The following is a 56,606-nucleotide window of genomic DNA, read 5'->3' as shown; positions in this document are numbered from 1 at the left end:
CACTAATGATGGCTTTAAAGGAGCGAATTGCTCGCACCGGCCTGACCCAAGCCCAGGCCGCCGAACTGTTCGGTGTCACGCAACCTCGTGTTTCGGACCTAGTGCGCGGTAAGATCAACTTGTTCAGCCTGGATGGGCTTGTCAACATGGCATCGGCGGCCGGCTTGCACATCGAAATGCACGTGCGAGAAGCCGCATAATAAGGTCCGTTCCTGGATACTTGTTCCTGGATACTTTCGGCTTCTTCGCCACCGAGTGTGCGCCGGCGGACAATGGCGACGACCCGCGCACGACCCACGGCTGCCTCGGTCACCGCGACCGGAAACACAAAGCCATCGATACGCGCACGACCGCCAAGCAGCCCGCGCGTCTCCGGCGCTGATCACAAATAGGAGGATGCACCTTGAGCGACCCGTTCGACCGTATCACCATCGATCCGGAACAGATGAACGGCCAGCCCTGTATCCGCGGCATGCGTCTGACCGTGCGCCGCGTGGTCGAGGCTGCAGCCCTGTACCCGGACCGCGCCGAGCTCAAACGCGAATACCCAGAGCTCGAGGACGACGATATCCGCCAGGCGCTCGAGTTCGCGGCTTCGAACCTTGAGGATCAGATCATCCATTTGGGCGCCGCGTGATCAGGCTGCTCCTGGACCAAGGCCTACCGCGCAGCACGGTGCAGGGTCTTGCGGATCAAGGCACAGATGGCTGCCACGTCGCCGACATCGGCTACAGCCGCGCCACCGACGAGGAAATCGCGGCCTTAGCGCTGGAGCAGGGACGCGTCATCGTCACCCTCGATTCGGACTTCCACCGGCTACTGGCCATCAGCGGCGCCAGCGGCCCGTCGGTGATCCGCAATCGAACGCGAAGGCTTGCGCGGCCCGGAGGCAGCGACCTTGATCGCGCAGATTTTGGCGCGGATCGGAGAACAGATCGAAGCCGGCGCTATGGTGACGGTGACCGCGCGGTCAGTCCGATTGCACCGTCTGCCTCTGCGCCAAGTCACATCCAAGTCCCGCCCCGACTGAAACGATTTAGAGCGACATCGGCCTGCGACGGAAACGCCGCGGGTCGAGATCCATCCGAGACGTGACCCGGTCGATGAGCGGGTTGGCCGACAGCGCAAGCGGCTCTGGAACGCGCTCGCGACCCCTTGGCGCCGCTCCGACAGCCAAGCAACTCCCGAGCGGTCAGCCACTGGGGCGGTCAGAAAGCGGGACAGCGCAGATGTCTCGACCCGGAAGGATACTCGCGTCTGCTTGTATCCGATCGGGAATTGCAGAGTGCCGTTCCCGACGCGAAAAGGCGCAAACTGATCGCATTTCGCCGCGGGTTGCTCAGGTCGGCTGATTCACCCTTTGCCCCCTGAGCCCGGCGGCAGCCCAACCGAACCGCGTATCGCCAGACGTCGCCGCCCACCGCAGATACCCCATGCCCATCCGCCAAACCATCGAAGACGGCCAGGTGCCGGTCAAGGTCTTCACCGACGACATCGACGCCGCCGCGACGGCGCAGCTTCGCAATGTGGCCTCCCTGCCCTTCGTGCACCACCACGTCGCGGCCATGCCGGACGTGCACTGGGGGCTCGGGGCGACCGTGGGCTCGGTGATCCCGACCATCGGCGCCATCGTGCCGGCGGCGGTGGGCGTGGACATCGGCTGCGGCATGAACGCGCTGCGGCTGTCGCTGACGGCAGATCAACTGCCGGACAATCTGGCGGGGCTGCGGGCACAGATCGAGCGCGATGTACCGGTGGGCTTCAACGGCCACCCCGACGGGCGCTGGTGCGAAGAAGGCCTCGCGCGCGTCGCGACCGGGCTCGCGCGCATTCAGGCCAAGTACCCGGCCATCGACGCCCGCTGGCAAAGCCAGCTCGGCAGCCTGGGCGGCGGCAACCACTTCATCGAGCTGTGCCTGGACGAGTCCGACCGCGTCTGGATCATGCTGCACTCGGGCTCGCGCGGCATCGGCAACCGCATCGGCCAGTTCTTCATCGAGCAGGCGAAGGAGGAAATGCTGCGCCGCGGCCTCCAGCCCCCGGACCGCGACCTGGCCTGGCTGCCGGACGACAGCCCGCTGTTCCACGACTACATGGCGGCCGTCGGCTGGGCGCAGGACTATGCGCTCGAGAACCGCCGGCAGATGGTGCGCCTGATCCTGGGCGCGCTGCGCCATCAGGTGGCGTTGGGCCGGCTGCCTGACTTTGCGCTGACGGACGAGGCCATCGAGTGCCACCACAACTACGTCGCCCGCGAGCATCACTTCGGACGCGACGTGCTACTGACCCGCAAGGGCGCCATCCGCGCAGGCCCGGGCGAGCTCGGCATTATCCCGGGCAGCATGGGCGCGCGCTCCTACATCGTGCGCGGACTGGGCAACCCGGACAGCTTCTGCTCCTCCGCCCACGGTGCCGGCCGGCGCATGAGCCGCGGGGAGGCCAAGCGGCGCTTCACACGCAAGGACTTGGAGGAGCAGACGCGCGGCGTCGAATGCCGCAAGGACAAGGGCGTGCTCGATGAGATTCCGGCCGCCTACAAGGACATCGACAGCGTGATGGCCAACCAGACGGACCTGGTGGACGTGGTGCACACACTGAAACAGGTGCTGACGGTGAAGGGCTGAGCGCGTCCAGCCGCCCGATGCCCGAGCAACCCGGGTACGCCGACTTGAGTCGGCCGCCTCCGCCGCGGGATCGAGGCCCGCGGCGGAGTCCGCGCCCGATCAAAACACCGCGTGCGTGCGATACACGTACTTGGTCAGCTCGACGTACTGCGCGTTCATGCGGCGCAGAATGTCCTGGCTCACCTGCACGATGTTCTGCATGACGCGGTAGACCAGCCAGGGGTCTTCCTCGATCAGCCCCTCGAAGGCCTCGCGCTCCACGCTGCACACCTGCGTGCAACCCAGCGAGCGCAGCGTCGCCGTGTGCGGACGGCCGCTGATGAAGCCCATCTCGCCGGCGAGGTCGCCGGTGCGCAGCACATGGATGGTGGTGTACTCACCCTTGCCCATATCCCGCGTGACGGCGATGCCGCCCTCGGCGAGGATGTGCAGGCTGTTGTCGATCTTGCCCTCGTCGATCAGCACCTCGCCGTCTTCGAGCCGGCGGCAGAAGGCGATGCCCGCAAGGCTCCGCACCTGCTGGTCGGTGAGCCCGGACGTGAGGGGGGAACTGCGCAAATATGGAAAGTCGGTTTCGGCATTCATGAGGACTTGCTCCGTAGCATTGGCCGATGGTCAACGCTGCGCCCAAACTCCCTTGCGTGCAATGCGGTAGGTCAGCATGAGGGCCAAGGGCCAAGGGCCAAGGGCCAGGAAGGACACCCTCGGCTCTCGGCCCTCGGCCAGCTTCAGTCCCCTCCGCGTCAGGCGCTCGGCGCCGGCGCTGATTCCTTCCGCGTCATCCGCTGCATGAGCCCGTGCACGCTCTCATGCATGGACAGCAGCGATGGGATGACGAGCAGCACCAGCACGGTTGCGAAGCCGAGCCCGAAGGCGATGGACGTCGCCATCGGGATCAGGAACTGCGCCTGGTAGGACGTCTCGAACAACAGCGGCGTCAAGCCGGCGATGGTGGTGAGCGAGGTCAGAAGGACCGCGCGCAGGCGCTGGCAGGCGGCTTCCACCAGCGCCTCCTGCACGGCCATGCCGGCCTCGCGGAGCTGCTGATAGAAGCTCACCAGGATGATGCTGTCGTTCACGACGATGCCGGACAGGCCGAACATGCCGAACAGCGACAGGATGGTGAGGTCGATGCCCATGGCCCAATGCCCAATCAGCGCGCCGGTGAGGCCGAACGGGATCACGGCCATGACGACGATGGGCCAGCCGTAGGACGAGAACACCCAGGCGAGAATGAGATAGATCAGGATCAGCCCGAGCAGCAGGCCCTTGCGCATGTCGGACAGCGTGTCCCGCTGGTCCGCGGAGCGCCCCTCGAACGAGTAGTGGATGCCGTAGTCGCGCTCCAGCCTCGGCAGCGCGCCTTCCTGCAGTGACTCGACAATGCGGTTAGCGTTGTTGACGTTCGCGTCCACGTCGGCGGTGACCTCCACCGCGAGCCGCCCCTCCGCGTGCCGCAGCACCTCGAAGCCGCGCCGCGAGCGCCACTCGGCCACCGCCGTGAGCGGCACGGACTCGCCCTGCGGCGTGCGAATGTTGAGCCGGTACAGGCTCGCCAGGCTGCCCCGCTCCGCCTCCGGCAGACGCACACGCACCTCCACCTCGTCGGGACCGTCCTGGAAGATCTGCACCAACTGGCCGTCGAAGGCCGTGCGCAGTTGCCGGCCCAGGTCGGCGACGGTGAGCCCGAGCGCCTCGCCCGCCGGCGTCAGCGAATAGATGAGCTGCTCGCGCCCGTAGGCCATGTCGTCCTCGACCTCGCGCACGCCATCGATGGCCGACAGCGTCTCCGCGAGCTCGGTCGCCGCGGCCTTAAGTCGGGTCGCGTCGCCGCCCGTCAAGCGCACGGTGAGGTCCCGCCCCGGCGGGCCGACGCGACGCGACGCGATGCTCAGGTTCTCAAGCCCCGCCGGCAGCGCGATGTGCTCGCGCCAGGCCTGGATGAAATCCACATTGCGCACGTCGCGCCGGTCGCCGTCGATGAGCTCCACGGTGAGCCCGCCGAGCTGGTCCGCCGCGGCGCCACCCTCGCTTTTGGAGCCGTGGTAGGTGACCACCGCGGTGATGAGCGCGTCGTGCTTGCCGTCCGCCATCAGCGCCTGCTCGGTGGCCTGCAACGTCTCTTCCAGGTGCGTTAGAAACGCATCCACCCTCGCCCGCGGCGTGCCGGCGACGAAGGTGACGTTGGCGTTGATGATCTGGGATTCCGGGGTCGGGAAGAACGTGAAGCCGATGCGACCGCCTACAATGAGCCCGACGGCGACCAGCAACAGCGCCAAGGCGGCGGCGGCCGTGGTGAAGCGATGGCCGATCGCCGCGCTCGCCACGGGCCGGAAGACACGGTCGCGGAAGGCATCGAAACCCTGGTCGAGCCGCGCGCGCAAGGAGTTAGGCTTGATCTTGTGCGTGTGCAGAAAGGCGTTGCGCAGGTGCCCGGGCAGCACCAGGAAGCTCTCCACCACCGATGCCAGAATCGCGCAGATGATGACGATGGGGATGGCGCCGAGAATATTGCCGATGCGCCCGCCCACGAGCATCAGCGGCAGGAAGGCGGCAATGGTCGTCAGCGACGAGGCCATGACCGGCGCCAGCATGCGCCGCGCACCGCCCTCGGCGGCGAGCAGCGGGTCCTCGCCCATCTGGTAGTGGGACATGGCGTCCTCGCCAACGACGATGGCGTCGTCCACGATGATGCCGAGCGCCATGATCAGCGCGAACAGCGTGATCATGTTGATGCTGCCGCCGAGCAGATACAGGATGAACAGCGTCGCCGCGAAGGACACCGGAATGCCCCAGGCCACCCAGAACGCGACGCGCCCGGTGAGGAACAGGTACAGGATCAGCACCACCAGCACCAAACCGCCGACGCCGTTGTTCACGAGCAGCATGATGCGATCGCGCACCAGCTCCCAGGAGGCGTCGTAGATCTCAAGCTCGACGCCCGGCGGCAGCGTCGGGCGCGTCTCGTCCAGCCAGTCGGCCAGCGTCCGGGCAGACTTCAGCGTGTCGCCGGACTCCGCCCGCTGCACGATCATCTCCACGGCGGGTTTGCCGGCCACGCTGACGCGCACGGTGTTGTCGCTCGGCGCGCGCTCGATCTCAGCGATGTCGCCCAGGTTGACGCGGAGCTCCTCGCCGGTCTTGACCGGCAGATCGCGGAACGCGAGCGCATCGCGGCGCTTGTCCAGGCTGCGCAGCTCGCGCGCGCCCTCGCCGCGGCCGATGGCGCCGGCGGGCAGGTCGCGGCTGAAGGCGCCGACGCGATCGCCGATGTCGCCGAGCCCCAGCTCCAACTGCTCCAGTTGCTCGGTGGCCACCTGGATGCCGATCTCCTCGTCCGGCAGGCCCTTGATGTCCACCTTGTCGAGGCCGCGGTCCAGGAGCTCCGTCTCGAAGCGCCGGGCCAGATTGCGCATCTCGGCGGGGTCGTCCAGGCCCGTGATCAGGAGCCGCGCCACCTGCTCGTAGCGCGTCAGCAGCGATACCTCCGGCTTCTCCGCGTCCTGCGGGAAGTTGCGGAACTCATCGACGAAGCGGCGCACCTGGTCCAGCGCCAGCAATGGGTCGGTGCCCTCTTTCAGCTCCAGCGTGATGGCCGCGATGCCCTGGCTGGAGGTGCTGGTCATCTTGTCCAGGTTGTCGACGCTGCGAAGCCGCTGCTCCAGCGGCTCGGTGATACCGTCCTCGACGTCCTCGGCGCTGGCGCCGCTCCAGACCACGCGGACCTGGACGATCTCCAGCTCGAAGGTCGGGAAAAACTGCACGTTGAGCCGGTCCAGCGCAAAGGCGCCGGCCAGGAGCATGATGACCATCAGCAGGTTCGCCGCGACCTTGTGGTGCGCGAAGAGCCCGATGATGTCGCCCTGATGCTGCATCGCCGGCTGCCGGCGACGCGGCTGCGGGCGCTCGGGCTCGGGCGTGCCGGCGACGGGTAGGCTGTCGCTCATTGCACGGCCTGCGTCTTGCCGCGATCAGGGGCAGCGGCAGCAGGCCGCGCGGGCGCCCGCGCCATGCGGCCCTCGTCCAGCGTCTCCACGCGCAGCCCCTCGATGGCGTTCGGCATATGGGTGGTGACGATGAGGTCGCCGGCCTTGAGCTGCGGCGAGCGCACTAGGAGGCGCTCCTCGCCGGCGGCCGCGGCGCGCGCACCAAGCGTCTCGACATCGACGCCCACCATACGCCCGGCCTCCAACTTGTAGAGCCGCCCGCCGCCGTACACCGCGCGGAAGGGCACCGCGACGACGCCGTCCCGGGCCGGTCGCGCGAGCTTCACCGTCAGCATCTGCCCCAGCCGCAGCGCCGCGGGGTCCGCGGCGACCTCGAACAGCCCGTCCACGCCGCTCGGCCCGGCCTCGCCCGCGATGCGCGCGAGCTTGAGCGGTAGCGTCGTGTCGCCGATGGCGGCCGTCGCCGGCAGACTGCCCTGCCCGGCCAGCGCCGTCACCAGCTCCGCCTGGTACGGCGCCGGGATGCGGGCTCGCACCTGCAGGCTGTCGAGCGCGAACATGCGCGCCAACACGGCGCCCTTCGCCACCTGATCGCCCACGGTGACGTCGACGCCGCTGACGATGCCGTCGTAGGGCGCGCGAATGGTCGCCCGCTCGAACTCGAGCTCCAGCTCGTCAAGCCGGGCCTGGTTGCTTGCGAGCCGGGCCTCCAGCGCGCGCACCCGGGCGGGGTGGTCGGCCATGCTCTGCTCCCGGCTAGTGACCGCGAGCGCGCGCTGCACCGCCGCCTGCTCGGCCTCGTCGAGCGCCTGCTCGGCGCCGACCCGCTGGGTCTTGAGCCGCTCTTGGCGGGCGACGGCGTCGCGGGCGAGGGTCAGCAGGCGCTGCTCCTGCTCCAGCGCCAGGCGGTCGGTGTCGTGGCGGTTGCGCTCGCTCGCGAGCTGCGCTTGGAGCTCAGCGATCTGCGCCTCGACCTGCGCGATACGCGATGCGAAGTCGCGCTCGTCCAGGCGCAGCAGCACATCGCCCGCGGCGACGCGGTCGCCGTCGCGCACGGCCACCTCGATGACCCAGGCGGCGGCGGAGGCGGTGGCCCGGAGCAGGTCCGGCGTCTCGACGCGACCGTAGAGCGTCAGCTCCGGGGCCAGGCGCTGCGGTTGCGCGCGCTCAACCTCCACGCGCCAGATGCGTTCCTGCACCTCGGGCGCGGGCTGCTCGGGGCGGCTGGACTTGAGGACACGAAAGGCGCCGACACCGATGGCGAGCACCAGGATCGGCAAGAGGATTTTCAGGGCTGTGCGCACGGTTGGCTGTTCGTTGAATGCTTGGCTGGAGCGAGTGGCGGCGGCAGTGGGCAAGAACGTGCTAAAGACCGGCGGCGGTGCCGTAACCGGCCGAGCTTTTCTTCGGTTGGCAAATGGTCTAGATGGCGAACAGAGTCGGGGCAGCGGCACAAAAGCACAACGCGTCCCGTCAATGGATGTCCCGCCGGCCGATGCCGGCGCTCAAGCAACCTCGCCCAAGCGGCGCGCGCAGTCTGGGTCTCCGAAACCCAAGCGCAGCGGGCCTATGATCTGCTGACGCTTGCACGAGCAAAGCACCCCAAGCCGGTACCCGGCCCACCACCGAGTCACCCCTACGACGCCGGCTGCACCTTGGCTGACGACCTTACCCCGAGCTCCCGCCACGGATGATCCCGTATGTTAGCGGGACGGCTTGTCGCGTACTATGTGTACTGTGCTCGCGCTAACGCCTTGACCCAGTTGCGGCAGGACATGGAAAACGAGTCATATTGTGTGCGTCGCGTCCCTTTTCCGTCACAAAGGCGCGGTACAATTCGGGGCCTGCGCAGTGCGAGCTCAACAGCCAGCCGGGGCGTGCCCTCCACGCACCTGTGCTAGCCAAGGCCGCGCCGCCGTGCGACCGCCAACTCTGCTCCGGCGGTCACACCGACGTGTCACTGGGCGCCTTCGCCCACTCGGTTCATAACGAGGTCAACGCGCATGTTCGGCAAGACGGGCTCGATCCTGCTTTCCATCGGCAACCTCCCCCCTCAAGTCTCGCGGAAGGCGCTCAAGGCTCACGTCCAGGTCGTGATCGACGGCCTGGAGGACACCGGTTTCCGCATCATGCCCGCCATCGGTAGCTGCGACATCCTGCGCCTCACCAACCCCGCCACCGGCGTCGTCACCCACCAAGGGATCATCTCGATTCAGCCCGCCAAGCTAGCCTTCCGGGTCATGGACGCGCTGCGCCGGAAGCCGCTGCGCGGGATCAACCTTGATGTGAGCCGCTACCGCCACAGCAGCTTCCCGGTAAGCTCGGGCACACCGCTCATGTCCATGAGCGATCTGTTGGGCGTCGATCCCATGGCCGACCCAAAGGAAATCACGCCGCTTACGCTCGATCTCGTCGCCGATACGGGCATGTACAAGCCCGCCCCGCTCGCGGAGCCGCGCACCGAGACCGCCTTCGCCCACTGATCCCACCGCTACGCGGCTGCGCGCCGGCACACGACGCCCGCATGCCCGAAGCGGCCTGCGGGTGGGAACGCCAGGCTAACAGCCCGACCCGTGGCGCCGCTCAGTCGCCGCGATCCAACCCCGTTCCCGACGACGACTCCGCCTCCGCCGGCGGCGGCGCGATGGAGCGCACGCGCAGTTGCAGCGCGGCCTTCGCGAGCAGATGGGCGCTCACCGGCGCGGTGATGAATAGGAACACGGTCACCAGTACCTCGTGCAGGCTCGGCATCTCGCTGCCGGTGCTGAAGTGGATCACCGACGCGATCAGCAGCGCGCCGACGCCGAGCGTCGTCGCCTTGGTGGGCCCGTGCAGTCGGGTGTAGAAGTCCCCGAGCCGCGCCAGCCCCAGCGAGCCGATGAAGGTGAAGGCGGCGCCGATGATGATCAGCACCGAAACGGCGATCTCCTGCATGATGACCCGAGAGGTTCCGGTTACTCGATGATGTCGCCGCGCAACAGGTACTTGCACAGCGCGACGGTGCCGACGAACCCCATCAGCGCAATCAGCAGCGCGGCCTCGAAGTACAGGTCGCTGCCGAGCAGGATGCCGAGCAGCACCAAGAGCGCGATGGTGTTCACGTACAGGGTGTCCAGTGCCAGGATGCGGTCCGGCTCGTCCGGCCCGATGAGCAGGCGCCACAGGCTGAGCAGCAGGGCCGCGGCAACCAGCGTGAAGGCGATGATCAGGGCGATGCTCAGCATGTTGACTCGAAGATGTCGATGAGCGGGCGCTCGTAGCGGGTCTTGATCTCATGCACCAGCGCGGCCGCGTCGGTCACCCGCAGGCCGTGCACGACCAGCGTGCGCCGGTCCGGGCTCAGCCACGCCGAGACGGTGCCAGGCGTGAGCGAGACGGTATTGGCCAGGATGCTGATCGCAAGCTCGGTGCGCAAATCGAGCGGCACCGACACGAAGGCCGGCTGCACAAAGCGCCGCCCGCCCAGGATCAGCGCGGCGACGGCAACGTTGGCGACCAGGATGTCCCACAGCACCTTGAGCAGAAAGAACACGAGCCACCAAGGCCGCGCAATGCGCACCGGGTCCGGCCAGAAGTGGCGCGTAAAGGCCGGAATCACCAGGCCCAGCAGGAGCCCGAGCAGCGCCTGGCCGATGGTGAAGCTGTTCACCAACAACAGCCAGGTCAGCGTCAGCACCAGCGTCAGCAGCGGATGGGGCAGCAGGCGGCGCAGCATGTCAGGCCTCCGCCGGTGCCGGCAGCACCGCCTCGATATAGCGCGCGGGCGCGAGCAGGTCCGCCGCCGTCGCCGCGGTGAAGCGGGTCACCGGCCCCGCCGCAAACACCAGCACCAGGCAGAGCCCAACCAGCCCGAGCACCGGCGCGAGCCGCGGCCAGTCCGCCCCGGCGTACGTCGCGGTCGCTGCCCCGAGGTCGCCAATCGCTGCGCTGCCCTCGGCGCGGTAGAACAGCAGGCTGCCGCTGCGGGCCAGCGCCACGATGGTGCCGAAGCTCGCGGTCAGCACCACGCCCAGCACCCAGGGTGCCGCCGGGTGCTCCAACGCCGCCTGCAGCAGCATCCATTTGCCGAGGAAGCCGGACAGGGGCGGCAGGCCCGCGATGAGCGCGGCCAGCACGAAGAACACGCCGCCCACCAGCGGTGCCGCCGGAATCACGGGGCCCGGGTCGAGCCGATCTGCCAGCTCGCCGCGGCCGCGGGCGATGACGTCCGCCAGCAGGAACATCGCCGCCGCCGCGAAGGTGCTGTGCGCAAGATAATAGAGACCAGCCGCGATGCCGGGCCCGGTACCCAGCGCGAAGGCGGTGAGCAACGTACCCACCGACAACACCACGAGATAGGCGGTCTGCCGCCGGAGCCCCGGGGCGGACAACACGCCCAGGACGGCGACGGCGACGGTCAGCAGCGCGAGCGGCAGCAGAAAGGGCTCGATCAGGTGGGCCACGAGGCCGGCGTCGTCGCCGAAGATCAGCGTCTCCACGCGCAGGATCGCGTAGGCGCCGACCTTGGTCATGATGGCAAAGAGCGCAGCCACCGGTGCCGAGGTGCTGGAGTACGCCGCCGGCAGCCACAGGTAAAGCGGCACCAGCGCCGCCTTCAGCGCGAACACCGTGAACAGCAGGAGCCCCGCCGCGCGCACCAGCCCTAAGTCTGCCGGCGGCGTCGCGGCGACCTTCACGGCGAGGTCCGCCATATTCAGCGTGCCGAGAACGCCATAGAGGGTGCCCGCGGCGAACAGAAAGAGGGTCGATCCCGCCAGGTTCAGCACGACGAAGTGCAGCCCCGCGCGCACCCGATCCGGGCCGCCGCCGTGCAGCAACAGGCCGTAGGACGCGAGCAGCAGCACCTCGAAGAACACAAACAGGTTGAAGACATCGCCGGTGAGAAAAGCGCCGTTCAACCCGAACAGCAGCAGTTGGAACAGCGGATGGAAGTGCCGCCCGGCGCGGTCGGTGCCCTGCACGGCGTAGAGCAGCGCGCAACAGGCGAGCAGCGCCGTGATCAGGAGCATCCAAACGCTGAGCCGATCCGCCACCAGCGAGATGCCGTAGGGGGCGGGCCAATCCCCCACCTGATACACCTGGATGCCGCTCTCGGTCACGCCCAGCGCGAGCCAGACGACGGCGCCAAGCGTCAGCAGTGTGGCGGCGATGCTGATCCGCCGGCGAACGGCGATCGCGATCCGCCGCCGCGTCAGTAGCAACAGCACCGCCGCCAGCAGCGGCAGCAAGAGCGGTGCGACGATGACCTGGCTCACGGGCCGACCTCCCGGTCATGGTCGCGGTCGTCCGCTGCCGCCAACCCGTCCACGTGGTCGCTGCCAAGCTCGGCCCGGGCCTTTAGCGCCAGCATGATCACGAACGCCGTCATGGCGAAGGCGATGACGATGGCCGTGAGCACCAGCGCCTGCGGCAGGGGGTCCGCATAGCCGGTGGCCGCGTCGCTGATCACCGCCGGCTGGCCGACGATGAGCCGCCCGGTGGCGAACAGAAACAGGTTCACCGCGTAAGACAGAAAGGTGAGGCCCAGCACCACCGGAAAGGTCTGGGCACGCAGCAGCAGGTACACGCCACAACCGGTCAGGCAGGCGATGATGCCGGCAAGCAGGGCTTCCATTGACGCAACGGCTCCAGGTTCAGTCAGCGCGACACGCGGGGTCGGGGTCCGCGGGCTGGCTCGCGCCGCCCATCAGCCCCATGTGCACCAGGATCAGCAAGGTGGCGCCCACCACCACCAGATAGACGCCAAGGTCGAAGGCCATGGCCGAGGCCAGCTCGAAGTCCGCAAAGGGCCAGTGCACATGCGTGAAAGCCGAGGTCAGGAACGGATAGCCGAGCGCCATGCTGACGACACCCGTGCCGACGGCGATCAAGAGCCCGGCGGCGATGATCGGATGCAGATTGCGCGGCATCCGCGCCGTGGTCCAGGCCACGCCGTTGGTCAGATACTGCACGATCAGCGCCACGGCCGTGACCAGCCCGGCGATGAAGCCGCCGCCCGGCAGGTTGTGGCCGCGCAGGAAGATGAACACCGACACCAGCAGCGCAAGCGGAAGCAACAGGCGCACCAGCGCCGCCATGATGGGCGGGTGCAGGTCCCAATTCCAGCGCCGCCCGGCACTGTCCAGCGGCGGCGGCGGCAACCGCAGGTCCTCAAGCAGCGCATAGATGCCGAGCGCGGCCAGCGCCAGCACCGTGATCTCGCCCAGGGTGTCGAAACCGCGAAAGTCCACCAAGATCACGTTCACGACGTTGGTGCCGCCGCCGCCCGGCACGCTTTGCTCTACGAAGAATCGCGAGATGCTCGCCTGCGGGCGCGTCAGCACGGCCCAGGCCAGGATGCCGGACCCGGCACCGGCGCCGAGCGCGATCAGAAAGTGGCGCAGCCGCATGGCCTTGTCCGTCTCCACCGGCGTGGTCCGCGGCAGAAAGTTCATGGCCAACAAGAGCAGCACGATGGTGACGATCTCCACCGAAAGCTGCGTCAGCGCCAGGTCCGGCGCCGAGAACTTCACGAAGATCAGCGACACGAACAGCCCCAAGGCGCCGAGCACGATGAGCGACTCGAGCCTGCGCTGATGGATCAGCGCGGCCGTGAAGGCCGCCAGCACCAGCGTGATGGCCACTGCAATGCTCACCAGGTCCGGCAGCGTCATGGGCGCCGGGCCGGTGATGGGCACATGTGGCGGAATGATGCCGGCAGCGCCGGCCGCCACGGCGGTAATGACGAAGACCGCGAGCAGCCGCTGCTGTGAGCCGATGTCCAAGCGCCGCGTCACCGCATCGGCCAAGGCCACCAACTGCCGCAGCAGCCACCGGTAGGCCGCCGGGGCATCCAGCAGGCCGTGCCAGCGGTCGCCGAGCGCAAGCAGCGGGCGGCGCACCAAGTACAGCAGCACCCCGCCCACCAGTGCGACGATGCTCATGATGACCGCGGCATTGAAGCCGTGCCAGACCGACAGGCTGTAGTACGGGGGAGTCTCCTGCAACATGCCGGCCACACCCACCTGCAGCAGCGGGGCCACGGTCCAGGCCGGCGCGATGCCCACCAGCAGGCAGATGGCGACGAGGATCTCCACCGGCACCTGCATCCAGCGCGGCGGCTCGTGCGGCGTGCGCGGCAGGTCCACGGGCTCGCCGTTGAAGAAGACGTCGTGGCCGAAGCGCAGCGAATAGGCCACCGCGAGCACCCCCGCCAGCGCCACGACGCCCGGAAAGAACCAAACCCAGATACTGTCCCGCGCGAAGTTCACCGCCTCGCCGAAGAACATCTCCTTGGACAGGAAGCCGTTGAACAGCGGTACGCCGGCCATGGCCGCCGCGGCCACCATCGCCAGCGTCGCCGTGTAGGGCATGAAGCGCCAGAGACCGTTGATGCGCCGCATGTCGCGGGTGCCGCACTCGTGGTCAATGATGCCTGCGGCCATGAACAGCGACGCCTTGAAGGTCGCGTGGTTGATGATATGGAACACGCCGGCGACGGCAGCGAGCGGCGTGCCGATGCCGAACAAGAGCGTAATCAGGCCCAAGTGGCTGATCGTGGAATAGGCGAGCAAACCCTTCAGGTCGTGCTGGAACAGCGCGAAGTAGGCGCCGATCAGCAGCGTCGCGAGCCCCGCGCCCATGACCAGGTAGGCCCACTCGTGCGTGCCCGAGAGCACCGGGAACAGCCGTGCGAGCAGGAACACGCCCGCCTTCACCATCGTCGCCGAGTGCAGGTACGCCGACACCGGCGTCGGCGCCGCCATGGCCTGCGGCAGCCAGAAATGAAACGGGAACTGCGCGGACTTCGTAAAGGCCCCGAGCAGGATCAGCACCAGCATCGGCGTGTAGAGCGGGTGCGCGCGGATCAGATCGCCCTGGGTCAGGATCGCGGAGAGCTCGTAGCTGCCGGCGATGTCGCCGAGCAGCAGGAATCCGCCCAGCAGCGCAAGGCCGCCCAAACCCGTGACGGTGAGGGCCATGCGCGCGCCGTTGCGGGCATCGCTGCGGTACTGCCAGTAGCTGATGAGCAGGAACGACGACAGGCTCGTCATCTCCCAGAACATCAGCAGCATCAGGATGTTCTCGGACAGCACGATGCCGAGCATTGAGCCCATGAACAACAGCAGATAGGCGAAGAACCGCCCCGTGCAGTCCGCCTCGCCCAGGTAATAGCGGGCGTACAGGATCACCAACAGCCCGATGACCAGGATCAGGATCGCGAACAGCATGCCGAGCCCATCCAGCCGGAAGGCCAGGTTGAGCCCGAGCTCCGGCATCCACGGGATGGTCTGCACCAGCGTCTCGCCGCGGAACACGCCGAGCTTCGCCGGGATCAGCAGGCCGAGCGCGAGCGCCGCGAGCGCGCCGGCCATCCAGGCCGCGTTGAGCCGGCCGTAGCGGGCCACCCAGGCCGCGAGCGGAGCCCCCAGGAGCGGTATCAGGACAACGATCGGCAGGTTCATCGGGGATGCAGGCTGTCGGAAGGCAACGCAGTCTAGCGCATGCGCCGCGGACGGGGCAGGCTCAGTCGCCTGCTTGCAGGTCCGCGCCGGCCACGGTTGACGCCAGCAGCCGCATAAGCAGCGCCAGCGCGGCGGCGCCGATGCCGGGCGCCTCGGACTCGCGCGGCCCTGCGACGTTCAGCACGCGGACGCCTTGGCTGGCCAGCCAGGCGTCGATGGCCTGCGGCACGGGCGCCGAGCCCAGATCGATCTGCAACAGCGGGCGGCCCTCGCGTCGGGCTACCGTCGCGGTCAGCGCCGTGCCGCCCGCAAGCGGCCCGCGATGCAGGATCAGCGTGCCGTCGCTGTCGCGGACGTTCCACGCCGTGCGCTGCGCCGGGTCCGGCTCTGGTGTTTCCGTGAGCGGATAGCGGTCGGGAATCACGCCGTCCTCCGCCAGCCGCCCGCGCGGGCACCAGCCGCCCACCGGGATGCCCGCCGCGAGCGCGGCATCGAGCGCGGCCCGATCCACGCCCGTCTGCCCGCCGCTCACGAGCCGCGCGACGCGCTGCCCGCGGCGCGCATGCAGCGCGTCGATGAGCTCGCGGTCGCGCCGCGCGAAGTACTGATCCTCGTCCGCCTGCTCCTTCAGGCGCAGCTTGTCGATGAAGTCGGGCATGGTGGTCGACCGGTAGTGATGGAGATCGGGCGCATGCAACAGACACAACGCCGCAACAGGCGCAGCCGCAGAGCCTGCGAAGAGCAACTACGAAACACGCGAAAAGCGCGAAAGGGCCGACGCCGGTCACGAAGTCCTCCCCTTTTCGCGAGTTTCGTGTATTTCGTAGTTCAAAGATTCTTAGTCTCTTCCGGCGAGGCTGCGCCGCAGACCAACGAGCCACGATTTCGCCGCGCCGCACAAAACTTGACGCATCTGTGAGCACTTGGCGCCATCTGACCACGCGAGCACCCATGCCCTTCCGCCCCAGCACCGACGCGCTGCCCGCCCCCAACGCCGACGCCTATCGCATCGTCGGCTGGCTCTTTCTGCGCGCCCTGGGGCTCATCTATGTCGCGGCCTTCGCGTCGCTCGCGGTGCAGATCACGGCACTCGCCGGCAGCCAAGGCATCGCGCCCGTCACGGAGCAGCTCGCCCGCGCCGGCGAGCTTTACGGCGGGCTCAAGTACCTGCGCCACCCGACGCTGTTCTGGCTCAACGCGAGCGACCTAGCGCTGCTCGCCGTCGCCTGGGGCGGCGTGCTGCTCGGGCTGCTGCTAGCGCTGGGGCGCAACGACCGCGCGCTCCTGATCCTGCTCTACCTGTTCTATCTGTCGCTGTACCACGCCGGGCATCGATTCACGAACTTTCAGTGGGACTACCTGCTGCTGGAGGTGGGCTTCGTGGCCATCCTGCTGCCGGGCGGCGGCCGGCTCGTGGTGTGGCTGTTCCGCTGGGTGCTGTTCAAGCTCCGGTTTCTGTCCGGGCTCGCGAAGCTCCTGTCCGGCGACGAGGCGTGGCGGCAGCTCACGGCGCTGCGATACTACTTCGAGACCCAGCCCCTGCCCCACGCCGGCGCCTGGTACGCGCATCAGCTACCGGACTGGGTGCTGCGCGTCGGCGCCGGCGGCACGCTGTTCGCGGAGCTGGTGGTGCCGTTCTTTTTTCTCTTGCCGCGGCCCTATCGCCATGCGGCGGCTTGGCTCACGATCCTGTGGCAGTTGCTCATCATCGCCACCAGCAATCACAACTTCATCAACCTGCTGACCATCGCGCTGTGTCTCTTCCTGTTCGACGATCGCGCCGTTGCGCGGCTGCTGCCGCGGCGCGTCGCGGCCTTCGCGACGGCGCGCTCGCCGTTGCCGCAGGCGCCGCGCCGGCTCGTCGGCGTGCTCAGCGTCGCCGTCGCGCTGCTCGTGGTGCCCGCCGGGCTCGTGTCCGCCGCCGAGATGCTCCGACGTGGCCCCATTACGCACCTGAGCGGCTGGCTCGACCGCATCGAGCCCTACCGCATCGCCAACCGCTACCACGTCTTCCCCAGCATCGACCGCGAGCGCATCGTGCTGGTGGTGGAGGCGTCGCGCAACGGGCAGGACTGGGTGTCGCTCGACTGGCGCTACGCCCCGGACGCCCCGCGGGAGATCGCGCCCTTCATTGTGCCGCACCAGCCGCGCTGGGACTGGCAGCTATGGTTCCTGCCCAAGGGGCCGCTGTTCCGGCCGGACCTCAAGGCCTTCCTGAACCGCCTGCGGGAGGGCGCGCCGGCCGTGACCGCGCTGCTCGCGGAGCCGCCCTTCGGCGACAAGCCGCCGAAGATGCTGCGCGTGCGCGCGTATCGCTACCGTTTCGCGACGCCCGCCGAGCGCGCCGCGGACGGCATCTGGTGGGTGCGCGAAGACTTGGGCGCCTTCCTGCCGCTGCCGCAGGTGCCGATGCCCATCCCGCCGACGCGCTGACAAGACCCCCGAGGAGAGCACCATGATCTACTGGATCGGCATCGCCGCCGTCGCCACCATGGCCGCCGCCGGCGTACTGGAGGCCGGCACCAAGCGCTTCGACCTGGCCGGCATGGTCTTCGTCGCGCTCGCCGCGGCGCTCGGCGGCGGCACGCTGCGGGATCTGCTGCTCGCACGACCCGTGTTCTGGGTGGCGGACCAGACCTACCTGATCGCCGCGCTGCTCGCGGCCATGGCGACCTTCTTCGTCGCCCGGGCCTTGGTGCTGCCGCTCGGGCTCTTTCTGATCCCGGATGCGTTGGGGCTGGCACTGTTCACGATCACCGGCACCAAGGCGGCCATGGTCTGGGGCGCGCCCTGGCTCGTGGCGAGCCTGATGGGCGTCATCACCGGCGTCGTCGGCGGCATCCTGCGCGACGTGCTGTGCAACGAGGAGCCCCTGGTCTTCCGCGGCCAGCTCTATGCCACGGCCGCCTGGGGCGGTGCGCTGCTCTACCTCGCCGCACCCCATCTGGGCTTCGGCCCGGAGACGTCTGCCCTGCTCGCAGGCTCAGCCATCCTCCTCGTGCGACTCGCCGCCATCCGCTTCGACCTCGGGCTACCGAGGTTCCGGGCCAAGGCCGGGTGAGCGCAGTGGCCATAGGCGAATACGAGCATCACAACGGCAACCGGCGCCGGCCGCGGCCGTGCTTCCCAGCGCCGGCGGCCTCAGGCATCAGCGTCATCGCCCGGGCTGCCCGAGAACAAGCCGGCGTCGAAGGCTCCGACTCAGCCAACCGTCTCGATGATATTGATCTCGCGCCGCAGCATGTCGTTGACCCGCTCGGACAACTCGACGCCCTTTGCTTCGGCCTTTGCAGCCAGGTAGCTTTAGTATCTGCTCGTCCAGGTACATGGGCAGGCGAAGTACCGCGTTGGGCTGGTGGAACTTCCCGCGCTCGCCTTTGGAGTAGTCGTAATGGCTTTTCATGATTTCACCGTTCGGGTTCGCGGCTAGCGGGCAGTGTCTTGGTAATCCCGGACCTCGTCTGGATCGGCGTGGCGCGCGGAAATGATCCGTAGTCGGACCTCGGCGGGCTCGCTCCAATCCCATGTGTGCACGACCACGATCAGTTGTCCGTTGTCCGCCCGGCCCGCCGCTGGCGCACGTATGCTCCCGGTCGCGAGCGCCGCAGGTCAAGCGGCCTCGGCTCTCAGGCGGCAGGGGCCAACTTTGGACATTTTTGTACATACAATAACCTGCATGCACATCACCTTCGATCCGGCCAAGGACAGCTTGAACATCGCCAACCATGGCGTGTCGCTGGCGGTGGCCGAGCGCCTGGAGTGGGATCTGATCTGGGTGAGCGAAGACACCCGAGAAGCCTACAGCGAACAACGCCGGATCGGCTTCGCGCTCATCGGCCAGCGGATTCTATTGTGTCGTGTTCACGGAAGCGCATGACTGCTATCGCATTCTCAGCTTACGTGAGGCAACCAACCGTGAAAAACGCTCCTACATCAATCACCTCTAAGTCCGGGCGGGTTTTTCTCTTGAACAGCGACGAGGAAGACGCCCGTATCCGCGAGGGCATCGCGGCGGACCCGGACACGCATGAGCTGACCGACGAAGAGCTGAGCCAACCGCAGCCGGCGGCGCGCACGTCCGGTCGCCCGAAAGCCGATACACCCAAACAACCGATTTCCATTCGGCTCGCGCCCGAAGTGGTCGAATACTTCAAGGCGGGCGGTCCCGGTTGGCAGACGCGCATAGATGCGGTTTTGCGTGAGTATGTAGCGTCCCGATGAATCAACCCACACTGACGTAGGAGGCTGCGTAAAAAACGTGGTCCGTCCCTAGTTTTCGTCCCTAGTTTTCGTCCTAGTTTTCGTCTAGTTTTCGTAAAAAACGTGGTCCGTCCCTAGTTTTCGCATGAGCTGACCGACGAAGAGCTGAGCCAACTGCAGCCGGCGGCGCGCACGTCCGGTCGCCCGAAAGCCGATACACCCAAACAACCGATTTCCATTCGGCTCGCGCCCCAAGTGGTCGAATACTTCAAGGCGGGCGATCCCGGTTGGCAGACGCGCATAGATGCGGTTTTGCGTGAGTATGTAGCGTCCCGATGAATCAACCCACACTGACGTAGGAGGCTGCGTAAAAAACGTGGTCCGTCCCTAGTTTTCGAGCTCCTAGGGTGATCCTGGTGTGCCGGCGAGGTTACCCCAGGCAACAGCGCAATTCGTAGGAAGGCAGATACCGCTCGCCGCGGTCTTGGATCACAGCGAACAGGTAGCGGAAGTCGGCGCAGGTCAGGCCGGTGACGAGGCACGCGAGGCGCAGCGGGACGGGCTGGCGTGGCTCGCCGCACGTTTCGTCCTCAATGTGCAGGGTCGGGATCGGCACCTGCCAATCCCGCTGTCGGCGGTTACCGCAGCACGTCTTCTAGGCTGTTCTCGGTAAGAACCCGGCCGGACCAGCGGAGCAGGGTGTCCGGATCTGCTCGCTCGATGCGTTGGCGGATCTCGGTGCCGATCGTGCCGAACTTCTGCTCCAACAGATACACCACGACGTTGGCCTCGCCAAGCTGGATGCCTTCTTCTCGCATTCGGGTGGAAAACGACTGCATGGTCTTGGTCTCCTCGGGATAGTCGCGTTCGTACTGCTCGCGTTCGGTGTCGCTCAGGTTCGCGTAGATGTCCACGAAATCGGCATACTTCAGCCGCTTGTCGGGGTCGGGCTCCAACTGCATCAGGCCGCGCAGGGCCATGGCGTAGACGGCAACGCGCTCGCTCGGATCGTAGCGCATGTTCGGCAGGTTGAGCCGGGCGACGATGTTGTCGCTGTCGCGCCAGTTGCGCCAGTTCAGTTCCGGCAGGCTGCACGAGAGGTAGCGGAACGCCAGGTAGCGGTGGTGGTCACCGCCGAGGATCAGCTCCTCGGGGCGCTGGCCTTGGCGCAGGAAGATCGCGACGGGGACGACTCGGTTCGTCTTGAACAGCTCCGAGAGGTCCAGGCAGTAGTGCGCCAAGCGGTGGATCGAGAACTTGGACGTGTCCGACTCTTCCTCCAGCACCAGCAGCACGGCTTCGCGGCGGCCGTCGGGCCATTCGACCAGCAGCGGCACGTCCAGCTCCCGAAACCGATCGCCGAGCCGTTCCTTCAGTTGCTCCTCACGGATCGGGATGATGCGCACGCGCTTGTCCACGTGCGCGGCATCGGCAGCGGCGAAGAACTGCACCGCGGCGTGCGGGTAATCGACGATCAGGTTCTTGAAGTTCTGGTCGTGGCTCATCGGTCTCCTTGCGTGTCGGCGCGGCTCGGGGGCGAGTATAGGAGCACGGCACGGGTGAAAACAGGCAGTCCGCGGCGACCTTGCGCCCTCGCCCCCTTACCCTCGCCCGCCCGTGGCGCAGAGCGCCGGCAGACGGGCGACACCGCTGGGGCGGTGTCGCCAGCTCCTAGGGTGATCCTGGTGTGCCGGCGAGGTTACCCCAGGCAACAGCGCAATTCGTAGGAAGGCAGATACCGCTCGCCGCGGTCTTGGATCACAGCGAACAGGTAGCGGAAGTCGGCCCCGGTGAGGCCGGTGACGAGACAGGCGAGCCGCAGCGGGAGGGGCTGCCGCGGCTGCCCGAGTGCTTCGTCGTCGACGTGTAGGGTCGGGAGCGGCAACAGCGGCTTCGCTGGCGGTGGCGGTTACCGCAGCACCTCGTCGATGTTGTCTTCGGTCAGGACCCGCCCGGACCAGCGCAGCAGGGTGTCGGGGCGTCTGCCTCCTCGATGCGCTGGCGTACCTCTTTGCCGACGGCGCCGAACTTCTGTTCCAGCAGGAACAACAGCATCTCAGCCTTGCCTTGTTGCTTGCCTTGTTGCTTGCCTTGTTGCTTGCCTTGTTGCTTGCCTTGCTGCTCGAATCGGGTCTGAAAAGAAACCATGGTTCGGTTCTCCTCTGGATATTGGTGTCGGTACGTTTCGCGCTCGATGTCTGCCACGTCCGCGGAGGAAGACCTGCCGGTACCGCCAATGCCGAAGGTCGCGTGAAGATCAAGCTCGACGAGAACCTCCCGGCTGCCCTGATCGTGTTGGCACAACAGATTTGGCGAAACGGCTATTGCGCTTCCGGCTCCGCCTCCAGGTAGCGCTCCAAAGCATGGTGCAGGATGGTCCGGTAATCGTTGCCCGAGCGTTGCGCACAGGCGACAAGGCGCGCCAGCAACTCGTCGTCAACTGGTACCGTGATTTCTTGGCCAGACGCGTGCTCGGCCTGCAATCGCGCCAGTGCCGAAATCGCCTTGACGGGTTTGGCATCGGCGAAATCCATCTCGGCGAAGCGCTCGTACGCGGGATCAGAACTGTTGCTCATAGCGTTTACGCTGCGGTTGGTTGGCTTTCCATGCGGAGATCAAGCGAATCCGATCTCCACGCTCGGTCCATACAACGATCAAGAGACGAGCCTGTTTGCTCAAGCCGAGGGTGACGAACCGTTCCTCGCCGTCTGCATCCGTATCCTCGTGCGTCAGCGCATGCGGGTCGAGCAAGGCCGTTGCAGCCTCGGGGAAGGTCACGCCGTCGTGGATCAGTGGGTTGCGTGCGGCTTTCTCGGGGTCGTATTCAATCTGCATGGGGGCGGCCCGGCCCGTAGCGTGCGTCGCTGATATCCTGTGCCGCCTCTGCGCGAATGAACGGCAAGATGGACGTTCAGTCCTGCGTACTCAGATCGGTCGATGTTGGAGTGTGTCCGTCACCCCATCGGATGCTCTTCTTGCGTACGTTAGGGCGACAGACGCATGGAAGCAACCGCATATCGTCGGGACGGCCGGCTGATTCTAGGCAGGCGCGCGGGCGCTTTCCGGGCTGAACGGACGTGCCTGCGAAGATCCCAAGACCAAGCGATCATGCGCCCAAGGCGGACTGAAGTCCGACCTTCCCAAGGCTGCCGACTGAAGTCGGCGTACCCAGTCGCCGGCGCGACACCGGCGCGCTCCCCGGTCAGTCGGCGGACGCTGACGCGGGCTGCTTGGGCTTGCCCCCCAGCACGGCATTGACCTTCTCGCGCACCCCTTGCACCAGGAAATACGCGACCGGGATCAGCAGGATGCCGATGACGGTGGCGGCGAGCATGCCGCCGAAGACGGCGGTGCCGAGGGCGACGCGGGAGCCGGCGCCGGCGCCGGTGGCGACCAGCAGCGGCACGATGCCGAGCAGGAACGACAGCGCGGTCATCATCACGGCGCGAAAGCGCAGCCGTGCGGCCTTGAGCGCGGCGTCGAAGATGCTCAAACCCTCGCACTCGCGCTGCTCCTTGGCGAATTCGACGATGAGGATGGCGTTCTTCGCGGCGAGGCCGATCAGCATGACGAGCCCGATCTGCGTGTAGAGGTTGACGTCGAGCCCGCTGACGCCGGTGGCCGCGAGCGCGCCGAACACCGCCACGGGCACCGCGAGCAGCACGGCGAGCGGGATGGACCAGCTCTCGTACTGCGCGACGAGGAACAGGTACACGAACAGCAGCGCCAGCGCGAAGATGAGCGGCGCCTGGCCGGCGGCCTGGATCTCCTGGTAGCTCATGCTGGTCCACTCGTAGCCGTAACCGCTCGGCAGGTCGGCGGCGGCGGCCTGCTGCATGGCCGCGATGGCCGCGCCGGAGCTGTAGCCCGGCGCGGCGGCGCCGGAGATGTCCGCGGAGCGGAACAGGTTGTAGCGCGAAATGATCTGCGGGCCGGTGCGGGTCTCGACCTGCGCCAGCGTCGCGAGCGGCACCATGTCGCCGTTGCGGCTCTGCACGAAGAGCCTGAGGATGTCGGACGGCTGGTCGCGGTACTCGCCCTCGGCTTGCGCCAGCACCCGCCAGGTGCGGCCGAACTTGTTGAAGTCGTTGATGTAGGTGGCGCCGAGCTGGGACTGGAGCGTGGCGAACAGCGCGCTCATGGGCACCTGCAGGGCCTGCACCTTGTCGCGGTCGATGTCGACGTAGAGCATCGGCACGTCGGCGCGGAAGGTGCTGTAGGCGCTGCCGATGGCGGGCCGCTCGTTGGCGGCGATGACGAAGCCGCGCATCACGGAGGCCAGCTCTTGGATGCTGCCGCCGGTGTAGTCCTGCAGCACGAAGCTGAAGCCGCCGGAGGCGCCGAGCCCCGGAATGGCCGGCGGCACGAAGGGGATGATGCTGGCCTCGGCGGTCTCGGCGGCGATGCGCCGGGCTTGGGCGACGATGGCGCCGAGGCGCAGGTCGGGCGTGGCGCGCTCATCCCAGGGCGCGAGCACGGGGATGACGAGTGCGCTGTTGGAGCCGAAGGCGCCGCTCAACAGCGAATAGCCGACCACGCTGATCACGTCCGTGACGCCGGGGATCTCGAGTAGCTGCTGCTCGACGCGATCGAGCGCCGTCTCGGTGCGCGCGAGCGAGGCCGCGTCCGGCAACTGCACCTCGATGAAGAAGTAGCCCTGGTCCTCTTCCGGCAGGAAGCCGGACGGCAGGCTGGTGAACAGCCACACGGTGGTGCCGATGATGGCGGCATAGAGCAGCGCCATCAGCGCCGCGCGCTTGAGCGTGGTCTGCACCGCCGCGGTGTAGCCGCCGGTGAGCTTGTCGAAGCCGCGGTTGAACCAGCCGAGCCAGCGCACCGGCTGCTGCCCGGGCTTGAGCAGCACGGAGCACAGCGCCGGGCTCAGGGTCAGCGCGTTGATGGAGCTGATGGCGACCGCCACCGAGATGGTCACCGCGAACTGCTTGTAGAGCTGCCCGGTGATGCCGGGCAGGAACATCACGGGCACGAACACCGCGAGCAGCACCAGCGTGGTGGCCACCACGGCGCCGCCCACCTGGTCCATGGCCTTGGCGGTGGCGGCCTTGGGGTCGAGCCCCTCCTCCGCCATGAGCCGCTGCACGTTCTCGACCACGATGATGGCGTCGTCCACGACGATGCCGATCGCCAGAATCAGCGCGAACAGCACGATGGTGTTGAGCGTGAAGCCGAACACCGCGAGCAGCGCAAAGGTGCCGATCAGCGACACCGGGATGGCGATGCCGGGGATCAGCGTCGCGCGCCAGTCGCCCAAGAACAGGAACACCACCAGCACCACCAGCAGCACGGCGATGTAGAGCGTCTCGACGACCTCGTCGATGGAGGCGGCGATGAAGTTGGTAGTGTCGTAGAGGATGGCGTAGTCCAGGTCGTCCGGGAAGCGCGTCGCCAGCTCCGCGAGCGCCGCGCGCACGCCGTCGGCGGTGGCGAGCGCGTTGGCGTCGGGCGTCTGGTAGACGGCGAGCACCACCGACGGCTGGCCGTTGAGCCGCCCTTCGGCGGAGTAGGCCTGCGCGCCCAGCTCCACGCGGGCGACGTCGCGCATGCGAATCGCCGAGCCGTCCGGCTGCATGCGGATGATGATGTTCGCAAACTCATCGACCTCCGAGAGCCGCCCCTCGGTGGTGACGGTGTATTGGAACTGCTGCTCCGTGGGCGCCGGCGGTGCGCCGATCTGCCCCGCCGGCACCTGCACGTTCTGCTCGGCGACGGCTTTCTGGATATCGGCCACGCTGACGCCGAGCGCGGTCATGCGGTCCGGCTTGAGCCAGAAGCGCATGCCGTAGTCCATCACGCCCATGATCTCGGCCTTGCCGACCCCGTCCACGCGCCCGAGCCGGTCCTTGACGTTGATGGTGGCGTAGTTGGTCAGATACAGGCTGTCGAGCGTCCGGTCCGGCGAGAACAGATTCACGATCAGCAGCATGTTCGTGGACTGCTTCTCGGTCTTCACGCCCTGGCGCTGCACATCCTGCGGCAGGTTCGGCAGCGCCGTGGCGACGCGGTTCTGCACCTTGACCTGCGCCATGTCCGCATCGGTGCCGATCTCGAACGTCACGGTCAGCGTGTAGCGGCCGTCGTTGTCGGACTTGCTGGACATGTAGAGCATGCCCTCGACGCCGTTCACCTGCTGCTCGATGGGCGCGGCGACGGTCTGCTCGACGACATCGGCGCTGGCACCGGCGTACTGGGTGCTGACGCTGACCGTGGGCGGGGTGATGTCGGGGAATTGGGCGACGGGGAGGCCAACGAGCGCGAGCAGGCCCGCCAGCGTGATGACGATGGAGATGACGAACGCGAACTTCGGCCGGGTGATGAAGAACTTCGACAACGGCATGGCGGGCTCCGGCTGGGGCTCTGGGTGCGTTCGGCTGCGCTGGGCTGGGCGCTGTGCCCGGCTAGTCGGCGGCGGGGTCCGGGGCGATCGCCGGCTCGGCGTCGGCTGGCTCCGCGTCGGCCGGCTCGACAGGCTCCGCGTCGGCCGGCTCGACATCGGCCGGCTCGACATCGACCGGCTCGGCCGGCTCGCCATCGGGCACCTCGGTGCCGTCCGGCGGAAGCTCCGCCGTCGCCTGTGCCGCCGGGTCCGACGGGCCGGCGCTAAGCTCCGGCGTCACCTTGAGACCCGGGCGAACCTTCTGGATGCCATACAGCACAACGCGCTCGCCGGCTGCGAGCCCGTCCACGACGACGACGTTGGCGCCGAACCGCTGCCCGGTGCGGATGCGGCGGGCTTGCACCACATCATCGTCGTTCACCAGCAGCACGTAGCTGCCGCCCTGGTCCGTCAGCATCGCCGCCTGCGGGAGCAGGATCGCGTCCACCGCGTCCGCGCGCTCGATGATCACGGTGGCGAACTGCCCCGGCAGCAGCAGCCCGTCCGGGTTCGGGAACTCGGCGCGCACCTGCACCGTGCCCGTCGCCTCGTCCACCTGGTTGCCGACGAAATCGAACCGGCCCGGGTGCTCGTACAGGCTGCCGTCCGCAAGCCGGAGCCTCGGCACGAAGGCCACCGTATCGACGTTGCCGCCTTGCTGGCCGCGCTGCCGCGCCTGCCTGGAGACGTTGAGGTACCAGGTCTCGGCGAGCGAGAAGCCGACGTAGATCGGGTCCATGCGGTTGATGGTGGCGAGCACGCCTGAATCCGGCCCGATGAGGTTGCCGACGTCGAAGGCGGCGACATCGATGCGCCCATCAATGGGGGCGGTAATCTTCGTGTACTTGACGTTGAGCTCGGCCTTCTGCACGTCGGCGCGGGCGGTCGCGACGGCGGCCTCCTGCACCAAGACCTCGGCCTGCGCCTTGTCCACTTCCTGTTGGCTGACGTTGTTGTTCTTGCGCAGCTCCTGGTAGCGCTTGAGGTCCACCTGGGCCCGGTTCAGCGACGCCTCCGCCGCCGCGAGCGAGGCCTCGGCCTGGGCGAGCGTGGCCTGGTACTGATCCGGCTCGATCTCGAACAGCGTCTGCCCCGCCTGCACGTCGCCGCCGTCTTGGAAGCCACGCTGCTCCAGAAAACCCGTCACCCGGGCACGTAAAGCGACCGATGCCTGCGCGCTGGTCTTGCCGACGAACTCGCTGAAGGGGTTGACGCGCTCCTCGCCGACTTCGATGACGCCGACGGCGGGCGGCTCGGCCGCCTGCTCGCTGGGCGCTTCGGCACCGCAGCCGGCGAGCAGCAGCATGGCGGCGACAAGCACCGCTGGCCTGCACAGGGAACGGCGAGCCGCGCTGTGCTGGCGCGCGTCGATGCAACCGGAGGCGGAGAGCGTCATGCGGTGTTTGTCCTCTGCGACAGGTGGGCGCCGGCCCGAGTCGCAGCGACGGCTTCGGCCGACAGCCGCGCGTCGAGCAGGCCAGAGGGCCGGGATCATAGCATCGGCACCCGACCGGCGCCGCGCCGCGCCAGGCTGCCGCCGACGCTCCATTGCGATGGCCCGGCGTCGCCGGCAACCGACGCGTCGCGCCATCGACGCCGCCCCGGCCCCGCGGCCGCTCGCGCCGGCTCGCCGTTGCCGACCCGATCGTTGGTGAACACCGCGCCGCAGGGGCGCTATGATTGGCCGCTCAGGCCTTGCACCGGCTGCCCCGTGGGCAGGCCGCCGCATCCAAGCCATCCGCAAGCACCGACCGACCAAGCACCCACCGACCAAGCACCGACCGCTCGCAAGGGATGCCGTTTCGCCTACTACACACCGCCGACTGGCACCTAGGCCGGGTCTTCTTCAACGTCTCGCTGCTGGACGACCAGGCGCACGTGTTGGAGCAGCTCGTGGACCTCGCCCGCGACTGCCGTGCGGACGCGCTGGTCATCGCCGGCGACGTCTACGACCGCGCCGTGCCGCCAGCCGACGCGGTGCGGCTGCTGAACGAGACGCTGACCCGACTGGCGCTGGACCTCGATCTCGCCGTCGTCATCATCGCCGGCAACCACGACAGCGCCGAGCGCCTGGGCTTCGGCTCCGCGCTGATGGAAGAACGGCGCTGCTACGTGCGCGGACCGCTCGCCGGCGGCCTGGCGCCGGTGGAGATCAGTGGCCGCGACGGCGCCGCCCGGCTGTTTCCGCTGCCCTATGCCGAGCCCGCGCTGGTGCGCGAGCTGCTCGGCGCGACGGACCTGACCAGCCACGACGCGGCGCTCGCGGCGCTAATCACGCACCTGGGCGCGCTGCCGAACGACCTGCCCAACATCGCCGTCGGCCACTGCTTCGTCGGCGGCGGCGCGGTATGCGAGTCCGAGCGCCCGCTCTCCGTCGGCGGCGCCGGGCAGGTCGCCGCGGAGCGCTTCGCCGGCTTCGACTATGTCGCCCTCGGCCATCTGCACCGCCCGCAGGCCTTCCGCGACGCGGATGGGCAGGAGCGCGTGCAGTACTCCGGCTCGCTCCTGAAGTACAGCTTTTCCGAGGCGACCCATGCCAAGTCCGTGAGCCTGGTGGAGCTGGGCGACGGCCCGCCGCAGGTGACTCGCATCGCGCTCTCGCCGCGGCGGGATCTGCGCATCGTCGAGGGACACCTCGCGGACCTGCTGGCCGGCCCGCCTCCCGGCGAGTCGGCGCAGGACTATCTCCTGCTGCGCCTGCTCGACACCGGCGCCCTGCTCGACCCCATGGGCCGGCTGCGCACGGTCTATCCCAACGCGCTGCACCTGGAGCGCCCGGCGCTGGCGCAGGCCGGCGACGGCCGCACGCCGAGCCGCGAGCAGCTCGCCCGCGGCGACGAGGCGCTGTTCGCGGACTTCTTCACCGAGGTCACGGGCCAGGCGCCGAGCGACGCGCAGCGCGACGTGCTGCACGCGGTGCTGGCGGACCTCGCGCGGCAGGAACGCGAGGCCGCGCCGCCGACCTTTGGCAGCGACCCAGCCGGCAGCGATCAAGCCGGCAGCGGCGCCGGCAGCGAACCAGCCTGACCCGCCGCCATGCGCCCGCTCAGGCTCAGCCTCCAGGCCTTCGGCCCCTTCGTGGAGCGCCAGACGCTCGACTTCGGCGTGCTCGGCGACCACCGGCTGTTCTTGATCGCCGGCCCCACCGGCGCCGGTAAGACCACGCTGCTCGATGCCATTGCCTTCGCCCTCTACGGCGCCTCCTCCGGCAACGAGCGCGATGCCGAGCAACTGCGCAGCCAACAGGCCGGCCCGGAGCGCCTCACCGAGGTGCGCTTCGACTTCGCCATCGGCCGGCGCCGCTACCGCATCCATCGCCAACCGCGGCAAGAGCGCGCGAAGCTCCGCGGCGAAGGCACCACCACCGAGCCCGCCGCTGCAACGCTGTGGGAGCGCACGGACGCCATTGATACCCCCGCCGATACCCCCGCCGATGCCCCCGCCGAAGCCGCCGCGGACGGCCGCGTGCTCGCGAGCGGCTGGTCGAAGGTCACCGAGGCCGTCGAAGGGCTCATCGGCTTTCGCGGCGAGCAGTTCCGCCAGGTCATCCTGCTGCCCCAGGGACGCTTCCGCGAGCTGCTCACCGCGGGCGCCCGCGAACGCGAGCAGATCCTGGAGACGCTGTTTCGCACCGCCCATTACGCCCGCCTGCAACAGGCGCTGAAGACGCACGCTGCCGGCATCAAGTCCGCCGCAGAACGGCTCGGCATTGAGCGCGCGACGCTGCTGAAGAACAGCGGCTGCGACGACGAGGCGGCGCTCGGCACCCGCATCGAGGCCCTGCGCACCGATCTGCTGCGGCTCGAGGCCGACGTCGGCGCGCGCAAGCTCGCCGAGCAGCAGGCCAACAGCGCGCTCGTCGCAGGCCGCGACGCCGCCGAGAAGCTCGCGGCCGTCGGCAAGGCCCGTGCCGACGTGCAGGCGCTTGCCGAACGGCAGCCCGCCATCGACGCCCGCCACGCGGAGCTCGACGCCGCCCGCCGCGCCGACGCCCTGCGCGATCTACATGCCCAGCTCACGGGCCAGCGCGACGAGCAGACCGGGCTCGCACGGACGCTCAAGGCCGCCGCCGCCGAGGCCGCGTCGGCGCGGCAGCAGGGCGCAGGCGCCGCCGAGACGCTCGCCCGCGAGGAGGCGCGCGAGCCCGAGCGCCGCGGGCTGCAGCAGGACATCCACCGCCTGGACGCGCTGCAGGCCAGCGTCGCCGCGCTGGCTGAGTCGCGCGCGCAGCTCGCCCGGGCCGAGGCCACCGCGCAGTCCGCCGAGCAGGCCGCGACCATCGCCACCGCCGAGGCGGAGTCCGCACAGCAGGCCCAGCGCGACGCACAGGCGCGCCGCGAGCAGCTCGCGACCCCGGCCGCGCGCCGGGAGCTGCTGCAGAGCCGCCGCGACGACCTCGCGCGCAAGGCCGAGCAACGTCGCCGGCTCGACGCGCTGGTGGCCAAGCGCGCGAAGCTCGCCGACGGCGTCATCGCCGCCGAGCGGGCCACGGCCGATGCCGAGCAGGCGCTGCGCGACGCCCGCGACCGCCACGAGCTGTTGCTGCGACGCTGGCGCGACGGTCAGGCGCAGCACCTCGCCGGCACGCTGGCGCCGGGCCTGCCCTGCCCCGTCTGCGGCGCCACCGAGCACCCGGCGCCCGCCGTCGGCGACACCGACATTCCGGACGAGGCGACCCTCACCGTCGCCAAGACCCAAGCCAACGCCGCCGAGGCCAAGCTCGAGCGCGTGCGCCGGGCGCAGGCGGAGCTGATGCCGCAGCTCGCCGCCGTGGACACGGAGCAGCAAGGGCTGAACGCGTTGCTGGGCGACTGGCGCGAACGCGGCGCAACGGAGCTCGACGCCGCGCTGTTGACGCTGCGCCAGGAGCTGACCCAAGCCCAGGACGCCGCCGACGAGCTGGCCCGCCTCGACCAACTGCGCCCCGCGCTGGAGCGGCGCGTCGCCGACGCCGAGGCCGCGTTGGCGCAGGCCCGCACGGCCGAGCGCGCGGCCGGCGAGCTGCTGGCCGCCGCCCGCCGCAGCTTCGCCGAGCGCAGCGCCGACATCCCCGAGCCCTGGCGCGATGCGGACGCGCTGTCGGCCGGCATCGACGCGCGGCGCCGCGAGCTACAGCAGGCCGAGCAGGCGCTCACCACGGCCCGCGACGCCGCACAGCGCACGGCGCAGGCCGAGGCCGCCGCCGCATCGCGCCACGCAGCGCTGACGCAGCAGCTCGCCGACAGCGCGGCGAAGCTGGCCACGGTGCAGGCCGAATGGCAGCAGCGCCGCCACGAGGCCGGTTTCGCCGCCGACGCCGACTTCGCCGCGGCCCGCCGGGAGGCCGCCGCCCAAGCCGAGCTGGAGGCCGGCATCAGCGCCCATCGCGAGGCCCTCGCCGCGGCGCAGACGACGCTCGCCAATGCGGAGGCCGCGGCGCAGGGCTTGCGCGCGCCCGATGTCGCGGCGCTCGCCACCGCCGCCGAGCAGGCAACCGCCGCGCGCGAGCAGGCGGAGGCCGAGCGCGGCAAGGCCATTGCCGAGACCACACGCCTGACGCAGCTCGCCATGGAGCTTGCCGGGCTCGCCAAGGCCCTGGACGAGCATCGCGCGCGCTACGCGGTGGCCGGGCGCATCGCCGAGGTCGCCACCGGCGACAACCCCTACCGGCTCTCCTTCCAGCGCTTCGTCCTCGCCGCGCTCTTGGACGACGTGCTGCGCGCCGCGAGCGAGCGCTTCCTGGCCATGAGCCGCGGCCGCTACCGGTTGCTGCGCAGCACCGAGGCCGGGGACCTGCGCAGCCTGGGCGGCCTCGACCTCATCGTCGAGGACGGCTACACCGGCAAGACCCGCCCCGTTGGAACGCTGTCCGGCGGCGAGGGCTTCCAGGCCGCGCTCAGCCTCGCCCTCGGCCTGGCGGAAACCGTGCAGGCCTACGCCGGCGGCCTGCATCTGGACGCCATCTTCATCGACGAGGGCTTCGGCAGCCTCGACCCCGAGGCCCTGGAGCTCGCCGTCGACACCCTGATGGATCTACAACAGGCCGGCCGCCTCGTCGGCGTCATCTCCCACGTGCCGGAGCTGAAGGAGCGCGTCGACGTGCGCCTTGAGGTCAGCGCCGGCCGCGGCGGCAGCGCCGCGCGCTTCGTGCTGCCCTAGATTGCTTGACGACGCCGACTGTTGCGTCGGATTGCCCAAGTGCGTCGAAATCCAAATCCAAATCGAAATCGGGATCGGGATCGGTCGCCACTCGGTTCGATTTCGATAGCGATTTCGATACCGATTTCGATAGCGCGGAGCACGACTCGTCGGTCTGAGGCGAATCCTCGTTAGTGACTGCGTCGCAGACGTCCCGAGACCGTCGCGGATCGTCGCGGGGCCGGAGAGCCGACCTCCCGGTCGGCGCCTCGCGACCGCAGCGCATCCTGCTCCGTCGCCGTGTTGACCTGGAGGTCAACACTCCAGTCACTCCGTCCCGCCCCGCAACACCACCACGCGCCCCGCCAGCGCCGGGGCGTCCCGCCCCGCAAAAGCCTCAATCACCGATCTCAACAGTCGGTTAACCCATGCTTGCCACAGGGTCTTTGGCTGCGGCACTATGCGCGCACCAAATACTCTGCATTGAGGAATCAATGATGCTGGCCGTCCACGAACATCGCGTCTGCACCCTCGCGCATCGGATGGGGCTTCGGCTGTTGCGCGTCAACGACGACGAGACCCAGCCGCCGCGCTACCGGCTGGTGGAGCCGCACTCCATGACGCCGGTGCTGCCGGGCGCCGCCGTAAGCGCGGACCTTGAAGAGCTGGAGGATTGGCTGCTGCTGCCCTGGGAGTGAGCCCGCAACGGGCCGGCGCACGGTGCGTCGCCTTGGCAGCCCGCTCGTTGCCGCGAGTGGGGCCGAGGGCCGAGGGCCGAGGGCCGAGGGCCGAGGGCCGAGGGCCGAGGATGCACTCGCGACACCGCTCCTGCGGTGTCGCGCGTCCGCGGGCGCTCTGCGCCCCGCTGCGCCGAGGCATGGGACGCGCCCATTCCGACCGGCGCTGAGGCAGATGCTCCGATAAACCGATCGAAAAGAGGGCAGGCGTCGCGCTTCTCGTGGCCCGGTGTCATGTCGTGTCGATCGCGATAGCGATCCCGATATCGATTTCGAGAGCGATTGCGTACCGGTAATTTCTGAACCGTCACGTACCGAGGCAGAGCCTCAGCACGTGCGAGATCTCACCTACCCGGCCAAGCCGAGCTCCCCGCCGCCCCGCGAAGCCTTGCCGACACCCTCATACGCCTGCGCGAGCCGCTCCACCCATGCCGCGACCTGCGCCGGCGCGGCGATGCCGTCCTGACGAATCTCGATCATGACGTGGGCAATGCCGCGCCGCTCGCCGTGGGTGGGCAGCGTGAAATCGTATTCGTCCTCAATCGCATAGGGCTGGTTGTCGCCGATGAGCAGATCGCCATGCCGCGCCAGAGCCTGTCGCAGAAGGCCGGCGAGCCGGGCATCGCGCCCATAGGCCAAGCCCACCGGCCAGGGCCGCGACAGGCCCGCGAGCGTTGGGGTGAAGCTGTGCAGGCTGATGAGCCGCAGCCCCGGATCGGGGTGCGCGTCGAGCCAGCGGGCGATCGCCCGGTGATAGGGCAGGAACAGGCCCGCGATGCGCGCGCTGCGCTCGGCGGCGGTCAATCCCAGGTTGCCAGGGATCGAGACCCCGTCGCTTTGCTCGGGGATGAGCTCGGGGCTAGCGAGCGGGCGATTGAGATCGATGGCCAGGCGCGAATAGCCCCCCAGGATCAGCGGCGCGTCGAGCCGCACCGCGAGCCCGCGTGCAACAGCCGCCGCGCCCGGGTCCCAGGCGATGTGCCGTTGCAGCAGATCACCCGTGAGCCCCAGGCCGGCGAGCCGCCGCGGCACGCGGTTGGAGGCATGGTCGCAGACCAGCAGCGCATTCGCCCTGCCTTCGGGGTTGACCATCGCAAACGCCGACGCCTCGTCGGGATCGAGCAGCGCGGGAGCCGTCGCCGCCTCCGGTTGCGCATGCGACCACGCGCCCCAGTGGGCCTCGCCGGTCATCCGCCGCCCGTCCGCACCTCATCCGTCCAAACCCGAAAGCCCGTCAGCGTGGCCGCACCGAAGGCGTTGCTGAGCGGCACATCCGCGGCGTCGCGGCCCCGGGCGATCAGGATGCGTCCGATGCGCGGGGCCAGGTTGCGCGGGTCCAGCGTATGCCAGCGCCCGCCCAGGTACACCTCCAGCCAGGCCGAGAAGTCCATGGGCTCCGGCGCGGCCGGGACGCCGATATCCCCCAGATAGCCGGTGCAATAGCGCGCCGGGATGTTCATGCAGCGGCAGAACGTAACGGCAAGGTGCGCGTAGTCCCGGCACACCCCGGCGCGCTCCTGGAAGACCTCCAGCGCGGTCTTGGTGGCGCGGGAATACTGGTAGCCAAAGGCGATGTGTTTGTGCACGAACTCGCCGATGGCCCACACGCGCGGCCAGCCCAGCGGCGTCTGCCCGAACAAGGACCAAGCGGTCTCCGAGAGCCGATCGGTCTCGCAATAGCGGCTGCCCTGGAGAAACACCAGGGTGTCGGCGGGCAGGTCCTCGACGGCGTGCTGTATCGCCGTGGGATCGACGACATCCGGCAAACCGTTATCGTTGATGCTGGTGTCCGTGCCGATGCGGATCTCCCCCGGCGGCGCCACCAGCCGGCTGCACCAGTTGCCGAAGCCGTCGCGATAGGCATCGATGGGCACGGCCGGCTGGGTGCGGATATGGTCCGGCGCCAGCAGGTCCGAGGCCCGGCTGTAATGGACGTTCAAGGTCAAGATCATCGGTGTGCGCTGCGGGCAGGTGTAGACCAGCTCACAGCCGATTCGAATCTGCATCGGTCGACTCCCGGCGCGCTCGCCCGGTGGTTTTCGAGCCGAGAACAAGGCTCGGCTCGCGTGAAACGCGGATGAACGCAAGTAAAGACCCTCGCCCGCGGCCTGGGCAACGCCCGGCCGCTCCTGGGGTTGCCAAACAGCGCCGAGCGGACCGACGCACCGCAGCAGGCACAGCCCGCCGCGGTGGTCGGCTGCCATGGTCACACACTTCGGCCTGCGGTGGGCGGCGACGAGCCTAAGGGCCGAGGGCGAAGGGCCGAGGGCGCTCTCCTCGACCCTTGGCCGAACGACCGCCCGAGCCCCGCTTCGGCTACACTCCCGCATGACACGGCACGGCACGGCGCCGCACGGCACGTGCCTGCACACCGACCGGGCCGGACCCGGCGGCGCACGGCAGCAGAGGCAGCACATGGCGCAGCGAGCAGCACCGGGCGCCGGCAACGGCGCCCACCTCGGTTTCGAGGCCCAGCTCTGGGCCGCGGCGGACAAGCTCCGCGGCAACATGGAGCCCAGCGACTACAAGCACGTCGCCCTGGGGCTGATCTTTCTCAAGTACATCTCGGACGCCTTCGCGGCCCGGCGCGAGCACCTGTTGCGCGACGCCGCGGACCCGGCGAGCTTCTACTTCGTCAAGGACGAGGCCGCCCGCTACACCGTCGCCGAGGATCGGGACGAGTACACCGCCGAGAACGTCTTCTGGGTGCCCAAGGTCGCCCGCTGGTCGCACCTGCAGGCCAACGCCAAGTCCCCCGGCATCGGCAAGCTCATCGACGACGCGATGCTGGCCATCGAGGCCGCCAACCCGTCGTCGCTCAAGGGCGTGCTGCCGAAGGACTATTCTCGCCCGGCGCTGAACAAGGTCATGCTCGGCGAGCTGATCGACCTCATCAGCGGCATCGCCATGCGCGAGGAGGCCGACCGTTCCCGCGACATCCTCGGGCGCGTCTACGAGTACTTCCTGGCCGGCTTTGCCGGGGCCGAGGGCAAGCGCGGCGGCGAGTTCTACACCCCGCGCTCCGTGGTGCGGCTGCTGGTGGAGCTGCTGCAACCCTACTCGGAGCACAAACGGGGCGGGCGGGTCTACGACCCCTGCTGCGGCTCCGGCGGGATGTTCGTCCAGTCCGAGCAGTTCGTCGAGGAGCACGGCGGGCGGCGCGGCGACATCGCCATCTACGGGCAGGAGAGCAACGGCTTGTTCAGTGATTTGGCACCTGGCGCCTGGCCAGGATGAACCTGGCGGTGCGCGGCATCGACGCCGACATCCGCTGGAACAACGAGGGCAGCTTTCACCGCGACGCGCTGCCGGACCTGCGCGCCGATTTCATCCTGGCCAATCCGCCCTTCAACATCTCCGACTGGGGCGGCGAGCGCCTGCGCGAGGACGCCCGCTGGGCCTACGGCGTGCCGCCGGTGGGCAACGCCAACTACGCCTGGCTGCAGCACATCCTGCACCACCTGGCCCCCACCGGCACCGCCGGCGTGGTGCTCGCCAACGGCTCCATGAGCACGCAGCAGTCCGGCGAGGGCGACATCCGCCGCGCCATGGTCGAGGGCGACGTGGTGGACTGCATGGTGTCCCTGCCGCCGCAGCTCTTCTACTCCACGCAGATCCCGGCCTGCCTGTGGTTTCTGGCTCGCGACAAGCGGGCTGATCAGAAAGGGGGGCGCAAGGACGCCCGCGACCGCCGCGGCGAGGTGCTCTTCATCGACGCCCGCAAGCTCGGCCACCTGGTGGACCGCACCCGCCGCGAGCTCTCGGATGACGACATCGCGCGCATCGCCGGCGCCTACCACGCCTGGCGCGGCGCGGACGGCGCCGCCGCCTACGCCGACGAGCCCGGCTTCTGCAAGGCCGCGAGCCTGGAGGAGATCCGCGGCCACGACCACGTGCTGACCCCCGGGCGCTATGTCGGCGCCGGCCTTGATCATCATTCCGGCCAAGCGACGGGCATGGCAGGGGGCCGAAGGAATGCGCCTGTTGTCCCGCGCCATCAACGCAGCCACTGGCGCGACGACTCTCTCTCTGGTGACACCGCTCCCGCGGTGTCACCGCCTCCCGGCGCTCCGCGCCCACCCGCCGCGCTCGCTGTCCCAAGGCCGCTGCCGACCTCGTCGCCCCGTTACACCCCGCGGGGCGCAGAGCGCCGAAGAGCGCGTGACACCGCAGGAGCGGTGTCACGAGCAGAACCTCGGGTCATCGCGGCCGGTACGATGATCAAGGCCTCGGCGCCGCGGCGGTCGAGGACGACGGCGCCCCCTTCGCGGAGCGCTTCGCGGAGTTGAAGGCGAAGCTCGATGAGCAGTTGGCGGAGGGGGAGGAATTGGGGGCGTTGATTCAGGCGAAGTTGGGGGGGTGGTGGTTGATGGGTGATTGGATCGAAACCACTATCGGCGCCCAAGCGGCGATTCAACGTGGTTTTGATATCACGAAGGCGCAGCAGCGCCCTGGATCTGTGCCAGTTGTGTCATCTGGCGGCGTTACAAGTTGGCATGATGAGGCAATGGTGGAAGGGCCTGGCGTTATTCTTGGTCGCAAGGGAGTAGTTGGCAGCGTCCACCGCGTGAAAGGTTCGTATTGGCCTCACGACACCACGCTTTGGGTGAAAGACTTCCACGGCAACAACCGGACTTTTGTCTATTACTTCTTTCGATGGCTCGCGCCGCAGTTGGCTGCCATGGACGTAGGCTCTGCTAATCCAACGCTCAATCGGAATCACGTGCATCCGATTAAGGTCCGTTGGCCATCTTTGGCGCTGCAAGCGCGCATCTCGTCGCTGCTGGAGAGTCTCGACGACAAAATCGAGCTAAACCGCCAGACCAACGAGACGCTGGAGGCGCTGGCGCGGGCGATCTTCAAGGACTGGTTCGTGGACTTCGGCCCCACGCGGGCCAAGGCCGAGGGCCGCTCGCCCTACCTCGCCCCGGCGCTGTGGGACCTGTTCCCGGATCGGCTGGATGCGGAGGGGAAGCCGGAGGGGTGGGACGTAGCGTCCTTGAGCGATATCGCCGATTTGAACCCGGAATCCTGGACGAAGCGGAATGCACCGGAAGCTGTGGACTACGTCGATCTTTCCAATACCAACTGGGGCACGATCGAGAAAACGGAAACGCACGCCTGGGAGTCAGCACCGAGCCGGGCGCGTCGCATCCTCAAGCCCGGCGACACTATTGTCGGGACCGTCCGGCCAGGTAACGGCTCCTATGCGTTCATTGCGCAAAATGGCCTAACCGGCAGCACCGGTTTCGCTGTGCTACGGCCGAAGTCTCCCCGTGATCGCGAGCTGGTTTGGCTCGCCGTTACTGCTCCGGAAAACATCGAACGGCTTGCCTTCCTTGCAGACGGTGCGGCTTATCCCGCAGTGCGTCCCGACGTTGTGGCCAACACCGAGATAGTCCTACCGGAACCGCGGGTCATCAACGCCTTTTCCGATTCCTGTGGCGGGCTGCTGGACAGAATTGAGTCCCATAAGGCGGAATCCCGCACCCTCGCCCAAACCCGCGACCTCCTCCTCCCCAAGCTCATGTCCGGCGAGGTCCGCCTGCGCGACGCCGAGCAAGCGCTGAGGTACTGATTTGATGGACGCAAACACCCGCAAAGAGCGCTTTTCTCTCGCCTACATCAGTGCGGTAGCGGCCAAGGCCGGCTTCGATGTGGTGGAGCCGAAGGTGGACACCGACAGCATTGACGGAATGTTGATCTCGCACGCCGGACGACGCCCGCGCATCGAGTTCCAGGCGAAAGCAACGTCAAGGGAGGTGCGCGGGGAGGATGACATCGCGTTTCCGCTGTCCATCAAGAACTACGACGATCTCCGCGCAGACGTGATCGTGCCGCGCATCCTGATCGTGGTCGTGCTGCCGATGGTCGAAGAGGACTGGCTGACCCAGAGCGAGGACGAGCTCGTACTGCGCCACTGCGGCTATTTCCTGTCGCTTTACGGCCAGCCGGAGAGCGAGAATACCGCCACCGTTACGGTCCGCATCCCGCGGACGAACCGCTTCGACCCGGCTATGCTCGAAGCCCTTATGAACACTGCCGCTCTTGACTACGATGCGACTCGAACTGAACGATGAGGCCGCGCTGAGGCGCCTGCCCTGGGGCGACCTCAAGTCCTACCTCGAGGCGCAAGGCTGGGTGCAGGTCGGGCGCATCCGCGACAAAGCGCTAGTCTACGAACCGGGGGAGCGAACCAGCGGGGCGGTGGAGATTTTGGTGCCGGCGCGGGACGACGTCGGGGACTACGCGTCGCGGATGGCGGAGGCCTTGCAGGTCTTGGCCGATGTGGAGCAGCGCTCCGTGCTGGCCGTCTATCAGGATATCGGGACGTCCGGGGCCGATGTCGTCCGGCTTCGGGCGCCTGGCGGGGACGCAGATGGCGCCATCGCCATCGAGGACGGCGTGATTCTCTATCGGGAGGCCGAAAACCTCATGCTGTCGGCGGCCTGTGCTGCTGTTGACCGTCGGCGGAACTACCACCTGCGCAAAGTCGCGGAAGCGACGAACTACCTTAAAGCCGTCCGCCTCGGGCCGAGTGAGCGCGGCAGCTACGTGATGACGTTGTTCTCTCCGGTACAACCGCGACTCGGTGGGCAGCAGCGGCCGGAACTTGGGGATGAGCCCTTTGCCCGCATCGTAACGCTGCGTTTGGCCGGTGCCCTCGTGGCCGCCAAGCGTGCGGCTGATCTGGCGGTTGCCGACAACTCGTTCGCCCCCTTCGATGCCGCTGTCGCAGACGGCGTTAGCGCCAACCTGTGCGAGGCAGTGGCCCGTCTCGCAGAAGCTGCTGGCGGCATCGACGTTGGCGTGTTTTGGGCACGCACCCGGCCGGCAGGCCGAGTCAATCAGCGCATCCATTTCAGCTCTGATGTCGCGGATGTCCTGCTTGAGGCGGCAAGCGTATTTCGGCGCTCCGAGCCGCTGTCTGATGAACGCCTGACTGGCTTTGTCATTGCGTTGGATCGGCCCGTGGACCAATTCGACGGCAGCGCTACATTGCGCGTGGTGATTGACAGCAAGCCTCGGCGCGTGAAGGTGCACTTCGAGCAGGCCGTTTATCCGCTCGTGATCCGCGCCTTTAAGGAGAAGCTGGTTCTCTCGCTGTTGGGTGATCTGTACCCAGTCGGGCAGCGCTGGGAATTGCGAAACCCTCGGGAGATTGGCGTAGAGGAAGATCAGGATCCCAGCGTCGATGATCCCGCGGCTTAGAGAAGGTCGCCCGGCGGATCGGCACGGTTGGGGTCAGCGCCAATGACCAAGCTCGCCGAAAGCCACGTCGAAGCCGCCACGCTCGCCTGGCTCGCGGAGCTGGGCTACAGCACCGCCCACGGCCCGGACCTGTCGCCGGACGGCGCCGCCCCGGAGCGCGCGAGCTACGCCGACGTGGTGCTTGTCGGGCGGCTGCGCGCGGCGCTGGCGCGCATCAACCCGCACCTGCCGGCGGCGACGCTGGAAGAGGTGGTGAAGAAGGTCCAGCAGACGGAGCTGCCGGACCTGGTCCAGGAGAACCGCCGCCTGCATCGGCTGCTGGTGGAAGGGGTGGATGTGGAGGTGGAGCGCGCGGACGGCAGCATCGGCGGCGACAAGGCCTGGCTGGTGGACTTTGCGGACCCCGCCAACAACGACTGGCTCGCGGTGAACCAGTTCGTCGTCATCGAGCATGGGCAACTGGGCACGCATGGGCGCCGCGCGGACGTGGTGGTGTTCGTCAATGGTCTGTCGCTGGGACTGCTGGAGCTGAAGAACCCCGGCGCCGAGAACGCGACCCTCGCCGGCGCCTACAACCAGATCCAGACCTACAAGGCGGACATCCCGAGCCTGTTTCGCACCAACGCCGTGCTGGTGACCGCGGACGGGCTGTGCGCGCGCATCGGCTCGCTGACGGCGAATCTGGAGCGCTTCATGCCCTGGCGCACCGTGGACGGCAGCGCGATTGCACCGAAGGGCGCGCCGGAGCTGGAGACGCTGCTCAAGGGCGTGCTCGCGCCGGGGCGCCTGCTGGCGCTGCTGCGGGACTTCACGGTGTTCGGCGACACCGGCGACGGCGTGGTGAAGATCGTCGCCGGCTATCACCAGTTCCACGCGGTGGAGCATGCGGTGACGGCGACAGTGCTGGCGTCGGCCCCGGCGGGCGACCGGCGCATCGGCGTCATCTGGCACACCCAGGGCTCGGGCAAGAGCCTGCTGATGTCCTTCTACGCCGGGCGCATCATCGCGGAGCCGGCGCTCGCCAACCCGACCATCGTCGTCGTCACCGACCGCAACGACTTGGACGATCAGCTCTTCGGCACCTTCAGCCTGTGCCGGGCGTTGCTGCGCCAGACGCCGCAGCAGGCGGACAGCCGCGAGGACCTGCAACGGCTGCTCGCGCGGCCCTCCGGCGGGGTGATCTTCACGACCATTCAGAAGTTCTCGCCGGCGAAGGGCGAGCAGGACTACCCGCTGCTGACGGAGCGGCGCAACGTCGTGGTCATCGCCGACGAGGCGCACCGCAGCCAGTACGGCTTCAAGGCGCGGGTGGACAAGCAGACCGGCGAGATCGCCTACGGCTTCGCGAAGTACCTGCGCGATGCGCTGCCGAATGCGTCGTTCATCGGCTTCACCGGCACGCCCATTGAGCAGGACGACATCAACACGCCGGCGGTGTTCGGCGAGTACATCGACGTCTATGACATCAACCGCGCCGTCGAGGACGGGGCGACGGTGCCGATCTACTACGAAAGCCGCCTGGCGCGCGTGGAGCTGGACGACGCGGCGAAGGCCGTGCTGGACGAGGAGGTCGAGGAGATCACCGAGGCCGAGGAAGCGGGCGAGCAGGAGCGCCTGAAGCGCAAGTGGTCCAACGTCGAGGCCGTGGTGGGCGCGCCGAGCCGCCTCACGCAGGTGGCCGAGGACCTGGTGGGGCACTTCGAGGCGCGCGTCGCCGGCATGGACGGCAAGGGCATGATCGTCTGCATGAGCCGGCGCATCTGCGTGGCGCTGTATGACGAGCTGGTGCGCCTGCGCCCCGACTGGCACAGCGACGACGACACCGCCGGCGCGGTGAAGATCGTCATGACCGGCTCCGCGGCGGACCCGGCGCCGTGGCAGCGGCATTTGGGCGGGAAGTCGCGCCGCGACCTGCTCGCGAAGCGGGCGCGGGACCCGGCCGATGCGCTGCGGCTGGTCATCGTGCGCGATATGTGGCTGACGGGCTTCGACGCGCCGTGCATGCACACGATGTACGTGGACAAGCCGATGCACGGCCACGGGCTGATGCAGGCTATCGCGCGGGTGAACCGGGTCTTTCGCGACAAGCCGGCGGGGCTGGTGGTGGACTACATCGGCATTGCGCAGCGGTTGAAAAGCGCGCTGCGGGACTACTCCGACAGCGACCGCCGCCAGGCCGGCATCGACGAGGCCACGGCCGTCGCGGTGCTGCAGGAGCAGGTCGAGGTGGTGCGGGCGATGTTCCACGGCTTCGACTACGCGCTCGGCATCAGCGGCCAGCCGACGGAGCGCCTGCAGGTGCTCGCCGGCGCCATCGACTGGATTCTGACCCGCGCGCAGGAGGCCGCGGCCAAGGAGGAGACGCCCGAGGGCAAGAAGCGCGCGCACCGGCGCTTCAGCGATGCGGTGCTGGCGCTGTCGAAGGCCTTCGCGCTCGCCGCCGCCAGCGATCTCGCGCGCGCCATCCGCGACGAGGTGGGCTTCTTCCAGACCGTGCGCGCGGCGCTCGCCAAGCCGACCTCGCGTGGCGCCAGGAGCGCGCAGGAGCGCGACCTGGCGATTCAGCAGATCGTGAGCCGGGCGGTGGTGTCCACCGAGATCGTGGACATCCTGCAAGCCGCCGGCATGCAGACGCCGGACATCTCGGTGCTGTCGGATGAGTTCCTGGCCGAGGTGCAGGGCATGGAACGGCGCAACCTCGCCGCCGAGGCGCTGCGCAAGCTCTTAAACGGCGAGATCCGCTCCCACGCCAAGAGCAACGTGGTGCAGACGCGCGACTTCTCCGCCCGACTGGAGGAGGCCATCGCGCGCTATCACAACAACGCGCTCACCACCGCCGAGGTCATCCAGGAGCTCATCAACCTCGCGAAGGCCATCCGCGCTGCCCGGGTGCAGGGCGAGGAGCAGGGGCTGTCCGCGGACGAGATCGCCTTCTACGACGCGCTCGCGGACAACCGGAGCGCGGTGGAAGTGATGGGCGACGCGAAGCTGCGCGTCATCGCCACCGTGCTCCTGACCCAGCTCAAGCAGAACGCCAGCATCGACTGGACCCGCCGCGACTCCGCCCGCGCCCGCATGCGCGTGCTGGTCAAGCGCATCCTGCGCCACTACGGCTACCCGCCCGACCTGCAAGACGCCGCCGTGCAGACCGTGTTGCAGCAGGCGGAGGTGTTGTCGGAGCGGTGGGTTGTATGATCGGTCACGGCGCCGCGGGCTCCGCGGTTCCGCATTGGCGCAGAGAAAAGCGCCAGCGCAATTGACTTCTGCGCGGGTCGCATCGGCGGCATCGATGAGATTGCGCAGCGCCGATTTCAGTATTCAAACGGAGAACTTGTCTATGCCGGAAATATCGCGGTTCTTCGGTATTATCATCAGGATGTTTTTTCGACGATCATGACCCGCCGCAGGTCCATGCGGAGTATTCCGGAAGCAAGGCTGTCTTCGACTTTCGGGGCAACGTCATCAAAGGTGATCTAGGCTCGCGTACAGCGACCAAGCTCGTTAGGGAATGGATTGACTTTCATCTCCTAGAGCTGGAAGAAGACTGGCAATTGGCCAGAAACAGCCAAACGCTCAAGAAGATCGACCCCCTACAATGAGGCTGCAAGCATGTGGAATATGAATGACGTGACCGAAATCTCTTACATCGGCGGCTACACTTACCATGTCATGTTTGACGACGGCACCGCCGGCGAGGTGGATTTTTCGCCGTACCTGAGTAAGGGGCCGGTGTTTGCACCGCTAAAGGATCCTGACTTTTTCAGGCTGGCCACAGTAGAAGGAGGCACCATCGCTTGGCCCAATGGGGCGGACATTGCTCCCGAGACGTTGTATGCAAACGTATCCGCCAGCTCCACTCCAGGCAACGAAGGGACCTGACAGCGGATTCTGCCGGGGAAGATCTGTGTTTCCGCGCGGCTCAACCGAGTCTCAGGGGCGACCGTGCCTTTTGGGCGCGAGATCCGGGACGCACCACGAAATCGCGCGGGCAATCGCCCGACCGGGTGGTCGGCGGCGTCGGCGCTGCGGGTATCCGACTGCCCCGACGCAGAGCACAGAGGGCGCGCAACTGTCAGCGCAACGGGCCGCGGAGCGGCCGGCGATGCGTCACACCGCGGAGCGGTGTGACGAGAAACCGGCGCGACGATGTCGCGGCGCAAGACACCCCGGAAGTCGCCAGAATCCGGGCCGAATTGGACAAGGCAAAAACGGCGCTGGAGCAGTTGGAGACTGCGCCGGGCGCGCGCGCCTGGGACAACCGCGGCCTGCTGGCGCGACTGAAGGGCGTGGTCCCCGCGGAAGCGCCGGGCGCAGCTTGAGGATCTGTTGCGAGTGACGCAAACGGCTGATCCCTGCGCAGCAGCGCCGGGGTCGTCGCGCCGCCAAGCACGATACCCGGTCTTGTCAGGACCGTCGGCGGGATTCGGACTCTTTCATGGTCCGCCGGACCATCTTGCCGAATGCGCGCTCCTTGGTGCGGCGCTCGGCGAGGCTCGCGGAGTTGAAGGCGTCCTCCGCGAGCAGCTTGCGCCAGCGCTGCAGCCGGGCCGGGTCGAGTCGGCCGTTGTCGATCGCGGCCCGGACGGCGCAGCCGGGCTCGCCTTCGTGCCGGCAATCGCCGAATCGGCATTGCGCCGACAGGGCCTCGATGTCCTCGAAGGTGTCGGCGATGCCGGCCTCGGCATCGGCCAGTTGCAATTCCCGCATGCCGGGTGTGTCCAGCACCAGGCAGCCACCGGGGATCAGGTGCAGCTCGCGACGGGTCGTGGTGTGGCGGCCCTTGGCGTCGTCTTCGCGGATGGCCTGCGTCGCGATGGCATCGGTGCCGGCAAGGGCGTTGGTCAGCGTGGATTTGCCGACACCCGACGAGCCCAGGAACGCGACGGTCCGACCCGGCTGGCACCAGGCAGACAGCGCCGTCGCCGGCTCGTCCCCACGGGCGTCGAGCGCAACCACCGGCACGCGCTCCGACACGGTGCGGGCGGCGTCGATCCAGGTCGGCAGGTCCGGGACGAGATCGGCCTTGGTCAGCACGATCACCGGCGTGATCCCGGCCTCGAAGGCCAGCGCGACATAGCGCTCCAGCCGGGCCAGGTTGAAATCCTGATTGCAGGAGGTCACGACGAAGGCCGTGTCGATGTTCGCCGCGATGAGCTGCACCTGCCGGTTCGTGCCCGGCGCTCGGCGCTTGACCAGGCTTTTACGCGCCAGCACGGGGCTCGCCCTGGGCTGCGCGCGATCGAGCAGCAGCCAGTCGCCCACGGTCGCATCGGCGCGCGGCGGAATGGCCTCGTCGATGCCGGCGCCAAGGATCTGAAGCCCGCTGCGGTGCACGGCGACGACGCGCACCGGCGGCGTGTCAGCCGGTGTCTCAGCGCCGATCTGTTCGGCAAAGAAGGGCTCCCAACCGAGTGCTTCGAGGGTCATTGGGTCGCGGCTGCCGGACCCGGCGCCGGCATTGTTGGGAAGCTGGGCGGAATCGTCAGGGTCCACTGGACTTGGCTCCTACTGGAATGCGGGATTGTGCAGCGCGTCGATCAACCGACCGGCGTGCCGCAAGCCTCACCCCACCGGCTGAAACTTCGCCAGCCGGCTGACCTGGATGTCGGTGCTGAAGACGACGCCCATGTGGCGGTTGAAGAATGGGGTCAGACCCTCCAGGATGGCCTCGGCGGTGTCGGCGGGCACGGCGGTGATGATCATCACCAGCACGTCGTCCTCGTTGAACATCAGGTGGGCGTCGTGGGCGCCATGGCTGCCTTTGCCCGAAAGATTGTGGACCATGGTCCAGCCGGTGACACCGGCGCGCTCCAGGAGATCGAGCACGAAGTCCTGCTGCTCGCCCTGGACGATGATCTCCAGCTTTTTCAATACGCTGTGCTTGAGCTCTTGCATGGGTTTGCCTCCGGGGTTGCCGCTCGGATGTGCGGACAGGGGCTCGCCGCGTGGGACTGGCTGAGCCTGATCGATGGGCACGCTTCGCGTTGCCCATCCTACGCGGGCAACGCTGCGGCCGTCGCCGCACCGGCGCGATCAACCCGGCAGCCGAATCGGCTGCGCCTCCCACCGCCCGCCGCCATCGGGCTCGTAGACATGCGCCCGGCCCGTCTGACCGTCCAGCACGATGAGCCTGATCCAGCCGTTCTGCACCAGCTCGCGGGGCTTGTAGAGCCGCGCGAGCAGGTCTTCGACCAGCGCGAGCGGCGCCTCGATGACGGTGATCAGACGCATGGGCTCGTGGTAGGGCCGTTCGCCGCGCAGCATGGTCTGGGCGGGCAGGCCGGTGCGCAGGTCGCTGACGTTGCCGGTGACGACGCCGAAGCGCCCGACGATGTTGTGGTAGACCTTGCTGCCGCTGCCGAAGGTCTCGTTGTCCACCACCGAGAAGAAGTGCTCCAGGTTGATCCACTGCGCGACGACCAAGGGGCCGGACAGGATGGTATCGAGCATCCGCCCCTGGGGGTCGACGCGCCAGTCGTAGCTGTGCAGGAAGGCGCGTCCCTTAAGGTCCAGCCCGCGGCTCAGCGCGCGGCGGCCGATGATGAAGGACGCATTCTTCGACAGCCCCCACTCCGGGCGCACTTGCGTCCAGTCGAGCGCGTGGCGCTTCACGCGCCGAGCGGCGGCGTCCGGCCCGGCGACGCCGCGCTCGCCGAGCTCGATGCAGCGCTCGGCGGCGCAGAGGCGCCCGGCGGCGGTGAGGTCCTCCTGGATGCCGCTCAGGCGCGTCAGCGCCGCGGGCGTGAGCTGGTCCAAGTCGAAGAGCCGCACCTCGTCCGTGGTGGTGTCGTGCAGCGCGGGGATGAAGTGCGTGTCGTCGGGGATCGAGATGCCCTGCCCGGCCAGCAGCTCGCGCACCTCGCGCCGGTTGGCCATGGCCGCGAAGATGCGCGCGTTCACCAGCCCCTGGTCGCCGCCGCAGGCGCCGCAGTCCAGAGCGGATTCATAGGGGTTGTTCTCGGACGTGCTGCCGTGGCCCACCACCAGCACCGTGCGCGCGAAGCCCGTCACCAGCCCGATGCCGCGCAGCGCCGCGCCCACGAGCTGCGCCTGGCGCTTGTGCCGGAAGCCGACCTTGGCCAGGTGCTCCAGTTGGATGCGGGCCTGGTCCGGGTTGACGCGGTACTCGGCCTGCAGGGTACGGATGAACACGGCCTCGGCGGCGGGCTCCACCGCGAAGCGCCGCGCAAACTCGCTCTGGCCCTTGCGGTTGCCGAGCGCGGTCTCGCGCAGCTCCCGGAGCATGGGGCTGGTGAGGTCCTCGCGCTTGGTGCCGAAGTGGCGCTCCACGGCGCGCAGCACCATCTCGTCCTGAAGGTTGGCGACCAGCTCGCGCGCATCGGCCTCGGAGATCTTGTCGATCAGGAGCCGCGCCGGCGGCTTGCGGCTCTCCAGGCGCTGCCGCCAGGTGTTGTAGGCGCGCGGCGCGAAGGTCTTGCCGACCATGTCGAAGCCGAACAGGAGGCCGACGGCTTCCACCGTCACGTAGGGCGCGAGCACGGTGTTCTTGAGGTCGTGCACCACCTCGTGCGCCAGCTCGTAGAGCGAGTGCGCGTGCTGCGCGTGGGTGTGCGGCATCTCCACGGCGACGTTCTTCGGCGTCACGATGGCCGGGCACAGCGCCGTCTCGTGGCCCTTGCCAAGCTCGACGAAGGCCACCGGCACGCCGAAGAAGCCGGCGATGCCGAAGGTCTCGTAATCGCCGACGGTCTCCAGATGGCGGCGCAGGCGCTCGGAGCGCACGTCGATGCAGCAGAGCGCCTGCACCTTGCCGCTCGGGCCGGCGTCGGCGGCGGCGGCTTGGTCGGGGGCGCCATCGGCGAGCCCATCGACCCCGGCGAGGAGCCGGCGCATCAGCGTGCGCTCCAGCGCCCGCGTCCAGAGCATGCCCTCGCCGGCCTTGGCGGCGTAGATGGCGTCGATGATCCGGTGCAGCGCGGCGTCGTCGCGGGCGAGCAGCGCAGCGCGCGGGATGCCGGCCTGCTCCGCCATCAACTGCACGCGCCGGGCGCGGGTGCAGGCCTCGCGGGCGAGCTTCTCGCGCTCGTACTCGGCGTAGAGGGCATCGATGCGCGCGGGGTCGCGGGAGTCGAGCGCCACCTCGATGCGGTGCGCAAAGTCCGGCAGCACGGTGCCGGCGTTCAGCTCCCGGCGCAGCACGCATTCGTGCGGCTGGGCGGCGGCGAAGGCGCTGAGCGCGGGCCAGCGCAGATCGCGCTTCAGGCGGCGGCCGGTATCCTGAAGCAGCGCCAGCGCCAGCACCAGCCGGATGGCCATGTAGTCCACCAGGTCGGCGGGGTTGCGCTGCTGCCAGTAGTAGTGGCGGGCCTGCGCGCGCCAGCGCACGAAGCCGGCCCAGCCGTGCAGCCGCGACAGCTCCACGGTGAAGTAGTCCATCCAGCGCGGCTCGGGGACGCCGAGCTCGGTCATGACGAGGTCGATCATCGACTCCGGGTCGTCGGTGCGGTCGAGGATGGCGGCGACGTCGAGCCCGCGCATCCTGAGCCGACGGTTGCGCCGCGCGATGTTGGCCCAGCCGCGGTAGAGCCCCTGCTTGCGCCCCGGCATGCGCCAGACGGACTGCCCTTCGTCGAAGAAGTCCATCAGCCCCTTGATCAGCAGCTCGTTCAGCGTCTCGCCAATGCGGGTGCCGAAGAGCTGATCGGCGGCGTCGCAGAGCGTGAGGTCGCGGCCGAGCTGTTCGGCGAGCGGTGTTGACGTGCGGACGGTCATGGCGGGCTCCGGCGGGCGCGACGCGTCAGGCGCGCTCGCCGCCACGGCGCAGGCACGCGAGCACCTCATCGGCGCCGGGCTCGCGGTCGCCCGGGGCGGGCTGGCTCGTCGCCGTCAGCATCGCGAGCAGCACCTCACGCAGCAGGGCGCCGACGTCGTCCGCGGCCTGCGCGTCCTGCGGACCATGCTCGGCGAGCCAGACGGCGACGAAAGTGTCGATCTCGGCGGCGATGTCGGCGCGCTCGATGCTGCCTTCTGCGAGCATGCGCTGGTAGTCCGTGCGCGGCAGCCAGCCGCGGGCGTGGAAGAGGCGCGTCGCCTCGGCGACGGCCTGCTCGAAAGGCAAGTGCTCCAGCCCATGCAACGGGTTGTGGTGGATGAAGTTGCGCATGGGCCAGAAGAAGGGCAGCACCTCCCCCGCCACGGTCACCATGCTGCGGATCTTGAGCCGCTTGCCGAGGGGCGGGCGATGGCGGCCGTCGTCGGCGGCAAGCGTTGCGGCAGACGCGGGCGCCGAACCCGGCACCGCACCCGCGTGCCCATCTGCGGTCACGTCATCAAAGGTCGCACTCACAGCATCCCCTCCAGCAGCAGCAGCCCGAACAACGCCAGCACCAGCATGCCGCCACCATGCAGCAGCACGGCGCGGCGGTCCAAGTCCGCGTAGTCGAGATCGGCGCGCGGCTCGCCGAAGACGATGCCGGACAAGAGATTGACGCCGGCCCAGGTCCAGAACAGCCAGGCGAGTCCAAGCGGCACCAGCGTCAACAGCTCATTGGCGGCGACGCCGCCGAAGGCCAGCTCCGCCACCGCGAAGAACCCCGGCGAGAACGGCACCGCGATGGCCACGAGCACGGCGGCGACGAACAGCGCCGAGAAGCGCGGCATGCAGAGCCCAAGCCCCGGATAGAGCCCGGTGCGGGCGATGCCGAAGCGCCGCGTCAGCCCATCGAGCAGGAACCACAGCGGCAATAGCGACGCACCGAGCCCGAGCGCCGGCAACAGCGGCGGCACGCCGTGCGCGATGCCGACCCACACCAGCGCGAGCGCCGAGGTGTAGAGCTGGCCGACCCAGATCTGCCCGTCCCGCGCGGACAAGAGCCGGAAGGCGTACAGCATCGACGTGAGCCCGCCCCAGACCCCGAAGGCGCCGACCAGCCAGCCGGCACCGTCGCCGGCCAGCCACAGCCCCGCCTGCACCAACAGCACGCCGGGGACCGGCAGCCCGAGCAGCAGCGCGGCCTTCGCGCCCGGCCGCGCGAGCCGATCGTCGCCGCCCGCCGGCTGGCGCTGCACGAAGCGATTGACGACCATGCTGAGCGGGAACAGCGGCAGGCAGACGCCGGCCAGCAGGAACAAGACAAGCGCGAGCAGCGTGCCCATGGCCAATCCCGCCCGTCAAACCCAGCGCAGCAGCGCGTTCAGCCGTCGCGACGCGGCGAGCAACTGCTCGCCCATGCGGCTGTAGAAGTCCGCGACGTAAAACTCCCGCGACAACAGCGCATAGAGCCTGAGATACGGCTCGCGGAAACGCCGCGTCAGCGGCTCCTGCGCCGCCTCTGAGCGGAACACGATGAGCCAGCCGGCGGAGATCAGCACCATCAGCAGCACCAGCACCAGCGCGAAGGTCGCGGCATTCACCGACGCCGCGCCGTACAGCGCCTCGCGGAAGGCCGGGTCCGGAAACAGCAGCGCGTCGAAGGCGTGGCCCATGACCACGTAGGTCAGAATCACGGCCGCGAAGGACAGCACCACGTACAAGAGCACCGTAAAGGGCCGCTCGGCGCCGATCTTGTAGACAAAGAACAGCGTCTGCGCGCCGGTGATCCAGCCGAACAAGAGCAGGATCAGCGCGCCCTGGTGATGCAGAAAGCCCTGGTCGATGAGCTGGTGCGCGCCGAACACGATGACCAGCGGCACCGTGATGGTGATGCCGGCGAACACCACCCAAGACAACGGCGGATGCGGCACCTTGCGCTCCACCATGAACTTGTAGATCTCGCCCTCCGGGATGTTCGGGTCCTTGCGGGCGTTGGCGATGATGGCCCCGGAGCCGAGAAACAGCGTCGCCTTGAACACGCCGTGCGCAATCAAGTGATAGATCGCCAGCGAGAAGGCGCCGAGCCCGCACTCCATGACCATGTAGCCCATCTGGCCCATGGTCGAGTAGCCGAGCGCCTTCTTGATGTCGCTCTGCATCAGCATCATCAGCGAGCCCATGATGGTGGTGATGAGCCCCACCGCGAAGGCCACGAGCAGCACCGACTGCGTCTCGACGAACACCGGCGCGAAGCGGTTAATCAGGAACCCACCCGCGTTGACGATGCCGGCGTGCATCAGCGCCGACACCGGTGTCGGGCCGTCCATGGTGTAGGGCAGCCAGGTGTGCAGCGGGAACTGCGCGGACTTCGCGAAGGCCGCGAGCAGCACCAAAAAGCCCAAGGTCTCGGCGAGCGGCAGGCCGAGCAGCGTGGTCTGCTCCGGGTTGGCGGCCACCGCGTCGAACAGCGCCGGGATGCTGAGCGTGCCGTAGCCGTGATAGGCGAGCGCGATGGCGGCCAACAGCGGCAGGTCGCCGACGCGATGCGTGAACAGCGTCCAGAAGGCATAGCGGTTGGCCGCCCGCCGACGCATGTCGTGGTTCAGCAGAAAATAAAGACAGACGCCGAGCAGGTGCCAGCCGAGCAATAGGGTCAGCAGGTCGCCCGCCAGCACCATCAGCAGGATGATGGCGATGATGGCATCGAGCAGCACGAAGAAGCGCGTGTAGGCCGGGTCGTCCTGCATGTAGCGCACGCTGAACACGTGCACCACCAGCCCCACCGCGCTCACCAGCACCGCCATCAGCGTGCTGAGCGCATCCACGTACAGCGTAAAGAGCCCGAGCCCGACGCTGACCAGCGCCGCCTCGCCCTGACCCAGCCGCCACGCAAACAGCACCACGGCCAGCACGAAGGTCAGCGCGCTCGCGGCGACGCTGATGCGCGCGATGCCCTCGCCGAGCCGCGGCGCGCTCACCTGCACGGCGAGCGCGGAGCACAGCATCAACAGCACGAGCGTGTAGGCGAGCAGGGGCATGGATGCGTGCTTAGGCGATTTCTGTCAAAAAACATACCGCCTGGCTTGTCTTTTCGCCCGCCTTCTGCGTCGCGGCAGCGGGTGCATAGTTCGACTATGCACCCGCTGCCGCTCCTTGAAGGCAGACGAAAATCCTGCGCCATTCGGTACGTTTTTTTCCGGCAATCGCCTTATTCCTTCCGGTCGGGTGGTCTTGTCGGGGAAGCCGCCGGCAAACCCCGCAGAACCAGGGCGACCGGCATGGACGCAGCAGCCGTCTGGCCCTGCCGGCGGCGGAGTCTAGCAGGAAGCCGCCAAGCCTTCGCCCGATCGTTTGCCGCAGGTCAGGGCTCAGGGGCCTTGAAAAGCGAGGCCCCCGCCCCGCAGAGACCGACTACCTCAGTAGGTTATGCCGTGCCGGCGCAAGACCGTGGCCCCGCGGTCCGCCGAGCGCGCCGCGCCGGGGATGGCGCCCCCTGTCCACTGCCGCATCCGCGAGGTGCCCCATGCCACCCGTGCCGATTCAGAACGCCGTCAAAAGGTCCGCTCCTGCCGAGATCCCCGGCGAGTGCTTCAACCTGTTTCGCCGCGCACAGCGCCTGTGCGGCGACTCCCTGGAATTCTGCCTGCCCGGTCTGCCCGGCAACTACCTGCGCGCCACGGACCAGGAATGGCGCGTCTGGAACCGCCGGCTGCGAGCCGACCTGATGAGCTGGCACGGCTTCCGCGTCACCGCCCGCAGCGGCCTGGCGGAGCCCGTGCCCTGCGAGCTCAGCATCCACCATCCCTACAGCCGCACCATCGTGCACCGGGTGCACGACGCCACCACGACCCACCTGCGCAAGCTGATGCAGCAGCATGCCCCGGCCGAGCGCGGCCAGGTACTCGCATGGCCGGGCCGGCGCGCAAGCCGCACCGCCGACCACCCTCGCTGACGGACCGGGCCCGGAATGGCCGACGCGCCTGCAGGGCGCCTCCGGCATCCACATCGGCACCATGGGTTACGGCAAGACGGAGGGCGACGCCGACGACCGAGGCATCGCCTACATGGTCGAAACCCCGCATCGGCGGGGTTTTTCGTGTCCGGCCAAGCCTCGCGTCTAGGGCGGATCGATCGTAGCGCCGCCCCACAAACCGCGCGACGCCCATCCCACTCTAGTCACTGGATCGGCCACGAGAAAGGCTTCCCTCCAGGCAGGCCTCCAAGCGCCACAACAGCAATCCTTGCCGCAGGACTGGCATCGTCGGCACCGACGAGCTAAGCTCAGCCTATGCTAACGACCTATGCAAACGGAGGCCAACCCGGTATGAGCGTTGAGCCAATCCAAGCCCCCGCTGCCGAGCGCCCCGCCCCTCGCACCGCCCGCCTGTTCCGCAACGGCGCCAACCAGGCCGTGCGCCTGCCGCGGGGCCTGGAAATCGACGCCGACGAGGTCCTGATCCACCGCGAAGGCAACCGCATCGTGCTGACGCCGAAGCCCCGGTCCTGGGATGACTACTTCGCCGGCGGACGGAGATTGGCGGACGATTTCCCCGACACCATCGACGACGCCCCGCCCCAGTCCAGAGAAGGCTTCTAATGCGCTGGATGCTGGACACGGACACCTGCATCTTCGTCATGAAGCACCATCCGCCGCAGGTCCGCGCGCGACTGCGGCGGGCTGCCATCGGCGAGGTCGGCATGTCAGCCATTGTCCTTGCCGAGCTTGAATTGGGTATCGCCAAGAGCAAGCGGCGCGACGACAACGCCGCCGCGCTGGAAGACTTCCTCGCCTACTGCATCGTCCGCGACTGGCCGCAAGAGGCCGCGAGCGCCTACGCCGACATCCGCGCGAGCCTCGAAGCGCAAGGCACGCCAATCGGCAGCAACGATCTGCTCATCGCCGCGCATGCCCGGCATCTCGGCAGCACACTCGTCACCAGCAACACCGATGGATTCCAACGGGTTGCGGGACTGAAGCTGGAGAACTGGCGCGAGTTGTAGGTCCGCAGCGCGGACCTTGCCCGTCATCGGCGCTTGGCGCGACGCTGCTGAACTGCCCCTGGCGAGCACGCGGCAACTACCGGCGCGGCACGGACCAGGAATGGCGCGTTCGGAACCGCCGGCTGCGCGCCGACCTTATGACCTGGCACGGCTTCCGGCTCACCGCCCGCAGCGGCCTCGCCGAGCCCGTGCCCTGCGAGCTCAGCATCCACCATCCCTACAGCCGCACCATCGTGCACCGGGTGCACGACGCCGCGGCGACGCACCTGCGCAAGCGCTTGGCGCAGCATGCCCCGGCCGCGCCGGGCTTGGTGCTCGCGTGGCCGGGCCGAAGGGCGAGCGCCGCGAGCCCCGGCCCGGCCGACGCATCGGCCTGTCCATAACCGACTATCCCGCACAACCAATACGCAGACCGAGATCAGTCGCATAAGACTATTCGCATATTCGCGAAGCCAATAAGCCGCTAACCTCTGCGCCCTCAACCGACCGGGCGCTTGCTTCACGCCGTCGTCGCCGCCTCAGCGCGGAGACGGCGGCCGACCGACTGAATGGATCGAGCGCCGCCCCAAGCGCGTCGGCGTGGGCCACCACGCCGCACCACTGATTGCAAGGAGACAAACCATGGCACTCGACCAATCCGCCCGCTACGCCGATCTCAGCCTGCGCGAGGAAGACCTCATCGCCGGCGGCAACCACATCCTCTGCGCCTACCGCATGCAGCCCAAGGCCGGCTACGGCTACCTGGAGGCCGCCGCGCACTTCGCCGCCGAGTCCTCCACCGGCACCAATGTCGAGGTCTGCACCACGGATGAGTTCACCAAGGGTGTCGATGCACTGGTCTACCGTGCGGACGAGGCCACCGGCGACATGCGCATCGCCTACCCGCTGGACCTGTTCGATCGCAACATGATCGACGGGCGCATGATGCTGGTGTCCTTCCTGACGCTCACCATCGGCAACAACCAGGGCATGGGCGACATCGAGAACGCCCAGATGATCGACTTCTACATGCCGCCGCGCGCTTTGCAGCTCTTCGACGGCCCGGCCACGGACATCTCCAAGCTCTGGCGCATTCTGGGCCGCCCGGTTGCCGACGGCGGCTACATCGCCGGCACCATCATCAAGCCCAAGCTCGGCCTGCGCCCGGAGCCCTTCGCCGCAGCCGCCTACGCCTTCTGGCTCGGCGGCGACTTCATCAAGAACGACGAGCCCCAGGGCAATCAGGTCTTTGCGCCCACCAAGCAGGTCATGCCGCTGGTGGCAGACGCCATGAAGCGCGCGCAGGACGAGACGGGCGAGGCCAAGCTGTTCTCGGCCAACATCACCGCCGACGACCACTATGAGATGTGCGCCCGCGCCGACTTCATCCTGGAGACCTTCGGCCCGGATGCCGATAAGGTCGCCTTCCTGGTGGATGGCTTCGTCGGCGGCCCCGGCATGATCACCACCGCGCGCCGGCAGTACCCGGATCAGTACCTGCACTACCACCGCGCCGGCCACGGCATGATCACCTCGCCCAGCTCCAAGCGCGGCTACACGGCCTTCGTGCTGTCCAAGATGGCACGCCTGCAGGGTGCCTCCGGCATCCACGTCGGCACCATGGGCTACGGCAAGATGGAAGGCGACGCCGACGACCGCGTCATCGCCTACATGGTCGAGCGCGACAGCGCCGACGGCCCGGTCTATCACCAGGAGTGGCTCGGCATGCGCCCCACCACGCCCATCATCTCCGGCGGCATGAACGCGCTGCGCCTGGTCGGCTTCTTCGAGAACCTAGGCCACGGCAACATCATCAACACCGCCGGCGGCGGCTCCTACGGCCACATCGACGGCCCGGCCGCCGGTGCCCGCTCGCTGCGCCAGGCCTACGAGTGCTGGAAGGCCGGCGCCGACCCCATCGAATGGGCCAAGAGCCACAACGAGTTCGCCCGCGCCTTCGAGTCGTTCCAGCACGACGCGGACCAGATCTTCCCCGGCTGGCGCGAGGCCTTCGGCGCGAAGGTGGCCACCGCCTGATCCCGTCGCCGATCTCGGCTGAATGAAACCCCGCTTCGGCGGGGTTTTTTGTGGCTGCGGCGAAGCACATTGGTCACTGGACCGGCGACGCCCATTCCGGTTGAATCCGCAAACACCCACCAGCGCACATCACGGATGAGCTCCCCATGAGCAACCACCCCGCCCACAGCCCCTTCGTCGGCCGCGACGCCGAGCTCGCGCGGCTGCGAGCCGCCTGGGACCAGGTCACCGCCGGCGAGCCGCGCTTCCTCGTCTGGACCGCCGACACCGGCCTCGGCAAGACCCGGCTGGTGCAGGCCTTCTATGAATGGCTCAGCACCCAGCGCGACGCCCGCGACCCGGACGGCTACTGGCCGGACGCCTTGAGCGTCAGCGGCCGCACGCTGGAGGTGAACCCCGAGTTCACCCCCACCGACGGCCCACGACCGGACATCCCCTGGCTCTGGTGGGGCCTGCGCTTCACCGACAGCAAGTACGAGCGCGGCATCGCCGCGTCCACCTGCGGGCTGGTCAACGCCAAAGGGCACCTGCAACCCCACCTGGAGCCGCTGGTGCGCGCCCGCCACGGCCGCGCGCTGACCACCGACGCCGCCCGCACCACCGCCGGCATCTGGGCCAACCTATTCTCCGCCGGCATCTTCGGCGCCGTGCTCGACGGGTTCAGCGTCTTCGAGCTGGAGCGTGAGCGCCGGCGCCTGGACGCCCCGCTGACCGGCATCGGCGAGCAACAGTCGCGCGAGCGCCGCGACGCGGTGGAAGACCTGCTGGCGCTGTTTCGCGACCTGCTCGGCGGCGGCATCGCCTGCGCGCCGGAGGACGACGCCCGCCCCCGCAAGCGCCCCATCCCCTGCGCCCTGATCCTGGACGACGCCCAGTGGGCGGACATCGACACCCTGCGCTTCCTGGAGACCCTGTACCGCGAGGCGCTGCGCGAGCACTGGCCGCTGCTGGTGCTCTGCACCCACTGGCAGCAGGAATGGAACCTGCACAAGCAACAGGCCGGCACGCCCAACCCCAAGCCGGAGCCGCGCTCCATCGCCGACCTGTGCCAGCGCATCGCCGCCCCGCGCGGCGGGCGCGGCGCCGGCTGCTGCGAGGTCATCCCGCTGCCCCGGCTGCCGGACCCGGACCTGCGCCCGGT

General features: G+C 68.5%; 52 protein-coding genes and 1 pseudogene (1 of these 53 running past the window's edge). 27 read left to right on the top strand and 26 right to left on the bottom strand.

Annotated features, from left to right (window positions below; all coding sequences use genetic code 11):
* The 4 genes from ML01_RS13835 to ML01_RS13825 form a co-directional block, all read left to right on the top strand.
* On the top strand, positions 1-200 hold a 200-nt coding region (locus ML01_RS13835; protein ID WP_058555994.1), incomplete at its 5' end, for a helix-turn-helix domain-containing protein.
* Between the two features lie 203 nt (positions 201-403).
* Complete coding sequence (locus tag ML01_RS13830) at positions 404-637, top strand: DUF433 domain-containing protein (RefSeq protein WP_082674265.1); 234 nt, start codon at positions 404-406, stop codon at positions 635-637.
* Positions 634-1,095 carry a DUF5615 family PIN-like protein gene (locus ML01_RS31370; protein ID WP_216819181.1) on the top strand — a complete coding sequence of 154 codons (462 nt, stop codon included), beginning with the start codon at positions 634-636 and terminating at the stop codon, positions 1,093-1,095. Before ML01_RS13830 ends, ML01_RS31370 begins: the two co-directional genes overlap by 4 nt.
* Positions 1,096-1,433: 338 nt before the next feature.
* A complete protein-coding gene (locus tag ML01_RS13825; protein ID WP_058555984.1) occupies positions 1,434-2,624 on the top strand; it encodes an RtcB family protein in 1,191 nt (396 codons plus the stop codon).
* Between the two features lie 99 nt (positions 2,625-2,723).
* On the opposite strand, the gene ML01_RS13820 is transcribed toward ML01_RS13825, so the two are convergent.
* From ML01_RS13820 to ML01_RS13810, 3 genes are all read right to left on the bottom strand, one after another.
* On the bottom strand, positions 2,724-3,209 hold the full coding sequence (locus ML01_RS13820; RefSeq protein WP_058555983.1) for a cyclic nucleotide-binding domain-containing protein: 486 nt from the start codon (positions 3,207-3,209) through the stop codon (positions 2,724-2,726).
* 158 nt (positions 3,210-3,367) lie between these two features.
* On the bottom strand, positions 3,368-6,571 hold the full coding sequence (locus tag ML01_RS13815; protein ID WP_371258216.1) for an efflux RND transporter permease subunit: 3,204 nt from the start codon (positions 6,569-6,571) through the stop codon (positions 3,368-3,370).
* A complete protein-coding gene (locus ML01_RS13810; protein WP_082674264.1) occupies positions 6,568-7,875 on the bottom strand; it encodes an efflux RND transporter periplasmic adaptor subunit in 1,308 nt (435 codons plus the stop codon). The genes ML01_RS13815 and ML01_RS13810 overlap by 4 nt, the downstream gene beginning before the upstream one ends.
* A gap of 699 nt (positions 7,876-8,574) precedes the next feature.
* Here ML01_RS13810 and ML01_RS13805 point away from each other — a divergent pair.
* Positions 8,575-9,054: a hypothetical protein gene (locus ML01_RS13805; protein ID WP_058555982.1), complete on the top strand. Its 480-nt coding sequence runs from the start codon at positions 8,575-8,577 to the stop codon at positions 9,052-9,054.
* Between the two features lie 100 nt (positions 9,055-9,154).
* Here ML01_RS13805 and ML01_RS13800 read toward each other — a convergent pair whose 3' ends face one another.
* The 7 genes from ML01_RS13800 to ML01_RS13770 all read right to left on the bottom strand — a co-directional run bounded on the left by ML01_RS13800 (position 9,155) and on the right by ML01_RS13770 (position 15,673).
* A complete protein-coding gene (locus ML01_RS13800; RefSeq protein ID WP_058555981.1) occupies positions 9,155-9,505 on the bottom strand; it encodes a Na+/H+ antiporter subunit G in 351 nt (116 codons plus the stop codon).
* A gap of 20 nt (positions 9,506-9,525) precedes the next feature.
* Positions 9,526-9,795, bottom strand: a complete 270-nt coding sequence (locus ML01_RS13795) for a K+/H+ antiporter subunit F (RefSeq protein ID WP_058555980.1) — start codon at positions 9,793-9,795, stop codon at positions 9,526-9,528.
* A complete protein-coding gene (locus ML01_RS13790; RefSeq protein WP_058555979.1) occupies positions 9,789-10,286 on the bottom strand; it encodes a Na+/H+ antiporter subunit E in 498 nt (165 codons plus the stop codon). Before ML01_RS13790 ends, ML01_RS13795 begins: the two co-directional genes overlap by 7 nt.
* Position 10,287: 1 nt before the next feature.
* Positions 10,288-11,826 (bottom strand): monovalent cation/H+ antiporter subunit D, encoded by a 1,539-nt coding sequence (locus ML01_RS13785; protein ID WP_058555978.1) that lies wholly within the window; start codon positions 11,824-11,826, stop codon positions 10,288-10,290.
* Entirely contained in the window at positions 11,823-12,185 is a 363-nt protein-coding gene (locus tag ML01_RS13780; RefSeq protein WP_058555977.1) for a Na+/H+ antiporter subunit C, read from the bottom strand. The genes ML01_RS13785 and ML01_RS13780 overlap by 4 nt, the downstream gene beginning before the upstream one ends.
* A 19-nt stretch (positions 12,186-12,204) precedes the next feature.
* Entirely contained in the window at positions 12,205-15,015 is a 2,811-nt protein-coding gene (locus ML01_RS13775; RefSeq protein WP_058555976.1) for a monovalent cation/H+ antiporter subunit A, read from the bottom strand.
* Between the two features lie 61 nt (positions 15,016-15,076).
* A complete protein-coding gene (locus tag ML01_RS13770; RefSeq protein ID WP_082674269.1) occupies positions 15,077-15,673 on the bottom strand; it encodes a putative molybdenum carrier protein in 597 nt (198 codons plus the stop codon).
* Positions 15,674-15,966: 293 nt separating this feature from the next.
* Between ML01_RS13770 and ML01_RS13765 the strand changes: the two genes are divergently transcribed.
* From ML01_RS13765 to ML01_RS27310, 5 genes are all read left to right on the top strand, one after another.
* Positions 15,967-17,448: a lipase maturation factor family protein gene (locus tag ML01_RS13765; RefSeq protein ID WP_058555975.1), complete on the top strand. Its 1,482-nt coding sequence runs from the start codon at positions 15,967-15,969 to the stop codon at positions 17,446-17,448.
* Between the two features lie 22 nt (positions 17,449-17,470).
* On the top strand, positions 17,471-18,076 hold the full coding sequence (locus tag ML01_RS13760; protein WP_058555974.1) for a trimeric intracellular cation channel family protein: 606 nt from the start codon (positions 17,471-17,473) through the stop codon (positions 18,074-18,076).
* Between the two features lie 615 nt (positions 18,077-18,691).
* A complete protein-coding gene (locus ML01_RS13755) occupies positions 18,692-18,892 on the top strand; it encodes a BrnT family toxin (RefSeq protein ID WP_254045249.1) in 201 nt (66 codons plus the stop codon).
* 89 nt (positions 18,893-18,981) lie between these two features.
* Positions 18,982-19,236 carry a BrnA antitoxin family protein gene (locus ML01_RS13750; protein WP_058555973.1) on the top strand — a complete coding sequence of 85 codons (255 nt, stop codon included), beginning with the start codon at positions 18,982-18,984 and terminating at the stop codon, positions 19,234-19,236.
* Between the two features lie 129 nt (positions 19,237-19,365).
* Positions 19,366-19,554, top strand: a complete 189-nt coding sequence (locus ML01_RS27310; protein WP_082674261.1) for a BrnA antitoxin family protein — start codon at positions 19,366-19,368, stop codon at positions 19,552-19,554.
* Between the two features lie 91 nt (positions 19,555-19,645).
* Here ML01_RS27310 and ML01_RS13745 read toward each other — a convergent pair whose 3' ends face one another.
* From ML01_RS13745 to ML01_RS13710, 8 genes are all read right to left on the bottom strand, one after another.
* Positions 19,646-19,831 carry a hypothetical protein gene (locus tag ML01_RS13745; RefSeq protein WP_058555972.1) on the bottom strand — a complete coding sequence of 62 codons (186 nt, stop codon included), beginning with the start codon at positions 19,829-19,831 and terminating at the stop codon, positions 19,646-19,648.
* A gap of 22 nt (positions 19,832-19,853) precedes the next feature.
* Positions 19,854-20,720, bottom strand: coding sequence for a hypothetical protein (locus ML01_RS13740; RefSeq protein WP_058555971.1), 867 nt, complete (start codon positions 20,718-20,720; stop codon positions 19,854-19,856).
* Positions 20,721-20,914: 194 nt separating this feature from the next.
* A complete protein-coding gene (locus ML01_RS13735) occupies positions 20,915-21,100 on the bottom strand; it encodes a hypothetical protein (RefSeq protein ID WP_058555970.1) in 186 nt (61 codons plus the stop codon).
* Between the two features lie 56 nt (positions 21,101-21,156).
* The gene (locus ML01_RS13730) at positions 21,157-21,420 is read right to left on the bottom strand and encodes a hypothetical protein (protein ID WP_216819179.1); all 264 of its coding nucleotides are present in this window, start codon (positions 21,418-21,420) and stop codon (positions 21,157-21,159) included.
* 116 nt (positions 21,421-21,536) lie between these two features.
* Positions 21,537-21,791: a hypothetical protein gene (locus ML01_RS13725; RefSeq protein WP_058555968.1), complete on the bottom strand. Its 255-nt coding sequence runs from the start codon at positions 21,789-21,791 to the stop codon at positions 21,537-21,539.
* A complete protein-coding gene (locus ML01_RS13720) occupies positions 21,775-22,050 on the bottom strand; it encodes a BrnT family toxin (RefSeq protein ID WP_058555967.1) in 276 nt (91 codons plus the stop codon). Before ML01_RS13720 ends, ML01_RS13725 begins: the two co-directional genes overlap by 17 nt.
* A 367-nt stretch (positions 22,051-22,417) precedes the next feature.
* Positions 22,418-25,570: an efflux RND transporter permease subunit gene (locus ML01_RS13715; protein ID WP_058555966.1), complete on the bottom strand. Its 3,153-nt coding sequence runs from the start codon at positions 25,568-25,570 to the stop codon at positions 22,418-22,420.
* Positions 25,571-25,631: 61 nt separating this feature from the next.
* Positions 25,632-27,005, bottom strand: coding sequence for an efflux RND transporter periplasmic adaptor subunit (locus ML01_RS13710; RefSeq protein ID WP_058555965.1), 1,374 nt, complete (start codon positions 27,003-27,005; stop codon positions 25,632-25,634).
* Positions 27,006-27,403: 398 nt separating this feature from the next.
* On the opposite strand from ML01_RS13710, the gene ML01_RS13705 reads away from it, so the two are divergent.
* From ML01_RS13705 to ML01_RS13695, 3 genes are all read left to right on the top strand, one after another.
* Positions 27,404-28,636, top strand: coding sequence for an exonuclease SbcCD subunit D (locus ML01_RS13705; RefSeq protein ID WP_082674259.1), 1,233 nt, complete (start codon positions 27,404-27,406; stop codon positions 28,634-28,636).
* A gap of 9 nt (positions 28,637-28,645) precedes the next feature.
* A complete protein-coding gene (locus ML01_RS13700; protein WP_058555964.1) occupies positions 28,646-31,747 on the top strand; it encodes an AAA family ATPase in 3,102 nt (1,033 codons plus the stop codon).
* A gap of 476 nt (positions 31,748-32,223) precedes the next feature.
* Positions 32,224-32,424: a hypothetical protein gene (locus ML01_RS13695; protein ID WP_162268023.1), complete on the top strand. Its 201-nt coding sequence runs from the start codon at positions 32,224-32,226 to the stop codon at positions 32,422-32,424.
* Positions 32,425-32,811: 387 nt separating this feature from the next.
* Here the strand turns inward: ML01_RS13695 and ML01_RS13690 are convergent, their stop codons facing one another.
* Together ML01_RS13690 and ML01_RS13685 are read right to left on the bottom strand one after the other, a co-directional pair.
* On the bottom strand, positions 32,812-33,654 hold the full coding sequence (locus ML01_RS13690) for an N-formylglutamate amidohydrolase (protein WP_082674258.1): 843 nt from the start codon (positions 33,652-33,654) through the stop codon (positions 32,812-32,814).
* Positions 33,651-34,469: a transglutaminase family protein gene (locus ML01_RS13685; RefSeq protein WP_058555962.1), complete on the bottom strand. Its 819-nt coding sequence runs from the start codon at positions 34,467-34,469 to the stop codon at positions 33,651-33,653. The genes ML01_RS13690 and ML01_RS13685 overlap by 4 nt, the downstream gene beginning before the upstream one ends.
* Positions 34,470-34,878: 409 nt before the next feature.
* Between ML01_RS13685 and ML01_RS13680 the strand changes: the two are divergent.
* The 8 genes and pseudogenes from ML01_RS13680 to ML01_RS13650 all read left to right on the top strand — a co-directional run.
* A pseudogene (locus ML01_RS13680) lies at positions 34,879-36,386 on the top strand (type I restriction-modification system subunit M); the annotation flags it as partial.
* Between the two features lie 362 nt (positions 36,387-36,748).
* Positions 36,749-38,041, top strand: a complete 1,293-nt coding sequence (locus tag ML01_RS13675; RefSeq protein WP_058555961.1) for a restriction endonuclease subunit S — start codon at positions 36,749-36,751, stop codon at positions 38,039-38,041.
* A gap of 4 nt (positions 38,042-38,045) precedes the next feature.
* Entirely contained in the window at positions 38,046-38,543 is a 498-nt protein-coding gene (locus tag ML01_RS13670) for a DUF4365 domain-containing protein (protein WP_058555989.1), read from the top strand.
* A complete protein-coding gene (locus ML01_RS13665) occupies positions 38,521-39,675 on the top strand; it encodes a hypothetical protein (RefSeq protein WP_058555960.1) in 1,155 nt (384 codons plus the stop codon). Before ML01_RS13670 ends, ML01_RS13665 begins: the two co-directional genes overlap by 23 nt.
* 42 nt (positions 39,676-39,717) lie before the next feature.
* Positions 39,718-42,870, top strand: coding sequence for a type I restriction endonuclease subunit R (locus tag ML01_RS13660; protein ID WP_058555959.1), 3,153 nt, complete (start codon positions 39,718-39,720; stop codon positions 42,868-42,870).
* Positions 42,871-42,983: 113 nt separating this feature from the next.
* A complete protein-coding gene (locus ML01_RS27305) occupies positions 42,984-43,274 on the top strand; it encodes a DUF4160 domain-containing protein (protein ID WP_254045252.1) in 291 nt (96 codons plus the stop codon).
* 19 nt (positions 43,275-43,293) lie between these two features.
* The gene (locus tag ML01_RS13655) at positions 43,294-43,554 is read left to right on the top strand and encodes a DUF2442 domain-containing protein (protein ID WP_216819178.1); all 261 of its coding nucleotides are present in this window, start codon (positions 43,294-43,296) and stop codon (positions 43,552-43,554) included.
* A gap of 245 nt (positions 43,555-43,799) precedes the next feature.
* Positions 43,800-43,994 carry a hypothetical protein gene (locus ML01_RS13650; RefSeq protein ID WP_058555957.1) on the top strand — a complete coding sequence of 65 codons (195 nt, stop codon included), beginning with the start codon at positions 43,800-43,802 and terminating at the stop codon, positions 43,992-43,994.
* A gap of 85 nt (positions 43,995-44,079) precedes the next feature.
* Here the strand turns inward: ML01_RS13650 and rsgA are convergent, their stop codons facing one another.
* The 6 genes from rsgA to ML01_RS13625 form a co-directional block, all read right to left on the bottom strand.
* Positions 44,080-45,168, bottom strand: a complete 1,089-nt coding sequence (rsgA, locus tag ML01_RS13645; protein WP_058555956.1) for a ribosome small subunit-dependent GTPase A — start codon at positions 45,166-45,168, stop codon at positions 44,080-44,082.
* Positions 45,169-45,237: 69 nt separating this feature from the next.
* Positions 45,238-45,570 (bottom strand): P-II family nitrogen regulator, encoded by a 333-nt coding sequence (locus ML01_RS13640; protein ID WP_058555955.1) that lies wholly within the window; start codon positions 45,568-45,570, stop codon positions 45,238-45,240.
* A 138-nt stretch (positions 45,571-45,708) separates the two neighbouring features.
* On the bottom strand, positions 45,709-48,408 hold the full coding sequence (locus ML01_RS13635; RefSeq protein WP_162268022.1) for a DUF2309 domain-containing protein: 2,700 nt from the start codon (positions 48,406-48,408) through the stop codon (positions 45,709-45,711).
* A 25-nt stretch (positions 48,409-48,433) separates the two neighbouring features.
* Positions 48,434-48,982, bottom strand: a complete 549-nt coding sequence (locus ML01_RS28760; RefSeq protein WP_156427717.1) for a putative inorganic carbon transporter subunit DabA — start codon at positions 48,980-48,982, stop codon at positions 48,434-48,436.
* Positions 48,979-49,791: a hypothetical protein gene (locus ML01_RS13630; protein WP_058555954.1), complete on the bottom strand. Its 813-nt coding sequence runs from the start codon at positions 49,789-49,791 to the stop codon at positions 48,979-48,981. Before ML01_RS13630 ends, ML01_RS28760 begins: the two co-directional genes overlap by 4 nt.
* Positions 49,792-49,806: 15 nt before the next feature.
* On the bottom strand, positions 49,807-51,486 hold the full coding sequence (locus ML01_RS13625; protein ID WP_058555953.1) for an NADH-quinone oxidoreductase subunit L: 1,680 nt from the start codon (positions 51,484-51,486) through the stop codon (positions 49,807-49,809).
* A gap of 485 nt (positions 51,487-51,971) precedes the next feature.
* On the opposite strand from ML01_RS13625, the gene ML01_RS13620 reads away from it, so the two are divergent.
* The 6 genes from ML01_RS13620 to ML01_RS13595 form a co-directional block, all read left to right on the top strand.
* Positions 51,972-52,400 (top strand): hypothetical protein, encoded by a 429-nt coding sequence (locus tag ML01_RS13620; RefSeq protein ID WP_058555952.1) that lies wholly within the window; start codon positions 51,972-51,974, stop codon positions 52,398-52,400.
* 372 nt (positions 52,401-52,772) lie between these two features.
* A complete protein-coding gene (locus ML01_RS13615; protein WP_058555951.1) occupies positions 52,773-53,045 on the top strand; it encodes an antitoxin in 273 nt (90 codons plus the stop codon).
* A complete protein-coding gene (locus tag ML01_RS13610; protein WP_058555950.1) occupies positions 53,045-53,449 on the top strand; it encodes a PIN domain-containing protein in 405 nt (134 codons plus the stop codon). The genes ML01_RS13615 and ML01_RS13610 overlap by 1 nt, the downstream gene beginning before the upstream one ends.
* Before the next feature lie 137 nt (positions 53,450-53,586).
* Positions 53,587-53,832 (top strand): hypothetical protein, encoded by a 246-nt coding sequence (locus ML01_RS13605; RefSeq protein ID WP_058555949.1) that lies wholly within the window; start codon positions 53,587-53,589, stop codon positions 53,830-53,832.
* 238 nt (positions 53,833-54,070) lie between these two features.
* Positions 54,071-55,465 (top strand): ribulose-bisphosphate carboxylase, encoded by a 1,395-nt coding sequence (locus ML01_RS13600; RefSeq protein WP_058555948.1) that lies wholly within the window; start codon positions 54,071-54,073, stop codon positions 55,463-55,465.
* A gap of 146 nt (positions 55,466-55,611) precedes the next feature.
* A protein-coding gene (locus ML01_RS13595) for an AAA family ATPase (RefSeq protein WP_058555947.1) crosses the window boundary here: on the top strand, positions 55,612-56,606 show its beginning. The gene runs 1,930 nt beyond the window's last position; only the first 995 of its 2,925 coding nucleotides appear in the window; its start codon is at positions 55,612-55,614; its stop codon lies off the right edge, out of view.

It is taken from the genome of Thiohalocapsa sp. ML1 (assembly GCF_001469165.1).
In the GTDB taxonomy this organism is placed as follows: Bacteria; Pseudomonadota; Gammaproteobacteria; order Chromatiales; family Chromatiaceae; genus Thiohalocapsa.
The sequence above is the reverse complement of the archived record's forward strand: the minus strand, read 5'-3'. Positions and strand labels throughout refer to the sequence as shown.

Bases quoted from the DNA above. Each gene is read 5' to 3' on its own strand.
- ML01_RS13825 (WP_058555984.1), top strand. From the start codon at position 1,434: ATGCCCATCCGCCAAACCATCGAAGACGGCCAGGTGCCGGTCAAGGTC.
- ML01_RS13820 (WP_058555983.1), bottom strand. From the start codon at position 3,209: ATGAATGCCGAAACCGACTTTCCATATTTGCGCAGTTCCCCCCTCACG.
- ML01_RS13815 (WP_371258216.1), bottom strand. From the start codon at position 6,571: ATGAGCGACAGCCTACCCGTCGCCGGCACGCCCGAGCCCGAGCGCCCG.
- ML01_RS13805 (WP_058555982.1), top strand. From the start codon at position 8,575: ATGTTCGGCAAGACGGGCTCGATCCTGCTTTCCATCGGCAACCTCCCC.
- ML01_RS13800 (WP_058555981.1), bottom strand. From the start codon at position 9,505: ATGCAGGAGATCGCCGTTTCGGTGCTGATCATCATCGGCGCCGCCTTC.
- ML01_RS13795 (WP_058555980.1), bottom strand. From the start codon at position 9,795: ATGCTGAGCATCGCCCTGATCATCGCCTTCACGCTGGTTGCCGCGGCC.
- ML01_RS13790 (WP_058555979.1), bottom strand. From the start codon at position 10,286: ATGCTGCGCCGCCTGCTGCCCCATCCGCTGCTGACGCTGGTGCTGACG.
- ML01_RS13780 (WP_058555977.1), bottom strand. From the start codon at position 12,185: ATGGAAGCCCTGCTTGCCGGCATCATCGCCTGCCTGACCGGTTGTGGC.
- ML01_RS13775 (WP_058555976.1), bottom strand. From the start codon at position 15,015: ATGAACCTGCCGATCGTTGTCCTGATACCGCTCCTGGGGGCTCCGCTC.
- ML01_RS13770 (WP_082674269.1), bottom strand. From the start codon at position 15,673: ATGCCCGACTTCATCGACAAGCTGCGCCTGAAGGAGCAGGCGGACGAG.
- ML01_RS13765 (WP_058555975.1), top strand. From the start codon at position 15,967: ATGCCCTTCCGCCCCAGCACCGACGCGCTGCCCGCCCCCAACGCCGAC.
- ML01_RS13760 (WP_058555974.1), top strand. From the start codon at position 17,471: ATGATCTACTGGATCGGCATCGCCGCCGTCGCCACCATGGCCGCCGCC.
- ML01_RS13755 (WP_254045249.1), top strand. From the start codon at position 18,692: ATGCACATCACCTTCGATCCGGCCAAGGACAGCTTGAACATCGCCAAC.
- ML01_RS13740 (WP_058555971.1), bottom strand. From the start codon at position 20,720: ATGAGCCACGACCAGAACTTCAAGAACCTGATCGTCGATTACCCGCAC.
- ML01_RS13725 (WP_058555968.1), bottom strand. From the start codon at position 21,791: ATGAGCAACAGTTCTGATCCCGCGTACGAGCGCTTCGCCGAGATGGAT.
- ML01_RS13720 (WP_058555967.1), bottom strand. From the start codon at position 22,050: ATGCAGATTGAATACGACCCCGAGAAAGCCGCACGCAACCCACTGATC.
- ML01_RS13715 (WP_058555966.1), bottom strand. From the start codon at position 25,570: ATGCCGTTGTCGAAGTTCTTCATCACCCGGCCGAAGTTCGCGTTCGTC.
- ML01_RS13710 (WP_058555965.1), bottom strand. From the start codon at position 27,005: ATGACGCTCTCCGCCTCCGGTTGCATCGACGCGCGCCAGCACAGCGCG.
- ML01_RS13705 (WP_082674259.1), top strand. From the start codon at position 27,404: ATGCCGTTTCGCCTACTACACACCGCCGACTGGCACCTAGGCCGGGTC.
- ML01_RS13700 (WP_058555964.1), top strand. From the start codon at position 28,646: ATGCGCCCGCTCAGGCTCAGCCTCCAGGCCTTCGGCCCCTTCGTGGAG.
- ML01_RS13695 (WP_162268023.1), top strand. From the start codon at position 32,224: ATGCTGGCCGTCCACGAACATCGCGTCTGCACCCTCGCGCATCGGATG.
- ML01_RS13690 (WP_082674258.1), bottom strand. From the start codon at position 33,654: ATGACCGGCGAGGCCCACTGGGGCGCGTGGTCGCATGCGCAACCGGAG.
- ML01_RS13685 (WP_058555962.1), bottom strand. From the start codon at position 34,469: ATGCAGATTCGAATCGGCTGTGAGCTGGTCTACACCTGCCCGCAGCGC.
- ML01_RS13670 (WP_058555989.1), top strand. From the start codon at position 38,046: ATGGACGCAAACACCCGCAAAGAGCGCTTTTCTCTCGCCTACATCAGT.
- ML01_RS13665 (WP_058555960.1), top strand. From the start codon at position 38,521: ATGCGACTCGAACTGAACGATGAGGCCGCGCTGAGGCGCCTGCCCTGG.
- ML01_RS13660 (WP_058555959.1), top strand. From the start codon at position 39,718: ATGACCAAGCTCGCCGAAAGCCACGTCGAAGCCGCCACGCTCGCCTGG.
- ML01_RS13655 (WP_216819178.1), top strand. From the start codon at position 43,294: ATGAATGACGTGACCGAAATCTCTTACATCGGCGGCTACACTTACCAT.
- ML01_RS13640 (WP_058555955.1), bottom strand. From the start codon at position 45,570: ATGCAAGAGCTCAAGCACAGCGTATTGAAAAAGCTGGAGATCATCGTC.
- ML01_RS13635 (WP_162268022.1), bottom strand. From the start codon at position 48,408: ATGACCGTCCGCACGTCAACACCGCTCGCCGAACAGCTCGGCCGCGAC.
- ML01_RS13630 (WP_058555954.1), bottom strand. From the start codon at position 49,791: ATGGGCACGCTGCTCGCGCTTGTCTTGTTCCTGCTGGCCGGCGTCTGC.
- ML01_RS13625 (WP_058555953.1), bottom strand. From the start codon at position 51,486: ATGCCCCTGCTCGCCTACACGCTCGTGCTGTTGATGCTGTGCTCCGCG.
- ML01_RS13620 (WP_058555952.1), top strand. From the start codon at position 51,972: ATGCCACCCGTGCCGATTCAGAACGCCGTCAAAAGGTCCGCTCCTGCC.
- ML01_RS13615 (WP_058555951.1), top strand. From the start codon at position 52,773: ATGAGCGTTGAGCCAATCCAAGCCCCCGCTGCCGAGCGCCCCGCCCCT.
- ML01_RS13610 (WP_058555950.1), top strand. From the start codon at position 53,045: ATGCGCTGGATGCTGGACACGGACACCTGCATCTTCGTCATGAAGCAC.
- ML01_RS13605 (WP_058555949.1), top strand. From the start codon at position 53,587: ATGACCTGGCACGGCTTCCGGCTCACCGCCCGCAGCGGCCTCGCCGAG.
- ML01_RS13600 (WP_058555948.1), top strand. From the start codon at position 54,071: ATGGCACTCGACCAATCCGCCCGCTACGCCGATCTCAGCCTGCGCGAG.